A 57342-nucleotide genomic window follows, 5' to 3' on the forward strand; every position below is an offset into this window, starting at 1 on the left:
TGGTGATGCTCTTTGCCGATATCCATTCCGGCCCAGATCTGGGGCACGGCCACCTCCGTCAGCTCGTCGTCAGTCCATCCCGCAGACGACCTCGCTGACGTAGTCCTACGAAGCGATCAAGCCGCAAATCCCAATTGGCGGTCGAGTCGTCGCGGGGCTCCGGGTGGCCATGTTCCTTAAGCCATCCACTCGGCTCAACCATGACAGCCATGCCCAGAGCCCCTGGGCCCCACCGATCTTACGAATGACCAGTTCGAACCCACCAAGAAGGTAGGACAGACCGTGTCCGACACCACGCCCCCGCAGCAAGGCCGGCCGTCCGGCTCCGCGAGCCCCGAGACGCACGTCATCGACTTCCGGGCCGCCGAGCAGCTGCTCGCCGCCCGCGACCCGCGGGGCGCGGTGAAACTGCTCGACTCGGTCATAGCCGCGCACCCCGAGAACACGGCGGCCCGGCTGCTGCGGGCCCGCGCCTTCTTCGCCGCTGCCCAACTCCGGCCGGCGGCGCTGGAGTTCGAGCTCGTACTGGAGCGGGAGCCGGACAACGCGTTCGCCCACTTCGCACTGGCCCGCACCCATGAGCGCTCGGGTCGGCCCGACCAGGCGCGCAGGCACTTCCGGCTGGCGGCCGCCCTGGACCCCCAGCCGGAGTACCTGGCCGCGGCCCGCTTCGAGGACTGACCGCCGGGGATGGCCTAGCCGCGGCGCGGGGGCTCGTACGGGGGGATCTCGCGGCCGGGCTGGTAGTGCGGGCCCTGGTGGATGTGGCGGAGTACGACGGCCAGGTCCGCGGCCGCGAGCAGCGCGAGCGCCCCGCAGGCGGCGGCCCATCCGGGGCGGCCGGCCAGCGAGAACGCGGCCGCCCCGGCGGCGGCCCAGATCAGCCCCCACAGGCTCAGCCAGAACCGCAACCGCAGCGGACTGCGGGCGGTCACCGGCTCGTTTCCCGAACGCATGGACATCGCCTCGGCTCGCCTCATGTCCATGGTCCCACCGCCGTGCGCCTTACGGGTTGAGCTTGTTCACGGCCGTGGTGGTCGTCTTCTTGAACGCGGGGACGGGGGCGTCGGCGAGGTTGCCCATCTGGCCCCACTGGACGACGGTCACGGTGGAGCCGTCGCGTCCGATTCCGTACAGGTGGACACCGGGCTCGGAGTCCGGGATCGAGGTGTGCACCCCGTAGACGTGCGCGCCCTCCTCGACGGGGAGCTTGCCGTAGTCCTGCCAGGAGGCGGTGCCGCCCGGGGTCGTGCGCAGCCAGTCGGCGGCGCAGCCCGCGACCTTGCGCTCCAGCGCGGTGGCCAGCTTGGCGGCGGCCGCGGCGGAGGCGGCGCGCACCGAGATCTGGACGGCGCCGGTGTCGTACTCGGTGCCGAAGTCGCGGTGCCAGCTGCCCTGCACCGGCAGCACGCCGTCCAGGCAGAACGGCGTGAACTCGGGCAGGCCCTGGGCGACCTTGCCCGCGTACCAGGGTGAGGTGGGGTGCGGCGGCAGGTCAGTGCCGTTGATGAACCCGGGGGCGCTCGCGGCGGTGGCGGTCGCCCCGGAGGTGAGCAGGAGGGCGGCGGCCGCCGCGAGGGCGGCGAAGGCCGTGGTGGCGGCGGTGGTGGTGCGTCGGAACATGGTCGGTACTCCCCGTTGGTGTCGGTGCGGTCGGTGCGGTCGCTCCGTGTGAAGAGCCTTTCCCGGGTCCGGGGTGTCGGACCGCGGATTGCGGCGGATTCGGGACACTGGAACGGCCGTACGTGCTGTCACCTGGGGGAACACCCCCTGCATGGAACGGAGTCACGGGACGGGGGAACGCCGTGGGCGAGGCGGAGCGGTCGGCGGAGACGCAGGGGTTCGCGCGGCTGATGCGGGAGCTGAAGGAACGCGCGGGGCTGAGTTACGGGACCCTCGCGCGCCGGCTGCACACGAGTACGTCGACCCTGCACCGCTACTGCAACGGGGAGGCGGTGCCGACGGAGTTCGCGGCCGTGGACCGCTTCGCCCGGGCCTGCGGTGCCGCGCCGGCGGACGCGGTGGAGCTGCACCGGGCCTGGCTGCTCGCGGACGCGCGGCGGCGGGCCCTGGCGCGGGCGCTGCCGCAGGAGGCCGAGCCGGAGGCGGAGGCCGAGCCGGTGGCGGAGGTGCCGGAGCAGGTGGTGGCGGCGGTCGCCGGATCCGCCGCTCCGGGCCGGGAGCCGGCGCCGCGGCGGCCCTGGTACCGGCGGCGCGAGGCCGTGGTCGCCGCGGCGGGGCTGACGGCGGGCGCCGTAGCGGTGGCGGTGCTGGCCGCGGCGGGGCCGGGGCGCCACACCGCGACGGCCGGGCCGGGGCCGATCCCGACGGCGTCCGCGGAGCCCGGGGGGTCGGCGGCGGGTGCGACGGGTGCGACGGGTCCGGGGACCGGGCCGGGCACCGCGCCGGGGACGGCACCGACGGGCGCGACGGCCTCGGCGTCGAACCCGGGGGCGGAACCCGGCGCGGGTCCGGGGCCGGGGGCGGGCGCAGGTCCCGGGTCGGGGGCGTCCGCCGCGGGGACGTCCGCACCAGCGGCGTCCTCGGCGCCCGGAGCGGTACCCCTGCGTGCGGCCGTACGGACGCACGTGTGGACCGCGGGCTGCGACCACGCCTACCTCTCCGCGCAGGATCCCCGGGCCGTCCCCGCACCGCCGGTGGAGGCCGACGCACCTGCCTGGGCGGCAGCGCGCGCGGCCGTGCACGCCGGGACGCAGATCGTGGAGGTGACCCTGCACGGCACGGGCTCCGGCACCGTGGTCCTCCAGGACCTGGAGGTGCGGGTCGCCGCGCGCAGGACCCCGCCGGCCTGGAACGTCTACCAGATGTCGCAGGGCTGCGGCGGGGGCCTCACCCCGGCCGGCTTCGCCGTCAACCTCGACGCGCCGCGCCCGCTGGCCAGGCCCGTCGCCGGGAACGACGCAGGGGACCCGGTCCCGGCCCCGGCCTTCCCGCTGCGGGTCTCGGCGGCGGAGCCGGTGGTGCTGCGGGTGGAGGCCGTCACGACGGGCTGCGACTGCGACTGGTCCCTCGACCTGCGCTGGAGCGGGCCGGCCGGCTCCGGGACCCTGCGCATCGACGACGGGGGCCGCCCGCTGCGCACGAGCGCCGCGGCGAACCGTCCCGTCTACGGCTACGCGACGGAACAGGGCCGCTGGGCCCGCTGACCGGCCGCAGCGCGAAAAGTGCGGTGCTGGCCCCGGTGTTTTCGCAGGTGGGCGGCGTTGTCAGTGGCCGCGCCTAAAATCGGGGCGCAGGGGATCCGTATGAGCCGGGGGAGGGGGACAGACCATGACAGCCGAACCGCGAGCGTCCGCACAGGCGCTCGCGCAGCCGTCCGAGCAGGCGCTGCTGCGGCACGCCGCCGTGTTCCTCCCCGGCGCCGTGCCCCGCGAGGGGCGCGTGGCCTTCTGGGCTCCCGACGGCGATCCGCTGCCCGCCGCGGGGACACCGGCACCGCTGACCGTCGTACGCCCGCACGGCGACAGCGGCGGAGTCCGCAGCCGGACCGTCCCCGCCGTCACCCTGACCGTGACCGCGGCCCTGCCGCTGCTCGTCCGGGCCGCGCGCAGCGCCGCCGCGCACCCCGCCACCCGTGCCTGGGGCACCACCGCCATCCAGGCGCTCTCCCTCGTCGCGCGCGGCCGGCTGCTGCCCGGGCTGACCCCCGACGGCATCGATGCCTGGCGGGCCGGGCCGCTCGACGCCCAGGACGTGGGCCACCTCCGGGCGGTCGCCGCCGCGCTCCCGCACGAGGGGTACGCCACCCCGCTCGCCGGCCGCCGCCCGCTCCAGCTGCCCGAACCGGAGGCGCTGGTCCGGGCGTTCCTCGACGCCGTCGCCGACAGCCTGCCGCGTACCCCGGCCGCGCCCTTCGCGGCCGGGCTGCCGTTCGCCGCGCAGGAGCCGCAGCGCGTCCCCGGGATACAGGACTGGGCCGCGCAGGTGGCCGCCGGAGCCGACACCGGAGTGGGGATCTCGCTGCGGCTCGACCTCTCCGCCTTGCGCCTCTTCGACGAGGCGGAGGACGAGGACACCCACCGGGCCGGCGCGGCCGTCGTCCAGGTGCACAGCCTCGCCGACCCGACGCTGGTCACGGACGCCGGTCTGCTGTGGGCGGGAGCGGCCGCCGCCGGGTTCGGGCCGCGTGCCCGGATCGACGCCGTGCTCGCGCTGCGCCGGGCCGCGCGCGTCTGGCCGCCCCTGCTGCGCCTGCTGGACCAGCCCGTTCCCGATGTCCTGGCGCTGTCGGACCCGGAGCTGGAGGACCTGCTGGGCGCGGCCGTTCCCCGGCTGGCCGCGGCCGGGGTGCTGGTCCACTGGCCGCGCGAGCTGGCCCGTACGCTGTCGGCGACCGCCGTCGTACGGTCCACCGCACCCGGTTCCGCCACCGACGGCACGCCCTTCTTCGACGCCGACCAGCTCTTCGCCTTCTCCTGGGAGCTGGCGCTGGGCGGCGACCGCCTCACGCCGGGGGAGATGGACGCGCTCGCGCAGGCCCACCGCCCCGTGGTGCGGCTGCGTGACCAGTGGGTGCGGGTCGATCCGGAGCTGGTGCGCAAGGCGCGCAAGCGGGAGCTGGGCCTCCTGGACCCGGTGGACGCGCTGGCCGCCGTACTGACCGGGACGGCCGAGGTCGAGGGCGAGCCGGTGGAGGCCGTTCCGGTGGGGGCGCTGGCCGTCCTGCGCGAGCGGCTGACGGGGGAGCTGGCGCCGTTGCCGCAGCCGGCCGGGCTGAAGGCCGCCCTGCGCGACTACCAGGCGCGGGGTCTGGCCTGGCTGGACCTGATGACCTCGCTCGGGCTCGGCGGCTGCCTCGCCGACGACATGGGCCTGGGCAAGACGGTCACGCTGATCGCGCTCCACCTGCACCGCGACCGCCCCGAGCCGACGCTCGTCGTGTGTCCGGCGTCCCTGCTGGGGAATTGGCAGCGGGAGATCGAGCGGTTCGCGCCCGGTACGCCCGTGCGCCGCTTCCACGGCGCGGGCCGCAGCCTGGAGGGCCTGGCGGGGGGCTTCGTCCTCACCACCTACGGGACCATGCGGGCGGCGGCCGCCCGGCTCGCGGAGCAGAGCTGGGGCATGGTCGTCGCGGACGAGGCCCAGCACGTGAAGAACCCGTACTCGGCGACCGCCAAGGCGCTGCGCACCATTCCCGCGCCGGCCCGGGTGGCGCTGACGGGTACCCCGGTGGAGAACAACCTCTCCGAGCTGTGGGCGCTCCTCGACTGGACCACGCCGGGGCTGCTCGGGCCGCTCACCGCGTTCCGGGCCCGCCACGCCCGCCCGGTGGAGCACCAGCAGGAGGAGGACGGGGGCAATGAGGCGGCGGTCGCCCGGCTGGCGGCGCTGGTACGGCCGTTCCTGCTGCGGCGCAAGAAGTCCGACCCGGGGATCGCGCCCGAGCTGCCGCCGAAGACCGAGACCGACCACCCGGTCTCCCTCACCCGGGAGCAGGCCTCGCTCTACCAGGCCGCGGTGGACGAGGCGATGGCCGTGATCGAGGCGAGCGAGGGCATCGAGCGACGCGGCATGATCATGAAGCTGCTGGCATCGCTCAAGCAGATCTGCAACCACCCGGCGCAGTATCTGAAGGAGGACGTGCAGGAGGGGGCCTCCCGGATCGCGCACCGCTCGGGCAAGCTCGCGCTGCTGGACGAGCTGCTCGACACGATCCTGGCCGAGGGCGGTTCGGTGCTGGTCTTCACCCAGTACGTGACGATGGCCCGGATCCTGGAGAGGCACCTCACCGCGCGCGGGATCTCCTCCCAGCTCCTGCACGGCGGTACCCCGGTGGCCCGCCGCGAGGAGCTCGTCGACCGGTTCCAGGCCGGCGAGGTCCCCGTCTTCCTGCTCTCCCTCAAAGCCGCCGGCACCGGCCTCAACCTCACCCGCGCCGGACACGTCATCCACTACGACCGCTGGTGGAACCCCGCCGTCGAGGAACAGGCCACCGACCGCGCCTACCGCATCGGCCAGACCCAGCCCGTCCAGGTCCACCGCATCATCGCCGAAGGCACCGTCGAGGACCGCATCGCCGAGATGCTGGAGGCCAAGCGGGCGCTGGCCGATGCCGTGCTGGGTTCCGGGGAGTCGGCGCTGACCGAGCTGACCGACCGCGAGCTGGCGGACCTCGTGTCGCTGCGGAGGCCCGAATGATCACCGCGCGGGACGACCGCCGTCGCACCTTCGAGACCGTGCCCGCCGGGGTGGAGCCCGTCAGCTGGTGGGGCCGCGCCTGGGTGTCGGCCCTCGAATCGGTGTCCCGGGATCCGGCCCGCCTGACCAGGGGGCGCGTGTATGCCGTCGAGGGGCATGTCGACGCGGTCACGATCACCCCCGGCCGGATCGTGGCGTACGTCCGGGGCAGCCGGCCCCGCCCCTACCGCACCGAACTGTCCTTGCCCGCCTTCGCGGACGCCGAGTGGCGCGAGCTGCTGGAGGAGGTCGCGGCCGACCCGACGGCGCTGGCGGCGCTGCTGGAGCGGGAGGTTCCGGAGTCGCTCGCGGAGACGATCCTGCCCGGCCGGGGCGAGCTCGCCCCGCGCTGCTCCTGCCCGGACGTCGCGCGTCCGCCGTGCAAGCACGCCGCCGCGCTCTGCTACCGGGCCGCCCGTCTGCTCGATGCCGATCCGTTCGTCCTGCTGCTCCTGCGCGGCCGGGGCGAGCGGGAGCTGCTGGACGAGCTGGCCCGGCGCAGCGCGGCGCACGCCGCCCGGGAACAGCCCGACACGGCACCGGACTTCCCCGGGGTGCCCGCTCGCGCGGCCCTGGCCCGTACGAGCCTGCCGCTGCTGCCGGCCCCCCTGGGCGCGCCCGCCTCCGTCGGGCTGCCGCCTGCCTACCCGGCGGACCCCGCGGCTCCGGATCCCCTCGCCCTGGACCAGCTCGCCGCCGATGCGGCCGCCCGTGCCCTGGCGCTGCTCACCACCGCCGAGGACCCGACCGGCGGGCTCACCCTGTGGCAGGACGCCGTCCGGCTGGCCTCCGCGCACCCCACGGCCGGGCTCACCGGCGCCGCCCGCGCCCTCTACCGGGATCTGGCCCGCGCCACCGGGCGCAGCACCACCGACCTCGCGCGGGCAGCGGCGGCCTGGCGCCAGGGCGGCCTCGGCGCGCTCGCCGCCCTGGAGGAGCCCTGGGATCCCCCGGCCGGCCCCTTCGACCGGGCCCGTCCGGCCCTCCTGGCCGCCTCGCAGGGTTCGTTCCGGCCCCACCGCAACCGGCTCACGGACCGCACCCGCCAACTCCGCCTGGGCCGCGACGCCCTCTGGTACGGCTACGAGTCCCGTCCGGACGACGAGGACTGGTGGCCCACCGGTCGCCCGTCCCCGGACCCGGTCACCGCCCTGCTGCGCTGATCTCCGCGGCCCAGCGCGTCAAGGCCGTGAAGTCGCGGTCGCGCAGGCCGTGTCGGGGGTGGATGCGCAGGAGGAGGGCCGGGGCGGGGTGGTGGGCGGCGACCCAGGCGCGGTCGCTCGGTTTGATCATGTCGTCCACCCATGCGAAGGGGCGGCCGGCCGCCCAGTCGAGGAGGGGACGGGTCTTCCAGGAGAGGCCGTCGGGGTCGCGGGCGAAGAGTTCCGGCCATTCGATGACAGGAAGATCAGCGGGAAGTCCGATGTGCGGGGCGATCATCGTGTTGGCCTGGTGCATCCAGGTGGTGGCCCAGGCGAGTTCGAAGGGCAGGGCCAGCAGACGGGGGCCGTGGGAGGGGTGCAGGCGCACCCGCAGGCCGCGGCGGGCGCTGCGGGAATCCGGTGCGCGGCGGGCCATCCAGACGTCCGGGCGCATCCGGTGACCGGTGTATCCGCGCAGGCCCGCGAGGTGCGACCGGAAGGGGTTCAGGGGGCCGTCCACGTCGAGGAGGAGCAGCGGGCGATCAGTCATGAAGTACGGAGTACCCAGTACACGATGGAGTGAAATGCGTACCGGCTCTATAACCCATATGGGTTTACGGCGTTGTTTCCGGTGCGGGTGCAACACCCGCTGACTCCTCCGGAAGGCAGGGAAACTGATGCGTCACAGTCGTCGGAATGGCTTGATCGCGGCGGTGGTTGCGGGAGGCGGACTGGCGGTCGCCGGGGCGGGCGGCTTCGCCTACGCCGACGCGGACGCGGGCGGGCGGGCCGAGCGCTCGCCGGGACTGCTGTCGGGGAACCTGGTGCAACTGCCCGTGCACACCCCGGTGAACGTGTGCGGGAACACGGTGAGCGTGGTCGGCGTGCTGAACTCGGCCGCCGGGAACAGCTGCGTCAACGCGGGCCCGGGCAAGGGCGACGGACATCCCGAGCCCCGGCCCTCGCATCCGTCGTCAGGGTCCGCGCACTCCTCGAAACCGGGCTCCGGCAGGGGTGCCGGGAACGGCGGGGGAGCGGTCGCCGAAGGGCGCGGAAAGGATTCTCCGGGGCTGCTGTCCGGCAACGGGCTCCGGCTCCCCGTCGACGTACCGCTGAACATCAGCGGCAACTCGGTGAGCGTCGTCGGCGTCGGCAACACCTCCTCCGGCAACACCTCCGTCAACGGTGCACCCCCCAGCGGGGGCAAGCCCGCCCAGCCGCCGGCCGTCGTGCGCCCGGTCACCCCGCCGGCCCCGCCGCGGGGCCCGGCGCTCGCCCACACCGGAGCCGACGGCGTCGGCTACCTGCTGCCCGGCGGCGGCGCGCTGCTCCTCGGCGGAGTGCTCCTCTACCGCCGCTTCCGCCTCGCCTAGGGCCGCCTAGGGACGCCGCCACCCGTCCAGGATCGCGTCGATCCGCGCCGCCAGCCGGGCGCGGGCCGCGAACCGCGGGACCCCCGCCATCAGCAGGGCGTCGTACTCGGTGTCGGTGTGCCGCACGGCCGCCCGGACCGCGACCGAGACGGCCGGCTCGTCGAGGGCCCGGCCCGCAGCGCTGCGGCCCACCCGGCCGCTCCCGCGCAGCGAGGCGTGGGCGGCGATCGCGGCCGCCCGGTCGGCCGGGCACCCGGGGAACAGCCGCAGGATCTCCGCGGTGAAGGCCGCCGTGAATCGGGTGTCCTCGGCCGCCCGGCGCAGCCGGTCCCGCTCCCGGCGGCGGGCCCGCGCCTCCGCGTCCGCGAGGCAGGAGCGTTCGGCGCGGGCGAGCGCGGCGTCCTCGACGAGGAGCCCCTGGCGTTCGTAGCGGCGGCGGCGCCTGTGGAAGCGGACGACGACGGCGGAGAGCGAACTGGCCTCACGGGCCCGGCGGGTGAGGGCCGCGTCGCCGCGCGGGAGGTAGACGAGATGCCCGAGGTCGGCGCAGTCCAGGCAACGGGGCACACCGGCCTCGCGGACGAGATGCCGGAGCGGACCCTGCCTGCACTCCGCGCAGTTGATCTGCTTAAGTGACTCGAACACCACCATGCTCATGGCGAAGTGATACCGCCGTTCGGGCCGTATATCACCTTGTAGGGATGGGTAGTTGCACTTTCACAGACTCTTCCCCTACGTCGTGATGTCCTCCTACCTTCGGTCGAGTGGGCCCGGCGGGCCCATGGAGGAGGAACACATGGGTGGACGGCAGTCGACGGCGCGGCGCCCGAAGGAGGCGGCGGCCGTCAAGGCGGCAGCCATCAGGGCGGCGGCCACCGGGGCGGCGGCCACCGGAGACCTCATGGCCCGCGAGGTCGTCATAGAACCCGGGGGCTGCACCGGCTGGCACTACCACCGGGTCCCGCTGATAGCTGTGGTCAAGTCCGGGACGCTGACGAGGATCCTGCACGACAACACGGTCGTGGTGCACCGCGCCGGCGCCAGCTTCGTCGAACCGGCGGGCCGCCGCCACGTCCACCTCGGGCGCAACCTCGGCACCGAACCGGTCGTGCTCTACGTGACCTGCGCGCTGGCCGACGACGCCCCCTTCGCGGTACCCGCCGAGGCCCCGCACGGGGCCGCGCCGTGCGCATGCCCAGGATGTCCCGCGTGATGTCCCGCGTGATGTCCCGCCTGACGTCCTGCCCGATGTCCTGTGGGGTCCGCGATGTCCCGAGGGGAGCCCGCGCCGGGCTCACACGAGGCGGCGTATCTCCCCGCGGACCCGGTAGAAGCCCCCCGAGGCCGCGTGGAGTCCGTCGACCACGTACCGGGCGCCGGCCTCCCGGATCCCGCGGGGGAACTGCACGTTCCAGGACGGCTCATAGCCCCCCGACACCACCTGCACGCGCATCCGGCCGCCCTGCTGCACGCACTCCACCACCACGCCGCCCGCGGGCGCCGCGGCCACCGAGACCGTCGCCACCGCGGCCGCCGAGGCCGCCGGGGTGAACACCGGCAGAGCGGCCGCCGACTTCACATCCACCGCCGTCGGCACCGAACCCTGCTGGGCCGCGGCTATCGCCGCCTCGCTCGCGTCCACGCAGACGAGGGACCCGTCCGTGGTCACCAGATACAGCCGCTCGTCCAGGTACTGCATGGACAGCGCCGACCCGCACCCGGTGCTCAGCTTCCACAGCCGCCGCCCGTCGGCGTCGAAGCAGTACACCGAGGAGGTGTAGTCACCGGCGAACACGTGCCGCCCGTCCGGCGAGGTCGCGCACGCGTACACCGCCGCATCGCACCGGTACGAGGCCTCCACCTCGCCCGTCGCCTTCGACAGCCGCTGCACCTGGTTGCGCCCGGTCCCCGCGTACACAGCGTGGTCCTCCTGCCAGCCGAACAGCACGGACCCGCTGGTCTCGGTGTGCCACAGCTGCGCGCCGCCGTCCGGGGCGTAGGCCGTCACGCCCTTGCTGTGCCCGTGGTAGACGGCGTCCGCGTCCGCACGCACCATCCACGCGTTGGAACCGGCCGACCGCCGCGACCACTGGAACTCGTCCTCGTGGTCGATGACGGTGAGCCCGCCGCTGCGGTCGGACACGTTCAGCACGCCCTCGCGGATGTCGAGCCAGAAGATGTCCACGTCCGCCGCGATGTCGTACGCCCCGAACGGCACCTTCGACGACAGGTCGTACACCGTGCCGTCGTCACAGCCCGCGTATATCCAGAACTCGTCCGCGACCAGGCACTTCACCCCGTCCGGCAGCGAATACCGGGCCAGCACCTCACCGCCGTGGCTCAGCGTGTAGACGTCCCCCGCCTGGTTGCCGACCCAGCAGCGGTCCTCGTCAACATGGATCCCGAAGGCCGAGGAGCCGGTACGGAACCGCCACAGCACCGGGGCCACCGCGCGCGCCGTCGACGGCGCCGACGTCACCTGGCGACGCGTCACCGACCGGGCCGCGCGCACCCCGCGCTCCGCCGGGGCGTAACCCTTGCGCACCTTCTCGCCGATCTTCTTGGCGGCCGCCGCGCGGGCCTTCTCGGCCGTCGGGAAGGAGGAGCTCTGCAACTGGCCGTCGGCGCCGATGCGTCCGTACCGCACCGAGACGGCCGTGCCGTCCACGGTCACCTCGTAGAACTTGTGCGCGCCGCCACCCTCCTGCGACAGCTCCAGATACGTCGTCTCCCGAGCCATGACAGACCCCTCCCCAAGGCCGGGCCGCCGGCCCCTGTGCGCCGGTGATCCCTCGTGAAAAACGCTAAGGGCCACCACTGACAATGGGTTGGTGCAGCTGGAAGCGATCACATGGCAGCGGATGGCCGAGCGGCTCGCCGGTCACCTCGAAGAGCGCGGTGCCACCCCCGCGGAGGCGGCCTGGCAGCGCGTGGGCATCGACGGCGCCCCCGCCGCCGGCACCGGCGTGCTGGCCGGGGAACTCGCCGACGCCCTGCGCCTGCGCGGCCGTTCGGTGCTGGTGGTGCCGGCCGAGGGATTCCTGCGCCCGGCCTCCCTGCGCTTCGAGTTCGGCCGCGAGGACGTGGACTCCTACCTCGGCGGCTGGTACGACACGGCAGCGCTCTGGCGGGAGGTGTTCGGCCCGACCGACCCCGGCGGCACCGGACGCGTACTGCCCGACCTGTGGGACCCGGCGACCGACCGGGCGACCCGCAGTCCCTACACCGAACTCCCGCCGGACGGCGTGGTGATCGTGCACGGCCCCATGCTGCTGGGCCACTGGTTCCCCTTCGACCTCAGCGTGCACGTCCGGCTCTCCCCGGGGGCGCTCGCCCGCCGCACCGAGGAGTCCGCGCGCTGGACCCTGCCCGCCTTCGAGCGGTACGAGGCCGAGACCGACCCGGCGGACCGGGCCGACGTCCTCGTCCGCGCCGACGACCCGCGCCACCCCGCCTGGACGGGGCTGCGCGGACCGCAAAGCGGCTGACTCCGCTACGGTCGCCCGCCCAGCCGGGCGACCGCCAGCGCCGCCGCCCGGCAGCCCTGCGCGGCGGCCCGCGGCGCGTCCGCCCCCGTCAGCAGGGCCGCGAGGAACCCGCCGGTGAACGCGTCCCCGGCGCCCGTGGAGTCCACCGCCAGCGCCGTCTCGGCGGCGACCTCGGCCGTCACCCGGCCACCCTCGGCGACCAGGGCCCCGCCCGCGCCCCGCGTCACCACCACCAGCGGCACCCGCCGGCTCAGCTCCGCCGCGGCCCGGGCCGCCCCGGCCGTCGCCGGCGCCCCCGCGAGCAGCCGGGCCTCGTCCTCGTTCGGCAGCAGTACGGAGACCCCCGCCACGGCGTCCAGGAAGCGCTCCGGGCCCAGCGCGGCCAGGAACCCCGCCGAGGCCGGGTCGACGCTCACCGGGATCCCCCGGGCGCGGGCGGCCCGTAGCGCGACCAGGGCCAGCTCGCGGCTGCTGTCGGCGAAGAACAGGTAGCCGGACAGATGGAGCCGGGCGGCGCCGTCCAGCAGCTCCGGCGCCCAGTCGGCGGGGGAGAGCCTGAGCGAGGCCCCGCTGTCGGTCAGGAAGGTCCGCTCGGCGTCCTTGCCGACCAGCGCGACCACCGTCCCCGTCGGCTCGGCCGGATCGACCACCAGCCGCGGCAGCACGCCCGCGTCGAGCAGCGCCTGCTCGTGCCACCGCGCCGATTCCGTGCCCACCCGCGCGAGGAGGCGCACCTCGGCCGCGCCCGAGCGGGCAGCCCAGCAGGCCGCGTTGGCCCCGGCGCCGCCCGGGAGGGTCCGGATCCGGGCCGGGGTGTCGGTGGCCGGAGCCAGTGGCTCCGGATGCACCGCGACCACGTCCGTCACCACGTCCCCGACGACCACCAGCGCCCCGGGGCGGGCCGCGTGCTCCGCCCCGGCCGCGGCTTCCGCCCGAGCCGGGGCCCGTGCTCCCGCTCCCGCTCCCGCTCCGGAGCCGGAGCCGGAGCCCGGCCCCCCGGCCGCCCCCGTCCCGGTCATGCCCGTTCCGCCCAGGCCCCCGCGATCCGGGCCCCGAGCCGTACGTTCCCCCGTACCGCCGCCAGATTGGCCTCCAGCGAGGCCCCGCCCGTGGCCCGTACCAGGTGGCCCAGCAGGAACGGAGTCACCGCCTGGCCCGTGATCCCGCGCTCCCGGCACTCCCCGAGCGCCTCCGCCAGCACCCGGTCGTGCAGCTCCGGGTCCAACTGCTCGGCCTCCGCGACCGGGTTGGCGACCAGCAGCGCCGACTCCGGGCCGCCCAGCGCGTCCTGGGCCGCCATCACCGCGGCCACTTCCTCGGGCCGGTGCACGGTCCAGTCCACCGGCTCCCCGGAACTGGCCAGGTAGAACCCGGGAAAACGTTCCGTCCCGTATCCGAGCACCCCCACGCCCAGCGTCTCCAGCCGTTGCAGCGTGGCCGGCACGTCCAGGATCGACTTCACCCCCGCGCACACCACCGTGATGCGGGTCCGGGCCAGCAGCGACAGGTCCGCCGACTCGTCCTGCGTCCGGGTCCACTCGCGGTGTACGCCGCCCAGCCCGCCCGTCGCGAAGACCCGTAGCCCCGCCCGGGCGGCCAGGAAGGCCGTCGCGGACACCGTCGTCGCGCCCGTCGCCCCCGTCGCGAGGGCGGGCGCCAGATCGCGGTGGCCGAGCTTGCGCACGCCCTCGCCGCCCGCGATCCGCTCCAGCTGCGCCTTGTCGAGACCGGCGTACGGCACTCCGTCGATGACCGCGACCGTTGCCGGAACCGCCCCCTCCGACCGGACCAGGGCCTCCAGCTCCACGCCGACCGCCAGATTGCGGGGGCGGGGCAGGCCGTGCGCGAGGATCGTCGACTCCAGGGCCACCACGGGCCGGCGCCGGGCGAGTGCCTCGCGTACCTCTTCCGACAGGACCGGGACCTGGGGCGCAGCTGCTGTGTGCTGTGACATGTCCCCATCCATGGCACGGGATCCACCCGCCCAAACGCGCTCGGCGCACACCGGCGGGAAACGTGCACGTGACCCGCGCGCCGCCCGCCCCGGCCGAAACGCCGCGGCTGCGCCGCCTCCGGCCTGGACAGGGTGACTGGCCGACAGGGGCGTTGCTGGACGCTCTGGTCACCCCGGCGCGCGGGGCGGCCGGATTAGGCTGCCCGCCATGAGCACCAGTGACCACAGCGCCGCCCCCGCCTCCTTCGCCGTCTCCGTACCCGGGATCCCGGACTCGGAGCTGGAGACCGAGGCGCTCGACCCCGCCCAGATCCTCTCCGGCGAGCCCGTCGTGACGGGCCGCGTGCTGTGGGAGGCCGAGGACGGTTCACAGGTCCGCGGGATCTGGCAGATCACCCCCGGCGTGGTCACGGACGTGGAGGCCAACGAGCTCTTCGTGGTGGTCAGCGGCCGCGCCACCATCGAGGTCGAGGGCGGCGAGACCCTGGAGGTGGGCCCCGGCTCCGCCTGCGTGCTCCGGGAGGGCGACAGGACCACCTGGACGGTGCACGAGACGCTCCGCAAGGCCTACCACATCAGCTACTGACCGTTACCGACCGTCCTTGGCGACGGGGTGGCGGCGGGCCGTGAACAGGGCGAGCGCCGCCATCGGAAGCAGCAGGGCGGCGCCGATCACGTTCAGCCAGCCGTAGCCGGCCTGGGACATGACCAGGCCGGCGGCCGCGCCGCCCACGCCCGCGGAGGTGTTCATCGTGAGGTCGCTCAGGCCCTGTACGGCGGCCCGCGCGGGCTGCGGCACCGAGTCCGTCAGCAGGGCCGAGCCGGACACCATCCCGGCGGACCAGCCGAGGCCGAGCAGGAAGAGGCCGAGCGCGCTCTGCGCGTGGCTCGGCCCGGCCGTGCCGGCGAGCAGCGCGGCGACCGAGAGCAGTCCCGCGGCCAGTCCGATCACGGACAGCCGGCCGAGGCGGTCCGCGAGCCACCCCATCAGCGGGGAGAAGGCGAACATGCCGGCGATGTGACCGCTGATGACCAGGCCGATGAGCTCCAGCCCGGCGCCGTGGTGGCCCAGGTCCACCGGGGTCATCACCATGATCGAGACCATGGTGGTGTGGGACACCGCGACGGTCACCAGCGCCAGGCGCGCCCGCGGGGAGGCCTTGACGGCGGCGAACCCGGCGCGCAGCGAGCGTCCCGCGGGGGTCTGCTCCTCGGGCCCGGCCAGGGCCCGGGCCGTGAGCAGAGGATCCGGCCGCAGGAGTACGGCGATCAGCGCGCCGGTGAGCAGGAAGACGGCGCCGGCCCACACGAAGGGGCCCGCCGTCTGGGGTATGGAGGTGCCGGCGAAGCTGCGGCTGGCCGGGGCCGAGAGGTTGGGTCCGAGCACCGCGCCGATGGTGGAGGCCCACACGACGACGGAGATGGCCCGGGCGCGGCGGTCGGCGGGCGCGAGGTCGGCGGCGGCGAACCGGGCCTGGAGGTTCGCGGAGGACGCGGCGCCGAAGGCGGCCATGCCGAGCAGCAGCAGCGGCATGCTCTTGACCGTGGCGGCGAGGACGACGAGCGCCGCGCCGGCGGCTCCGATCGCGTACGCCAGCACCAGCCCGGGACGGCGCCCGCGCGCGGTCATCAGGGCGGCGAGCGGCAGCGAGACCACGGCGGTGCCGATGACGGCGGCGGTCGAGGCGAAGCCGGACATGGCCTCGGTCCCGCTGACCTCGGTCGCGAGCACGGGGGCCAGGGCGATGCTGATGGGCACGCCGAGGCCGCCCAGCATCTGGCTGGCGATCAGCACCCCGGAGGTGCGCCGCCGCAGCCGGGGCAGGTCCGCCGGGTCGACCGGGCGAAGCGGGCGCTCGGTGCGGGGCAGGGTGCTCACGCCGTACACCCGCTTCGCGGGTGCGGGCGGCGTACGGGCGCTGCGGGGCCTGCGGCCGGGGGAGTGGTCACGGCGGCAGTTTCGCACCCCTCACGGCGGGAGGGAACCGGGAATGCACCGGTCAGGCGGCCCGGGTTCAGAACAGCGGCTGCGGAAGCACTCCCTCCAGCGCGAGCAGGATGCGCTTGGTCTCCACCCCGCCGCCGAAGCCGCCGATGCCGCCGTCGTTCTCCACGACCCGGTGGCAGGCCACCACGAGGGGCAGGGGGTTGGAGCCCATGGCGTTGCCCACGGCCTGGGCCGCGCCGGGCTGTCCGACCCGGGCGGCCAGTTCTCCGTACCCCACGACGGCGCCGTAGGGGACCGAGCGGTCCAGTTCCAGCAGCACCTGCCGGTTGAAGCCGGAGCTGAGCCGCCAGTCCAGGGGCAGCTCGAAGCGGCGCAGGGTTCCGGCGAAGTACGCGGCCAGCTGGCGCACCGGCTCGGCGAGCAGGACCTCCCCGCCCGGCGGCGGACGCCAGGCGTCGGCGCCGAGCCGGGAGACCAGCGCGCCGATCATCTCCTCGACCCGGTCCGGCCCGGCATGGAACTCGACCCGGACCAGTCCCTCCGGGGTCGCGGCCAGGAGCAGGGGTCCGATGCCGACGGGGTCGCTGTCGACGACGGTCCATTCCAGGTGCGGCCCGCGGGGCCGCTCGGTGCTGTCCACGCGTCCACCGTACGGCCCGCCACCGACAGCCCGGCCCGGCTCCGGACGTCCCGGACCCGCTCCGCCCGGCCCGGACCCGCTCCGCCCGGCCCGGACCCGCTCCGCCCGGCCCGGACCCGCTCCGCCCGGCCCGGGCCCCGATCCGCCCGGCGCCCGGGCCCCGGCGGCGCGCGTCAGTACCCGCCCACCGCGTCGCGCACGACGTCGGGCTTGTTGGTGATGATCCCGTCGACCCCCATCTCCTGGACCTTCCGGGCGGTCGCCGGGTCGTCCACGATCCAGGTGTCCACCTCCATGGCCTTGCCGTGCGCCCCGCGCAGGCCGTGCACCGCCGCCACCCAGTCCGGGGAGATGGTGGTGTGCCAGGGGTTGATCCGGTCGGTGAAGGCGGCGTACCGGGGCAGGTCGGCGACCGAGGGGGTGCCGAGGAAGGCCGTCACGATGTCGGGGCGCAGTCCGTGCACGATGCGGACGCAGTCGGCGCCGAAGCTCTGGACGACGAGGCGGCGGGACACGTGCTGCTCGTCCAGCCAGCCCGCCTGGTCCAGCACCCGCAGGGTCTGCTCCTCGATCCCGGGGTAGAGCTCCGGCTTCTTGATCTCCAGGAGCAGCCGCTGCTGGTTGCGCTGTACCCGGTCGAGGTACTCGCGCAGCGTCGGCACGCGGGCCCCCGTGAACTCCGGGCCGAACCAGCTGCCCGCGTCCAGCCGCGCGATCTCCGCCGCCGTGAAGTCGGCGATCCGCCAGGGCTTGCGGTCCGGGAACACCTGCTCGACGTCGGTCGTGCGGGCCAGGGTGTCGTCGTGCACCACCACGAGCTCGCCGTCCTTGGTGCGCTGGACGTCGTTCTCCACCCAGTCGAAGCCCAGCCGCATGGCGAGGTCGATGGCCTCCAGGGTGTTCTCCGGGGCGTACGCCGAAGCCCCCCGGTGGGCGTACACGATCGGGTTGGTGAATCCGTCCGGCCCGGGGGCGGCCGAGGAGGCCGTCCCGCCCAGCACGGTGAGGGTGAGGCCCAGGAAGGCGGCGGTGGCCGCGGCGGCGGGTCGGACGTACATGCGCGTTCTCCTCGGGTCGTGAGACCTGCTCCCGCCTCAAACGGGCGTGGAGCGACAGACGTTGCGGCGATGCACTTGCGTGATGCGTTTTCAGGGAGAGCTGCTTCATGGCGATCATGGGGTTGAAGATCACCGGGCCGCCACCGAACTACGACAAACGGACCAGAACCGATCGGACCCGAACGGACCCGTCCGGTACCGACCGGAACCGACCGCTCCGCGGCGGACCCGCCGGACATCGGGATCCCGTGGGGAGGCGTGAGTGTCAGTGGGGGGTCGTACGGTTGACCCATGCGGCCCGTATCGAAGATCGAACGCACGGTGGCGCCTTTCGAGGTCGTCAGCCCCTACCAGCCCAGCGGCGACCAGCCGGCGGCCATCGCCGAGCTGGAGAAGCGCATCCGTGCAGGTGAGAAGGATGTCGTGCTGCTCGGCGCGACCGGAACCGGCAAGTCGGCGACCACCGCCTGGATGATCGAGAAGCTCCAGCGCCCCACGCTGGTCATGGCACCCAACAAAACGCTCGCCGCCCAGCTGGCGAACGAGTTCCGCGAGCTCCTGCCGAACAACGCCGTCGAGTACTTCGTCTCGTACTACGACTACTACCAGCCCGAGGCCTACGTACCGCAGTCGGACACGTACATCGAGAAGGACTCCTCGATCAACGAGGAGGTGGAGCGGCTGCGCCACTCCGCGACCAACTCCCTGCTCACCCGGCGCGATGTCATCGTCGTCGCCTCCGTGTCCTGCATCTACGGCCTCGGCACCCCGCAGGAGTACGTCGACCGGATGGTCGCGCTCAAGGTCGGCGAGGAGATCGACCGGGACCAGCTGCTGCGCCGCTTCGTCGACATCCAGTACACGCGCAACGACGTGGCCTTCACCCGCGGCACCTTCCGGGTGCGCGGCGACACCATCGAGATCTTCCCGGTCTACGAGGAACTGGCCGTCCGCATCGAGATGTTCGGCGACGAGATCGAGGCCCTCTCCACCCTCCACCCGCTCACCGGCGAGGTCATCAGCGAGGACCGCGAGCTGTACGTCTTCCCCGCCAGCCACTACGTCGCCGGCCCCGAGCGCATGGAGAAGGCGATCGCCGGCATCGAGGCCGAGCTGGCCGGGCGCCTCGCCGAGCTGGAGAAGCAGGGCAAGATGCTGGAGGCGCAGCGACTGCGCATGCGCACCACCTACGACCTGGAGATGATGCGCCAGATCGGGTCCTGCTCCGGGATCGAGAACTACTCCCTGCACATGGACGACCGCGAGCGAGGGTCCGCCCCCAACACCCTCATCGACTATTTCCCCGAGGACTTCCTCCTCGTCATCGACGAGTCGCACGTCACCGTGCCGCAGATCGGCGCGATGTACGAGGGCGACGCCTCGCGCAAGCGGACCCTGGTCGACCACGGCTTCCGGCTGCCGTCCGCGCTGGACAACCGTCCCCTGAAGTGGGAGGAGTTCCAGGAGCGGATCGGCCAGACGGTCTACCTGTCGGCCACCCCCGGCAAGTACGAGCTCTCCCGCGGCGACGGCTTCGTCGAGCAGATCATCCGCCCCACCGGGCTCATCGACCCCGAGGTCGTGGTCAAGCCGACCGAGGGTCAGATCGACGACCTGGTCCACGAGATCCGCACGCGCGTCGAGAAGGACGAGCGGGTCCTGGTCACCACCCTCACCAAGAAGATGGCCGAGGACCTCACCGACTACTTCCTGGAGCTCGGCATCCAGGTCCGCTATCTGCACAGCGACGTCGACACCCTGCGCCGCATCGAGCTGCTGCGCGAGCTGCGGGCCGGCGAGTACGACGTACTGGTCGGCATCAACCTGCTGCGCGAGGGCCTCGACCTGCCCGAGGTGTCGCTGGTGGCGATCCTCGACGCCGACAAGCAGGGCTTCCTGCGCTCCGGCACCTCCCTGATCCAGACCATCGGCCGCGCGGCGCGCAACGTCTCCGGCCAGGTCCACATGTACGCGGACAGCATCACCCCGGCGATGGCGCAGGCCATCGACGAGACCAACCGCCGCCGCGAGAAGCAGGTCGCGTACAACACGGCCAACGGGATCGACCCGCAGCCGCTGCGCAAGAAGATCAACGACATCGTGGCGACGATCGCCCGCGAGGAACTCGACACGGAGCAGCTCCTGGGCACCGGCTACCGGCAGGGCAAGGAGGGCAAGGGAGCCAAGGCCCCCGTCCCCGCGCTCGGCGGCAAGGCGACGGCCCAGGGCAAGACGGCCGGCAAGGGCGCCAAGGGCGCCAAGGCCGCCGAGGTGCTGACCGACCGTCCGGCCGCGGAGCTGGCCGCACTCATCGAGCAGATGACCGAGCGGATGCGCGGCGCGGCCGCGGAGCTGCAGTTCGAGGTCGCCGCCCGGATCCGGGACGAGGTGAGCGAGCTGAAGAAGGAGCTGCGGCAGATGAAGGAAGCGGGCCTCGCCTGACCCGGGGCCGGTCAGTAGGGTTGGGCCAGGGCGTGTTCTCGACATGCCCTGGAGCTGTAGGTACACGCTGCGCGCCCGCCGATCGGGGTGGGCTATGGAGAGGGGACAGCGCGTGACGGTCAACATGACCAAGGGTCAGGCCATCAGTCTGCAGAAGGCGGACGGGGGCACCCTGACGGCGGTCCGGATGGGCCTCGGCTGGCAGGCGGCCAAGCGCCGCGGGCTGTTCGGCTCGCGGACCCGGGAGATCGACCTGGACGCATCGGCGGTGCTCTTCGCCGACAAGCAGCCCGTGGACGTGGTGTTCTTCCGCCACCTGCAGAGCGACGACGGCTCGGTCCGGCACACCGGCGACAACCTCGTCGGCGGCGTCGGCCAGGGCGGCGACGACGAGTCGATCCTCGTCGACCTGCAGCGCGTGCCGGTCCACATCGACCAGATCGTCTTCACGGTGAACTCGTTCACCGGCCAGACGTTCCAGGAGGTGCAGAACGCGTTCTGCCGCATCGTCGACGAGACCAACGGCCAGGAGCTGGCCCGCTACACCCTCGACGGCGGCGGCCAGTACACCGCGCAGATCATGGCGAAGGTGTCGCGCGTCGGCAGCGGCTGGCAGATGACGGCCCTGGGCAACCCGGCCAACGGCCGTACGTTCCAGGACCTGATGCCGTCGATCCTGCCGCACCTGTAAGCGAAGAGGAACGGGGGGAGACGAGGCGATGGCGGCCGAACTGGTCCGGGGGCAGAACCACGCCCTGTCCGAACATCGGGTGCGGATCACGGTGTCGGCGGGCACCCCGGTGCTCGCCCTGGCCTCGCTCGGGGACGAGCGGGGCACCGTGACCGGCCCGGAGGACGTCGCGCACCCCGGTGCGCGCGGCCTTCCGGGCATCGAGGCACCCGAAGGGGCCGCCGCCCGGCACGGATTCGCCGTCGACCTCGACGCGGTGGCCGCCGGGGTGCACCGGGTCGCCGTCCTGCTCTCGCTGCCCCCGGGCGGCCCGGCCCGGTTCGGGGCCGTCGCCGCCTCGCACGTGGCCGTCGCGGGCCCGGACGGCGCCGAGCTGGCCGAGTACACCCTGACCGGGCTGGAGGCGGAGACCGCCGTGGTGGCCCTGGAGCTCTACCGCCGACAGGGGGCCTGGAAGGTCCGCGCCGTCGGCCAGGGCTACGCAGACGGGCTCCCCGCCCTCTTCACCGACCAGGGGCTCAGCGCCCCCGCCGCCGCCGACCTGGCCGCGCGCGTGCACGCCTGCGTCGCGGCTCCGGCCGCGGCGGACCCCGTCCCCGTGGCGGCCGACTCCGACGCCGTCCCGGTTTCCGGAGTCCCCTACGCGGGCACGCCGGGCCCCGCGCCCGCGCAGCCGCCCGCCACTGCGGCCGCGGCCCAGGCCCAGGGCCCGGGCCCGGGCCCGGCTTCCGCACCGGCCGCGGCACCGGGCCCGGGCGACGCGACCATCAGCTACGCCCACCCGCGCCGCCGCCCCACCAGCACCGAGCCCCCCGAGCCCGCCCCGCAGGCGGCCCCGCCGCAGCAGCCCGGCCGGCCGCCGAGCCCCGTCGCGGGCGACGCCGCCGGCTGGTCCATGGAGGAGCGGCTCTACAACCAGGTCTGGGGCATGTTCGAGGACCTGGCCCGCGCGGTCGCCGCCTACCGCGGCGCCGTCGAGTTCGCCGACAACCGCATGGAGCGCGAGCTCGACGAGGCTCTGTCCGACCCCCGCCACCGCCTCGGCGGCTCGGGCAACGCCGCCCGCGACACCGCCCGGGCGCGCCGCGACGAGCTCGTCGGGCAGGCCCGGGCCGTGCTCGACCGGGACCTCGCGCAGCTCGTCGCCGAGTCCGAGGTGATCGAGCCCGCGCTGCCGGCCTCGTACGCCCGCTGGGACAACCCCGTCTGGCACGACGGCCGGACGGCCGGGCCGCCCGAGGAGGCGCCGCTGGCGCTGCGCCTCGGCGACCTGCACCTCCCCGAGCGGCCCGACCTGCGCATCCCGATGCTGGTCCGGGTCCCGCTGGAGCGCGGCCTGTGGATCGACAACGGCCGCACCGGCTCCGAGGCCGCGATGGCCATGGACACCGACCGGCTGCGCCGGGCCGCCATGGACATGGCCGTCGCGCACGCCGCACGGCTGCTCGCGGTCCACCCCGCCGACCGCATCTCCGTCCACGTCATAGACGCGGCCGGCGCCGGAGCCGCCTCGCTGGCGCCGCTGGTACGGGCCGGGGTGCTGGCCGCGCCGCCCGCCGCGGGCTCCGCCGGGGTCACCCAGACCCTGGCGCGGCTGACCCGGCGCGTGGACCTCGTACAGATGGCGGTGCGGGCCGGGGCCCCGGAGGACCTGCCGGCCGATGTGGACACGGCCGACCAGCTGCTGATCGTGCACGACTTCCCGCACGGTTTCGACGACCGTGCCGTCACCCAGTTGCGCTACCTGGCCGACGAGGGTCCGGCGGTGGGCGTGCACCTGCTGATGGTCGCCGACCGTGACGAGGCCTCGGCGTACGGGCCGCTGCTGGACCCGCTGTGGCGCTCGCTGATGAGGCTTTCCCCGGTCCCGGACGACCACCTCGCCGACCCGTGGGTCCACCACGCCTGGACCTTCGAGCCGGACCTGCCGCCGCAGGGCAGCCGGGTCCTCGACCAGGCACTGGAGAGGGTGAAGACGAACCGGGGATGACCATCCACTGACCGTCCTTTGGGATTCCCTTTACCTTATGGGCCCGTTACGGGTACCCTTTGAGGGCGGAGGGGAGTATTCCTGCTTTCCTGCTACGGCGTGCCCGTCAATACGGACGACTTCGGTTCACAGAACGCAGTCGGTCCCGGGGCGCCGGCCCACGGCCTCCAGGCCGCCCGGGTGGAAGAGACCTCCGGCAGCGATGACGCTGACGAAGTGCTGAGCCATCCGCCGGAGGCGTGTTCACCATGGAAGTTTCCTGGACCCTGTGGGCGCTGACCATTCTCGGTCTGTCCCTGCTCATCGGCGCCGATTTCTTCATCGGCCGCAAACCGCACGACGTATCGATCAAGGAAGCGGGCACCTGGACGGTCGTCTGGATCGCCCTCGCCGGACTCTTCGGGCTCGGCCTGTGGTTCTTCGGCAACGGCCAGGCCTCCCAGGAGTTCTTCGCGGGATTCATCACCGAGAAGTCCCTGAGCGTGGACAACCTGTTCGTCTTCGTCCTGATCATGGCGAAGTTCGCGGTGCCCTCCCACCTCCAGCAGCGCGTGCTGCTCGTGGGCGTCCTGATCGCCCTGGTGCTGCGCGCCATCTTCATCGCGGCCGGCGCCGCGATCATCGCCAGCTTCTCCTGGGTCTTCTACATCTTCGGCGCGTTCCTGATCTACACCGCCTGGAAGCTCATCCAGGAGGCGCGCAAGGACGAGGAGGACGAAGAGTTCGAGGAGAACCGCCTCCTCAAGTCCGTCGAGAAGAAGTTCGGCGTCGCCGACAAGTACCACGGCACCAAGCTGTTCATCGAGAACAACGGCAAGCGCGTCCTGACCCCGCTGATGGTCGTCATGCTCGCCATCGGCACCACCGACGTGCTGTTCGCCCTGGACTCGATCCCCGCGATCTTCGGCCTCACCCAGGACCCGTACATCGTCTTCACGGCCAACGCCTTCGCCCTCATGGGCCTGCGCCAGCTGTACTTCCTCATCGGCGGCCTGCTCAAGAAGCTGGTCCACCTCAGCTACGGCCTGTCGATCATCCTGGGCTTCATCGGTGTCAAGCTGGTGCTGCACGCCCTGCACGAGAGCGGGGTGCACGTCCCCGTCATCTCCATCCCCGTCTCCCTGGGCGTCATCTGCGGCGTCCTGGTGGTCACCACAGTCACCAGCCTGATCGCCTCGAAGAAGCAGGCGGCGGCCGAGGCCGCCGCCCGCACCGAGAGCATCGACGCCTGACCTGCGGCGCGGAGCTACGCGGGGGCGGCCGATTCGGCCGCCCCCGTTTGCGTTCCCGCGCCCGCCCGGGCCCGTACGACCATCGGATTCGTCTCGGGCAGCAGGGCGAAACAGACCAGCGAGACGACGGCGATCCCGGTCAGGTACACGGCCACGCCCCACGGCGGACCGGAACCGTCCGCCAGCGCCGTTGCGACGATCGGGGTCAGCGCCCCGCCCAGCACGCCGCCCAGGTTGTAGCCCACGGCCGCGCCCGTGCAGCGGATGCGCGGTGCGTACAGCTCCGGCAGGTACGCGCCCACCACCGCGAACATCGTCACCATCCCGAACAGGGCGCCGAGGAAGCCCAGCGTCATCAGCAGCGGATCCGCCGTGCGCAGCAGCGCCACGAACGGGAACATCCACAGCGCGCAGGCCGCGCAGCCGATCAGGCACAGGGGTCGGCGGCCGTAGCGGTCGCCGAGCAGCGCCACCAGCGGAGTCACCAGGCCCTTGAGCGCGACCGCAACCATGATGCAGGCGAGCATCACCGTGCGGTGCACCCCGAGGTGCTCGGTGGCGTACGCGAGGGACCAGGTGGTCACGGCGTAGAAGACGGCGTACCCGACCGCGAGCGCGCCGCCGGTGAGCAGGAGCAGCCGCCAGTGTCCCCGTACGACCTCCGCCAGCGGGGCCTCGGCCCGGCGGCCGGTCTCGGCGAGCGCACGGAACTGCGGGGTCTCCTCCACGGTACGGCGCAGCCACAGCCCGGCCAGCGCCAGCAGCCCGGCGGCCCAGAACGGCACCCGCCAGCCCCAGGACCGGAACTGCCCGTCGCTGAGGCCGGCGGACAGCGCCAGCATCAGGCCATTGGCCAGCAGGAACCCCACCGCCGGGCCGATCTGCGGGAAGCTCGACCACAGTCCGCGCCGCCGCTCGGGCGCGTGCTCGGCGGTCAGCAGCACCGCCCCGCCCCATTCGCCGCCGAGCCCGAGTCCCTGCAGGAAGCGCAGCAGGAGCAGCAGGATCGGCGCGGCCACGCCGATGGAGCCGTACGTCGGTACGCAGCCGACCGCGACGGTGGCGACGCCGGTGAGGAGCAGGGAGCCGAGGAGCACGGGGCGGCGGCCGTAGCGGTCGCCGATGTGGCCGAAAACCGCCGAGCCCAGCGGGCGGGCGAGGAAGCCGATCCCGAAGGTGCCGAAGGCGGCGAGGGTCCCGGCGAGCGGGGAGAAGGACGGGAAGAACAGCGGCCCGAGCACCAGGGCCGCGGCCGTGCCGTAGACGAAGAAGTCGTAGAACTCGATCGCGGTGCCCGCGAGGGAGGCCGAGGCGAGCCGCAGCATCGAGGGGGGAGGTGCGGGAGCCGGGGAGGCGGCCGGGGAAGTGGCCTGGGCAGGGATCGGGGCGGGGGAGGGGGAGAGCGGCGGGGAGGGGTCTTGAGCCATGGTGCAGCAATTACCCCGTCCCCGGCCCTCCGGGTGTGCGTTCGGCCATCATCGACCGAAAGGAGTGCACGGGGACGCGGTGTTGACCGCGTCCCCGTGCCCCGCGCCGTCCGCTACCAGCCGCGCTCGCGCCACTCGGCCAGGTGCGGCCGCTCGGCGCCGAGGGTGGTGTCGTTGCCGTGGCCCGGGTAGACCCAGGCCTCGTCGGGCAGCTGCTCGAAGAGCTTGTGCTGGACGTCGTCGATGAGGCTGGCGAAGGCCTTCGGGTCGCCCCAGGTGTTGCCGACGCCGCCCGGGAAGTCCCGGGGTCTCTCCTGCGAACACCGGGACGCTCCCGCGCCGTCCCCTTGTCGGAGCAGTCCAGCAGGTCGGTGTCGAGGTTGTCGGCGAACGGTTGCAGGTCGCCGATGCCCCTCGTGGGACCGGACAGGGCGGCAGCCGCCGCGTCGGCGCCTCGCCAGGACACTTGCCACGTTCGGGTGCTCAGCGGGTGCCATTCCGATCGTGAGCTTGTTGAGTGAAGGGGGAGTCTGCCAAGCCGCCCGTACGGGCGGCGGCCTTTGGCTGCGAGAGGACGGGCCTGTGTCACGTTTCATATCGAGCTGGCGAGTCACAGCGGGGCGGTGCGCCGGGTATCTGTTGCCCTGCGTGCTCTTGACCGTCGGAATGGTCCCGCCACAGGCCGTTCGCGGTGGGGACAGCGGGTACAGGGGAGCAGCGACGCTGGAGTGGCGGCCGTGCCAGGACCCGGCACAGCAGGGATTCGAGTGCGCGACGCTGAACGTGCCGCTCGACTACGACCGTCCGGCGGGCGAAGCCATCGAACTCGCCGTGATCCGGCACAAGGCGACCAGCCCGTCCGAGAGAATCAGCTCGCTGTTCTTCAACCCCGGCGGCCCCGGCGGTCCGGGCACGGACGCGCTGCCGGCCTGGTACGACCGCTACTTCCCGGCCGATCTGCGCAAACGTTTCGACATCGTCAGCTGGGATCCTCGCGGCGTGGGCCGCAGCACCGCGGTGCGCTGTTTCCGTGACGCCGCGGAAGCCACGGCCTTCTGGGCTCGGCGGCCCGCGGGATTCCCGGTGGGCGAGAGGGAACGGCAGTACTGGTTCGCCGGGAGGGCGGAGCTGGCCAAAGGCTGCGAGCAGCACGCCGCGCAGCTGCTGCCGTACGTCTCCACCCCCTACAGCGCCCGCGATCTGGACCGGTTGCGCCAGGCGGTGGGGGACCGGCAACTGCGCTACTGGGGCGTCTCGTACGGCACGTTCCTCGGCGCCGTCTACGCCAACCTCTTCCCCGACAAGGTGGGCGGCCTGATCCTGGACGGAAACGTCGACCCCCGCAACTACGCCGACGGCGCCATGGACAGCGAGCCGCAGCAGACCACCTCGTTGCGGATCGGCTCGGACCTGGGCTCGGCCGACACCCTGCAACAGTTCCTCACGCTGTGCGGTCAGACCTCCACCGCGGGCTGCGCCTTCTCGGCGGGCAGCCCCCAGGCGACCCGCGCCAAGTTCAACGACCTGATGCAACGGCTCCGGCGAAGCCCCGTGGGCGAGTGGACGTACGCCAAGACCGTGTCGGATCTGCGCCAGTCCCTCTACATCATCGATCCGGGCTGGCCCGACGCCGCCGAGATGCTCCAGCGACTGTGGCAGGGTCGCGCTCCTCAGGCGGCCCCGCCCCTTCCGCCCGGGAAGTATCCGGGGACCGAGCAGGAGGCCGCGATCGTCTGCTCCGAGAGCCCCAATCCCCGTGTACTCAGCCGCTACGCCGAACTCGACGCCTTCGCCGCCGCGCGCGCGGGAGACCTCGGCCGTCGCTGGGTGTGGGACTACGAGTGGTGTGCGCAGTGGCCGGCCACGGCCGCCCAGCGCTACACCGGCCCGTGGAACAGGCGGACCGCCCACCCGATTCTGGTCGTCAATCCCCGCTACGACACGGCAACCCCCTACCAGTCGGCCGAGGCCATGACCCGCGAACTGGCCGACGCGCGCCTGCTGACCCTCGAAGGCTACGGGCACACCGCTCTGCTCAACCCGAGCGCCTGCGTGAACCGGTACGCCGTGCGCTACCTCACCACAGGCGCCCTGCCACCCGTCGGCGCCACCTGCCGACAGGACGCCCCGCCCTTCGGCCCCGCCGAGCCGCCCGCTGGCTCCGGCCCGGGCCGCGGAATCGTCGAGGCCTGCGGCGCGCTGATGTTCCACCTCTGCTCGGTTGGCGGAAAGCGGGAGATCCACGCTCCGGAGACGCTGCGCTCGTGGATCCGCCGGGCGCAGGCCGACGCCGGGAAGCGCCCGGGGACCAGCACCGCGGTGTCGGAGAGGTAGGCCGGCTGCGGGCGGAGAACCGTGAGCTGAAGCGGGCGAACGAGATCCTGCGCGCCGCGGTCTTCCTTGCGGCCGAGCTCGACTGGCCCACCTTTCGGGCCGGCCGAGTCCGACCGGCCCGAAAGTCCTCGGGAGGTTCATCGCGGATTACGAGGACCACCGGGGCCGGGTGCGGCCCGGCCGTGCAGGATCCTTCGTCGTCAGATGGTTACCAGCCGCGGGCGCGCCACTCCGCGAGATGGGGGCGCTCGGCGCCGAGGGTGGTGTCGTTGCCGTGGCCCGGGTACACCCAGGTCTCATCCGGCAGCGCCCCGAACAGCTTGGCCTCCACCCCGTCGAGCAGGCTGGTGAACTCCTCGGATTGTGTTGTCCGGCCGACGCCCCCCGGGAAGAGGCAGTCGCCGGTGAACACGTGCGGGTGCCCGTGCGGGTCGTCGTAGATGAGCGCGATCGAACCGGGGGTGTGCCCGACCAGGTGGCGCGCGGTCAGCCCGACCCGCCCGACGCGCACCGTGTCGCCGTCGGCGACGAGCACGTCGGTCGCCACCGGGATGCCCTCGGCGTCGTGGGCGCCCGCGTAGGTCCGCGCGCCGGTCGCCTCGACGACCTCCTGGAGCGCGCCCCAGTGGTCGCCGTGCCGGTGGGTGGTGACGACGGACGCGATGCCGTCGTCACCGATCAGGTTGAGCAGCGTGTCCGCCTCGGCGGCCGCGTCGATCAACAGCTGCTCGCCGGTGGCCCGGCAGCGCAGCAGGTAGGCGTTGTTGTTCATCGCGCCCACCGCGACCTTGGAAATCATCAGGTCCGCGAGTTCGTGCACGTCGGCAGCACCGCCGACCCTGACCGCTCCGCTGTACGTCATGACTCGATCCTAGAGCGCCGGGAGGGCGGGGAGGGGGCCGCCTTCGACGGACAGGCGGGCTCCCTTGGCGCCGCGGCCGGCGAGCCAGCCGAGGAGCTCGTCGGCGGGGCCGGTGACGGCCACGGGGGCGCCCTCGGGGCCGCCGGTGTGCCAGGTGCGCTCGTCGGTGCCGTCGGTGTCGTCGGCGGGCGCGGTCAGCGTGACCGGGGGCACCTCGGGGCGGCCGGACCAGCGGTCGGCGAGGAAGACGATCTCGCGCTCGGTGAACTCGCCGGGGAGGTCGGCGAGCTCGTAGCCGACGTTCAGGTCGACGTGGTGCAGCTCGACCTCGACGAGCCGGCGGAACGGCACGTTGGAGGCGAGGTCGGTGATGCCGTTGCGCAGCTCGACCGTGCGGGACCAGTCCTGGGGAGGCTCGGTGGTGGCCATGAAGCGGGCCGCGGAATCACGGACGTCCGCCAGTTGTTCTTCCAGGGGCCGGCCGGCATCGCGCTCGATGTCGGCGTCACGCGCGGCGGCGCTCTCGTACATCGGGCGCCCCTCGAAGACGTTGACGAGGGCATCGGCGTTGCGGGCGAGGTGCGCCAGCACGTGGCCGCGGGTCCATCCCGGCAGGTGTGACCCACCGGCCAGGGCGGCGTTGTCCAGTTTCGCGGCCGCGGTCAGCAGTCGCTCCGTGGCCTCACGTACAGATCGCAGGTCGTGCACATGATCACTCATGGTCCGAGCCTAGTGGTTCCCGAGTGGGCGGCCACACGATCGGGTGAAGCGGTCTGCGGAGTGCCGTAAATCGAATGTGCGTGCTATACGCTCGGAAGTCCAGACTCCAACTCCATCGCAGAGGCGCCCCCCATACCCTGGGACGGGGGCCCGTGCCCCCGCTCTCTCAAGAAAGGTGCGGACCGGCGTGACCGACCGTCTCATCGTTCGTGGCGCTCGCGAGCACAACCTCAAGAACGTCTCGCTCGACCTGCCCCGCGACTCCCTCATCGTCTTCACCGGACTCTCCGGGTCGGGCAAGTCCTCCCTGGCCTTCGACACGATCTTCGCCGAGGGCCAGCGCCGGTACGTCGAGTCGCTCTCCTCGTACGCCCGCCAGTTCCTCGGGCAGATGGACAAGCCCGACGTGGACTTCATCGAGGGCCTCTCCCCGGCCGTCTCGATCGACCAGAAGTCCACCTCGCGCAACCCGCGCTCCACCGTGGGCACCATCACCGAGGTCTACGACTACCTCCGCCTGCTCTTCGCGCGCATCGGCAAGCCGCACTGCCCCGAGTGCCGCCGCCCGATCTCGCGGCAGTCGCCGCAGGCGATCGTCGACAAGGTGCTCGCACTCCCCGAGGGCAGCCGCTTCCAGGTGCTCTCGCCGCTCGTGCGCGAGCGCAAGGGCGAGTTCGTGGACCTCTTCGCCGACCTGCAGACCAAGGGCTACAGCCGGGCGCGGGTGGACGGGGAGACCATCCAGCTCTCCGAGCCGCCCACCCTGAAGAAGCAGGAGAAGCACACCATCGAGGTGGTCATCGACCGCCTCACCGTCAAGGAAGGCGCCAAGCGCCGGCTCACCGACTCGGTGGAGACCGCCCTCGGGCTGTCGGGCGGCATGGTGATCCTGGACTTCGTCGACCTCGCCGAGGACGACCCCGAGCGTGAGCGGATGTACTCCGAGCACCTCTACTGCCCGTACGACGACCTGTCCTTCGAGGAGCTGGAGCCGCGCTCCTTCTCCTTCAACTCGCCCTTCGGCGCCTGCCCCGAGTGCACCGGCATCGGTACGCGCATGGAGGTGGACCCGGAGCTGATCGTCCCGGACGAGGACAAGTCCCTGGACGAGGGCGCGGTCTCGCCGTGGTCGCTCGGCCACACCAAGGACTACTTCCAGCGGCTGGTCGGCGCCCTCGCGCAGGAGCTCGGCTTCCGGACGGACATCGCGTGGGCCGGTCTGCCGCTCCGGGCGAAGAAGGCCCTGCTCTACGGGCACAAGACGCAGATCGAGGTCCGCTACCGCAACCGGTACGGGCGGGAGCGGGCGTACACGACGGCCTTCGAGGGCGCCGTGCCGTTCGTCAAGCGCCGGCACTCGGAGTCCGAGAGCGACGCCAGCCGCGAGCGCTTCGAGGGCTACATGCGCGAGGTGCCGTGCCCGACCTGTGAGGGCACCAGGCTCAAGCCGATCGTGCTCGCCGTGACCGTGATGGAGAAGTCCATCGCCGAGGTCGCCGCGATGTCGATCAGCGAGTGCGCGGACTTCCTGGGGCAGATGCGCCTCGACGCCCGCGACAAGAAGATCGCCGAGCGGGTCCTGAAGGAGGTCAACGAGCGGCTCCGCTTCCTCGTCGACGTCGGTCTGGACTACCTCTCGCTCAACCGCGCCGCCGGCACCCTCTCGGGCGGCGAGGCGCAGCGCATCCGGCTGGCCACGCAGATCGGCTCCGGCCTCGTGGGCGTGCTGTACGTCCTCGACGAGCCCTCCATCGGCCTGCACCAGCGGGACAACCACCGGCTGATCGAGACGCTGGTGCGGCTGCGGGACATGGGCAACACCCTGATCGTGGTCGAGCACGACGAGGACACCATCAAGGTGGCCGACTGGGTCGTGGACATCGGCCCCGGCGCGGGTGAGCACGGCGGCAAGGTCGTGCACAGCGGTTCGCTGAAGGACCTGCTGAAGAACCCCGAGTCGATGACGGGCCAGTACCTGTCGGGCAAGCGGTCCATCCCGCTGCCGGACGTGCGCCGTCCCGTGAACGGGGACCGCAGGCTCACCGTGCACGGCGCCAAGGAGAACAACCTGCGGGACATCGACGTGTCCTTCCCGCTGGGCGTGCTCACCGCCGTCACGGGCGTGTCGGGGTCGGGCAAGTCCACGCTCGTCAACGACATCCTCTACACGCACCTGGCGCGCGAGCTGAACGGCGCCCGCTCGGTGCCGGGACGGCACACGCGGGTGGACGGGGACGACCTCGTCGACAAGGTCGTGCATGTCGACCAGTCGCCGATCGGCCGGACCCCGCGCTCGAACCCGGCGACGTACACCGGCGTCTTCGACCACGTGCGCAAGCTCTTCGCGGAGACCATGGAGGCGAAGGTGCGCGGCTACCTGCCGGGCCGCTTCTCCTTCAACGTGAAGGGCGGCCGGTGCGAGAACTGCTCCGGTGACGGCACGATCAAGATCGAGATGAACTTCCTGCCGGACGTCTACGTCCCGTGCGAGGTGTGCCACGGCGACCGGTACAACCGGGAGACGCTGGAGGTCCACTACAAGGGCAAGTCCATCGCGGAAGTCCTGAACATGCCGATCGAGGAGGCGCTGGACTTCTTCGAGGCCGTGCCGACGATCGCCCGTCACCTGCGCACCCTCAACGAGGTCGGCCTCGGGTACGTGCGGCTCGGGCAGTCGGCGCCGACCCTGTCGGGCGGTGAGGCACAGCGCGTGAAGCTGGCCTCGGAGCTCCAGAAGCGCTCGACGGGGCGGACGGTCTACGTCCTGGACGAGCCGACGACCGGCCTGCACTTCGAGGACATCTCCAAGCTGATCAAGGTGCTGTCCGGCCTGGTCGACAAGGGGAACACCGTGATCGTCATCGAGCACAACCTCGATGTCATCAAGACGGCGGACTGGGTCGTGGACATGGGCCCCGAAGGCGGTTACGGCGGCGGGCTCGTCGTCGCGGAGGGCACCCCCGAGCAGGTCGCCTCGGTCGGCGCAAGCCACACCGGCAAGTTCCTCCGGGACATCCTCGGGGCCGACCGCATCTCCGACGCGGGGGCGCCCCCGGTGCGGACCGCGGCGAAGAAGGCCCCGGCCAAGAAGGCGGCGGCCGCGAAGAAGGCGGCTCCGGCCAAGAAGACGACGGCGCGGGCCCGCAAGGTCTGAACGCTGCGTTGAGCGGGCGCGGGAGGGGCTCGGCCTGGCGGCCGGGCCCCTCTCCGTTTGCGGCGCCGGCTGCCGCGCCGCCGGGCCGCCGGGCCGGGTTCGGCCGGGCGGGGGCCTCAGGAGGCGATGCCCACTGCCTGGCGGGTCGTGTCCGGGTCCGTCAGCGTGACCAGGAGGGCGTCCGCGACGTCCGCGCGGGAGATGGTGCGGGCGTCCGGCACGTTGGCGCCGATCACCCGGCGGTAGTTGCCGGTGCGCGGCTTGTTCAGCAGGCGCGGCGGGCGGATCACCGTCCAGCGGGCGCGGCTCGCGCCGATCGCCGTCTCCATGACCGCCAGGTCCGCGTACAGGTCGCTCAGGAACCACCGCAGGACGGGCAGGAGCACCTTCCTGGCGATCACGCCGTCGCTGGGGACGTCCGGGCCGACGGGGGCCGCGCTGACCACCGCCAGGCGGCTCACGTCCGCCCGGTCCATGGCCGCCAGGATGGCCCGTACCGCGGGACCGGTGACCGGGCTGCGCTTGGCCTGCTTGTTGGTGCCCGCGCCCAGTGCCGAGATCACGGCCTCGCGGCCCGCCAGGAGCGGGACCAGGGCCTCGGCGTCCGTGAGGTCGGGCACCACGGCCACCTCCAGCCGGTCGTGCGCCGGCACGCCCAGCCGTGCGGGGTCGCGGACCACGGCCGTCACGTCGTGGCCCGCCGTCAGCGCCTGCCGGACGACCTCGCGGCCGACGCCGCCCGTGGCTCCGAACACCGTGATCTTCATCCCTGAGCTCCCGGACCAGAGGGGTGGGTGAGCCGTTGCTCGCCCCGTTTTCCCTCAGGGTGCCACCGCGGGTGCGGGCGGACGCTCGTGGCCCGGTGGAGCACGGGTCGAAGCGTCAGAGCTCCGCCGCGTACGGCGGCTCCGCGCCCGCACGCGTGCACGTCAGCGCGGCCGCGTGGGCGGCGTAGGCCAGTACGTCGGGCCAGTCCGCGGAGTCCGCCGGGGCCGCGGAGCCCGCCCGCCCGGCCGGGGCCGAAAGCCGGTGCAGCAGCGCCGCGTTCACCGTGTCGCCCGCGCCGATCGTGTCGGCCACCGGCACCCGGCGCGCCGCCACGGAGTGCTCCGCGCCGCCGCTCGTCCACACCGTCAGGCCCGCCGCACCCCGGGTGAGCACCACCGCCGAGGGGCCCGCCGCCAGCCAGTCGCCGACCCGGCCGCCCAGCCACGCCGCGTCCTCCTCCGACAGCTTGAGCACCGACACGTACGGCAGCCACTCCAGGAAGCGGGAACGGTACGCCGCGGGGTCCGCGATCAGCGCGGGCCGGATGTTGGGGTCGAGCAGGGTCAGCAGCCCGCGCCCGGACTCCCGGCGCAGCAGGGCCTCGTACGCGCTCGCGCCGGGCTCCAGGACGAGCGAACAGGTGCCGAGCGCGAGGGCGCGTGCACCGGCGGGCAGCGCGGCCGGCAGCTCGAAGAGCCGGTCCGCCGTGCCCTCGACGTAGAAGCCGTAGGCGGCCGAGCCGTCCGGGGCGAGCGAGGGCACGGCGAGGGTGGTGGGTTCCGGGCCGCGCTGCACCAGCGACAGGCCGACCCCGGCCGCGCGCAGCCCGGCCAGCAGGCTCTCGCCGAAGCCGTCCTCCGAGACCCGGGAGCAGAAGGAGACCTCCGCCCCGAGCCTGCCGAGGGCGAGCGCGGTGTTGTACGGTCCGCCGCCCGGCCGTGGCAGCAGCGCGCCCGGCGGCTGCGCCACGGGCACCAGGTCGATCAGGGCTTCTCCGCCGACGACGATCACGCGGGGGAAGGTATCCCATCGGGCGCCGGTATCGTCGGGTGGGCCGAACACCGTGCCGAGAGCCAGGGAGCCCCATGTCCGCGTCGCCGTCTGCCGCCCGCCGTACCGTCCTCAAGGGCGCCGCCGCGCTCGCCGGGGCCGCCGGGGCCGGACTGACCCTCGCGGCCTGCTCCACCGAGACCAACAGCGGCAACGGCTCCCCGGCGGTTCCCGCCGAGCCCGTCGAGCTCGGCGCGGCGACCGGGGTCCCGGTCGGCGGTGCCAAGCTGTTCCGGGAGCGCAAGCTCGTCGTCAGCTGCAAGGAAGCCGGCCAGTACAAGGCCTTCAGCGCCCAGTGCACGCACGCGGGCTGCGTCCTGGACAAGATCGTCGAGGGCGAGGGCAACTGCCCCTGCCACGGCAGCCGCTTCGACGTGACGACGGGCAAGGTCCTGCGCGGCCCGGCCACCGACCCGCTGCCCGAGGTCCCGGTCAAGGTCGAGGGCGGCAAGCTCGTCGCGGGCTAGTACAGCAGCACCGCGGGGGCCCGGGCTCACTCCCAGTCCCAGGCGATCCCGAGGATCCCGCGCCCCACGCACGGCTCGACCAGGTGCACCGTCCGGTGCCGCCCGCTCGGGGTCAGGTCCGCGAGCTGCCCGCGCGGCGCGCCGGGCCCGGTCCGGCTGAAGCGGTGGCACCGCACCGGCAGCGCCGCCTCGTCGAAGCGGACCTGGAGCACGTACTGCCCGCCGGTGTAGCTGAAGCCGCGCACGTACTCGGTGCTGCGGCCGCCGGTGCCGTCCTCGAAGCCGTAGCCGAAGACGTACGTGTCGCCCGCGCGCAGCCTGGCGTCGAAGAGGAGCTCGGCGACGAGCACCTCGGCCTCGCGGTGCCAGCGCACGCGTCCGGTCCGGCAGTTCTCGTCGGCCCGCACCCGTACCCGCGCCGGGTCGCAGCCGGGGTCGCCGTGGTGGACGGCAAGGTACCGGTCGACCCCGTCGCGGTGGGCCCGTACGACGTGCTGCGACTCGTGGCCCAGGAGTTCCCCGGCGGGCCCGACCCGTACCCGCTCGTGGTGGCCGACGGTGTGCAGGCCGCCGTCGGCGGGCAGTTCCATGCCGGCCAGCAGCTCCTCCACGGCCGCGCCCACGCTGATCAGCGCCCGGTACGAGCGGGCCGGCGGCCGGACCGCCTGGGGCCCGGCGGCGGCGTCCTGCGGCTCGGCGAGCAGCCGTCGCAGGGTGCCGTCGGGCAGTTCCAGGATCTGCTCCAGTGCCTGTACGGCCTTCAGGGACTCGGCGCGGCGGGGTCTTCGGGCGCCCTGCTGCCAGTAGCTGAGGCTCGTCACGCCGACCTTGATGCCGCGGGCCGCGAGCCGGTGCTGCACCCGGTGCAGGGGCAGTCCGCGCGCGGTGAGCGCGGCGCGGAGCGCGAGGTGGAAGGGCCCGGCGCGCAGGAGGTGGGCCAGCTCGGGCGTGGGGTTCCCGGTCGGGCGCATGACGGCTCCTCTTGTGAACGTTCACGCACGAGGGTGCGGGAGGGTGCGGCGGTGACGCCCGTGGCCGGGTGGATCCAGGTGAATGGACGGCAGACGTTCACATCGCAGTCCCACCGTTCACACCGCAATGTCACGGCGTATTGAAGCCTGTTGACCTGCTCGCGACAACACCACGATGCTCCTCCACAGCGTCCGGACGCGGTCCTCCACCCCCCACTCCCCACCTCGGGAGGAACGCGATGCGCAACCGAAACGGGCGGCTCACCCTGGCCGCCTTCCTCACCACCCTGCTCCTCGCCCTGTCCGCCGGCACCGCCACCGCCGCCGATGCCGGATCGGACACGGCCCTCGCGACCAAGCGCCTGAACATCACCATGCAGGCGCAGCAGAAGACCAACTGGTGCTGGGCCGCGGGCGGCAACACCATCGCCACCTGGTTCGGCCGCAACTACACCCAGAACCAGTTCTGCAACGCCGCCTTCAACCGTCAGCAGGGGTACGACTGCCCCAACAACCAGGCCACCCTCGGCAACGTCCAGAACGCCCTGGACTGGGCCGGCATCAACTCCGGTTCGTACGTGACCGGCTGGCTGCGCTACTCCACGGTGCAGACCGAGATCAACGCCAACCGCCCGATCGAGACCCGCATCCAGTGGTCCAACGGCGGCGGCCACATGCACGTCGTCTACGGCTACGACACCGCCAACAGCTGGGTCTACTGGGGCGACCCGTGGCCCTCCAGCGACCGCTACAACTGGGCCTCGCACGCCTGGTACGTGGACAACAGCACCTTCTCCTGGACCCACTCGCTCTACCGGATCGGGGCGTGACCGCCATGGCCCACGCACCTCGCACGCCGCGCGCCGCAGCCGTGCTCCTCGCCACCACCGCGGTCCTGGCGCTCGCCCCGCAGGCCTTCGCCGCCCCCGTGCCGCAGCCGCAGTCCGCCACCGCCGAGACCCGGGCGGCGGCCGCACAGGCGGCCACCGCCCCCGGCACCCTGGCCACGCTGTCCCGCTTCTTCGCCCGTGAGGGCAAGGTCGGCCTGGCCGCCGCGCAGCCCCGTATCGAGGGCGAGGCGATCCCGGTCAGCCACCTCTCCCCGGACTTCGTCGCGGGCAAGCCCGGCGCGAGTGTCGCCCGCCTGGAGTTCCTCGCCAGCAGGGCGGTCTCCTCCGACGGCCAGCAGGCCGCCCTGTGGACCGCCAGGACCGAAGCGGGCTGGCAGGTCGTGAACATAGCCACCGGCGACGACGAGTTCCGCTACGCACAGCTCGGCGCCGCCAAACTCCCGGGCGGCACCGTGTTCCGGGAGCCGCAGATCGACGCCTGGTACGTCGCCGAGGGCAGCCGCGTGCTGCCGCTGGACGAGGACGCCGTACGGGCCGTGGGCGAGCGGGGCACGACCCTGACCGCCTACCAGGCCCGGGTCGCCAAGGCCTACGGGGACAAGCTGCCCGGCTCCGCCTACGCCAAGGGCGGCAAGGCCGGCGGCTACGCCGATCCGCAGACCGGTGCGGAGGGCGCGGCCCTGGCGGTCGGGGCCGGGGCCGGGAGCGGAGCCGGTGACGACGGGACCGTGCCCGTGCCGGCCGCAGCCGCGGCCGGCGCGCTCGCCCTCGGGGCGCTGGGCACCCTCGCGGTGCGCAGGTCGCGCCGGGCCCGGGCGGGGGGCTGAGCACCGGGCCCCACCCCACGGGCGGGCGCCGCTGACCCCGGCGCCCGCCCACGGGCCGTCAGGCCGCGCGGCGCCGGTCCGCACCGGCGCCGCGCGGGGGGTACGACGGCCCGCCGGCAGCGCGCGGCCCCCACCGCACGGGCCGGCCCGCGCCACGGGGCCGGGCCCGCGCCGCGCGACCCCACGGGGAGTGCGTCCCGCCCCGGACGCACTCCCGCCGCCGCGGGGCGGGGAACGGTCCGGTTGTCGCACCCCGCCAGTAGGGTGGTTGGCATGGCCGACCCTTCCAGCTACCGCCCGAAGCCTGGACAGATCCCCGACTCTCCGGGGGTCTACAAATTCCGCGACGAGCACCGACGGGTGATCTACGTCGGGAAGGCCAAGAGCCTGCGCCAACGCCTGGCCAGCTACTTCCAGGACGTCGCCGGGCTGCACCCGCGTACCGCCACGATGGTGACCACGGCCGCGTCCGTCGAGTGGACGGTCGTCTCCACCGAGGTCGAGGCGCTCCAGCTGGAGTACTCCTGGATCAAGGAGTTCGACCCCCGGTTCAACGTCAAGTACCGCGACGACAAGAGCTACCCCTCCCTCGCCGTGACCATGAACGAGCAGTACCCCCGAGTCCAGGTCATGCGCGGCCCCAAGAAGAAGGGCGTGCGCTACTTCGGCCCCTACGGACACGCCTGGGCCATCCGCGAGACCGTCGACCTGATGCTGCGCGTCTTCCCCGTACGCACCTGCTCCGCCGGGGTGTTCAAGCGCTCCGCCCAGATCGGCCGCCCCTGCCTGCTCGGCTACATCGGCAAGTGCTCCGCGCCCTGCGTCGGCCGGGTCACCCCCGAGGAGCACCGCGAACTGGCCGAGGACTTCTGCGACTTCATGGCCGGGCGCACCGGCACCTACCTCTCCCGCCTCGAAGCGCAGATGCGCGAGGCCGCCGAGGACATGGAGTACGAGAAGGCCGCACGGCTGCGCGACGACATAGGGGCCCTGCGCCGGGCCATGGAGAAGAACGCCGTCGTCCTCGCCGACGCCACCGACGCCGACCTGATCGCGGTCGCCGAGGACGAGCTCGAAGCCGCCGTGCAGATCTTCCACGTACGCGGCGGCCGGGTCCGCGGCCAGCGCGGCTGGGTCACCGACAAGGTCGAGGCCGTCGACACCGCCGGGCTCGTCGAGCACGCCCTCCAGCAGCTGTACGGCGAGGAGAAGGGCGAGGCCGTCCCCAAGGAGGTGCTGGTCCCGGCGCTCCCGGAGGACACCCCGGCCCTCACCGAGTGGCTGGCCGAGCGCCGCGGCTCCCAGGTCAGCCTGCGCGTGCCGCAGCGCGGGGACAAGAAGGCCCTGATGGAGACCGTCCACCGCAACGCCCAGCAGTCCCTCGTCCTGCACAAGACCAAGCGGGCCAGCGACCTCACCACCCGCTCCCGGGCGCTGGAGGAGATCGCCGAGGCCCTGGAGCTGGACAGCGCCCCGCTGCGCATCGAGTGCTTCGACATCTCCCACCTCCAGGGCGACGACGTGGTGGCCTCCATGGTCGTCTTCGAGGACGGCCTCGCCCGCAAGGGCGAGTACCGGCGCTTCCAGATCAAGTCGTTCGAGGGACAGGACGACGTCCGCTCCATGCACGAGGTGATCTCCCGGCGCTTCCGCCGCTACCTCCAGGAGAAGCTGAAGACGGGGGAGTGGTCACCCGAAGACGGCGCTGACGGTGCGGAGGCCCCGGAGGAGGACGACGGCCGCCCCAGGCGCTTCGCGTACCCGCCCCAGCTCGTCGTGGTCGACGGCGGACAGCCGCAGGTCGCCGCCGCCAAGCGGGCCCTGGAGGAGCTCGGCGTGGACGACGTGGCCGTGTGCGGCCTGGCCAAGCGGCTGGAGGAGGTCTGGCTGCCCGGCGAGGACGACCCCGTGGTGCTGCCCCGCACCAGCGAGGGCCTCTACCTGCTCCAGCGGGTGCGTGACGAAGCCCACCGGTTCGCGATCCAGTACCAGCGCAACAAGCGCGGCAAGCGCTTGAAATCGGGCCCGCTGGACGATGTGCCCGGCCTCGGCGAGAGCCGCAAGCTGGCCCTGGTCAAGCACTTCGGTTCGGTGAAAAAGCTGAGACAGGCGACAATCGACCAGATCTGCGAGGTCCCGGGCATAGGCCGCAAGACGGCCGAGACCGTGGCCGCGGCCCTCGCCCAGGCGGTTCCCGCTGGTCCTGCCGTCAACACGGCGACAGGGGAGATCATTGAGGATGAGATCCCCGCGTCGGCGGGGGCATCGTCCGAACGGGGGACCGAGCAATGACCCAGCACGAGTCCGAGCACGTGACCGAGCACGAGACCGAGCACGACCGAGACGGAGCACAGGTGAGTACGGGCCTGACAGTGGAGCCCGGAGATACCGCCGAGGCGGCCATCCCCGAGCTGGTGATCATCTCCGGAATGTCCGGGGCCGGCCGCAGCACCGCGGCCAAGTGCCTGGAGGACCTCGGCTGGTTCGTCGTCGACAACCTCCCGCCGGCGCTGATCCCCACCATGGTGGAGCTCGGGGCCCGCTCGCAGGGCAACGTGGCGCGCATCGCCGTCGTCGTCGACGTCCGGGGCCGCCAGTTCTTCGACGCCCTGCGCGAGTCCCTCTCCGACCTGGAGGCCCGCGGCGTCACCCGGCGCATCGTCTTCCTGGAGTCCTCCGACGACGCGCTCGTACGCCGCTTCGAGTCGGTCCGCCGCCCGCACCCCCTCCAGGGCGACGGCCGCATCGTCGACGGCATCGCCGCCGAGCGCGACCTGCTGCGCGAGCTGCGCGGAGACGCCGACCTGGTCATCGACACCTCCAGCCTCAACGTGCACGAGCTGCGCGCCAAGATGGACGCCCAGTTCGCGGGCGACGAGGAGCCCGAGCTGCGGGCCACCGTCATGTCCTTCGGCTACAAGTACGGCCTCCCCGTCGACGCCGACCTCGTCGTCGACTGCCGCTTCATCCCCAACCCGCACTGGGTCCCGGAGCTGCGCCCCTTCACCGGGCTCAACGAGGAGGTGTCGGGGTACGTCTTCAGCCAGCCCGGCGCCAAGGAGTTCCTCGACCGCTACACCGAGCTGCTCCAGCTCATCGCCACCGGCTACCGCCGCGAGGGCAAGCGGTACGTGACCATCGCCGTCGGCTGTACGGGCGGCAAGCACCGCAGCGTGGCCATGTCCGAGAAGCTCGCCGCCCGCCTCGCCTCCGAAGGGGTCGAGACCGTCGTCGTCCACAGGGACATGGGGCGCGAGTGACCGGACGCACCCTGAGGCTGCGCCGCCTGCGCCGGCTCACCTCCGGCCGGGCCGAGGACGGCGTGGGCCGCACCGGCCTGCGCCGCGGCGCGGCCCCCAAGGTGGTCGCACCCAAGGTCGTGGCGCTGGGCGGCGGCATGGGGCTCTCGGCCTCCCTCGCCGCCCTGCGCCGGATCACCGGTGACCTCACCGCGGTGGTCACCGTCGCCGACGACGGCGGCTCCAGCGGACGCCTGCGCGAGGAGCTCGGCGTACTGCCGCCCGGCGACCTGCGCAAGGCGCTGGCCGCGCTGTGCGGGGACGACGACTGGGGCCAGACCTGGGCCCGGGTCATCCAGCACCGTTTCCAGTCCGAGGGCGACCTGCACGGGCACGCGGTCGGAAACCTGCTGATCGTCGCCCTGTGGGAACAGCTCGGCGACCCCGTCCAGGCCCTCGACCTGGTCGGGAAGCTGCTCGGCGCCCAGGGACGCGTGCTGCCGATGTCGGCGGTGCCGCTGGAGCTCCAGGCCCTGGTCAGGGGCCACGACCCGGCCCGCCCCGGGGACGTGGACACCGTACGGGGGCAGGCCACCGTGGCCACCACCCCCGGCGAGGTGCTCTCCGTACAGGTCGTGCCCGGCGACCCGCCGGCCGTGCCGCAGGCCGTCGCGGCGGTGCTGGACGCCGACTGGGTGGTGCTCGGCCCGGGGTCCTGGTTCTCCTCGGTGATCCCCCACCTGCTGGTGCCGCAACTGCTCGACGCGCTGGTCGAGACCAAGGCCCGGCGGGTCCTCTCGCTGAACCTCGCTCCGCAACCCGGCGAAACAGAGGGCTTCTCTCCGCAGCGTCATTTGGAGGTTTTGGCCCGACACGCCCCTAAACTCGCCCTGGACGTGGTGCTGGCCGACGAGGCCGCCGTGCCCGACCGCGAGTCCCTCGCCGATGCCGCAAAACGGTTCGGTGCCGCGGTCGAGCTGGCGCCCGTGGCCAGGGAAGACGGCTCTCCGAAGCATGATCCGGAGCTGCTCGCCGCCGCGTACGACCGTATTTTTCGGATGCATGGAAGGATCGGCCCATGGCGATGACGCCCGCGGTGAAGGATGAGATCGCCCGCCTGCCCGTCACCCGCACCTGCTGCAGGAAGGCGGAGGTCTCGGCGATCCTTCGGTTCGCGGGCGGGTTGCACCTGGTGAGCGGACGGATCGTCATCGAGGCGGAGCTGGACGCGGGCATCGCGGCCCGCCGGCTGCGCAAGGACATCCTGGAGATCTTCGGGCACTCCTCGGACCTGGTGATCATGGCTCCCGGCGGACTGCGCCGCGGCAACCGCTACGTCGTCCGGGTCGTCGCCGGCGGCGACCAGCTGGCGCGCCAGACGGGCCTGGTGGACGGCCGCGGCCGCCCCATCCGAGGACTTCCCCCGCAGGTGGTCTCCGGGGCCACCTGTGACGCCGAGGCGGCCTGGCGCGGGGCCTTCCTGGCCCACGGCTCGCTCACCGAGCCCGGCCGCTCCTCCTCCCTGGAGGTCACCTGCCCCGGCCCGGAGGCCGCCCTGGCGCTGGTCGGCGCCGCCCGCCGCCTCTCCATCGCCGCCAAGGCCCGCGAGGTCCGCGGCGTGGACCGGGTCGTCGTACGGGACGGCGACGCGATCGGCGCCCTGCTGACCCGGCTCGGCGCCCACGACTCGGTGCTGGCCTGGGAGGAGCGGCGGATGCGGCGCGAGGTCCGCGCCACCGCCAACCGCCTCGCCAACTTCGACGACGCCAACCTGCGCCGCTCGGCGCGCGCCGCGGTGGCCGCCGGAGCCCGGGTCCAGCGCGCGCTGGAGATCCTCGGCGAAGAGGTCCCCGAGCACCTCGCCGCGGCCGGCCGGCTGCGCATGGAGCACAAGCAGGCCTCCCTGGAGGAGCTGGGCGCGCTCGCCGACCCGCCGCTGACCAAGGACGCGGTCGCGGGCCGGATCCGCCGCCTGCTGGCGATGGCCGACAAGCGGGCCCAGGACCTCGGTATCCCGGGCACCGAGTCGAACCTCGACCTCAGCGAGGAGATGGCCGACAACATGGCCGGATAGGCCGTCCGGCGAGCCGTACACCGGAAGGGGTCCGCGCGATCACTCGTGCGGGCCCCTTCTCGGTACGCCCCATTGACATGAGCATGGGCTGATCGTGAGCCTGTCGTCCGAAGCTTTCGTGGCAGACGACGCCCAGGGGGGCACATGAGGCACCGCGCGAGATCGATCCTCGCCGCAAGCGCACTCGTCTTCGGAACCACACTCGCCGCACTGCCCGCGGCGGCCCAGGACCGGTCCACGGCGCCCGACAGGGCCGCCGCCGACGAGGTGCGGGTCTACGACGCCGACATCACCAAGGAACAGGTACCGCTCGTCCTCGCGGCCGGGCAGGACGCCCACGAGCTCTCCGAACGCGCCCCCGACACCGGGACCGCCAAGGTCGAGCTCTTCCTCACCGGCGACCAGGCCGCAGAGCTCGCGGCCCAGGGCATCAAGCTCGCCGAGCGCAAGGTTCCGGCCGAAGCCGAGGCCCGCTCCCAGGCCGCGGGCGACGGGGTCTTCCGCCCGTACAGCGGCAAGGGCGGCCTCCAGGAGGAGATCCTCCGGACCGCCCAGGAGAACCCCGGCCTCACCAAAGTCGTCTCCATCGGCAAGACCGTCCAGGGCAAGGACATCCTCGCCCTCAAGGTCAGCAAGAACGCCAAGAAGGGCAAGGACGGCGACAAGCCGTCCGTCCTCTACATGTCCAACCAGCACGCCCGGGAGTGGATCACCCCCGAGATGACCCGGCGGCTGATGCACCACACCCTGGACAACTACGGCAAGGACCAGCGGATCACCAAGCTGGTGGACTCCACCGAGCTGTGGTTCCTGCTCTCCGCCAACCCCGACGGCTACGACTACACGCACGCCCCCGACGGCCAGCGGCTGTGGCGCAAGAACCTGCGCGACAACAACGGCGACGGCACGATCACCGCCGGCGACGGGGTCGACCTCAACCGCAACTTCGCCTACAAGTGGGGCTACGACAACGAGGGTTCCTCCCCGAACCAGTCGAGCGAGACCTACCGCGGCACCAAGGCCTCCTCCGAGCCCGAGACCGAGGCCCTCGACCGGTTCCAGAAGCGCATCGGCTTCGACTACGCCATCAACTACCACTCCGCCGCCGAACTGATCCTCTACGGCGTGGGCTGGCAGGTGGCCACCCCCACCCCGGACGACGTGGCCTACAAGACGCTGGCGGGCACCCCGGAGAACCCGGGCGTCCCGGGCTACTACCCGCAGGTCTCCTCCGAGCTGTACACGACCAACGGCGAGGCCGACGGCCACGCGTCCAACGCCAACGGCATCATGATGTTCACGCCGGAGATGACCACCTGCCAGACGGCCTCCGAGATCGACCCGAACGACCGGTGGAAGCCCGAGGACTGCGCCTCCGGCTTCAACTTCCCGGACGACGAGAAGCTCATCCAGGCGGAGTTCGCCAAGAACGTCCCCTTCGCCCTCGCGGTCGGCGAGAGCGCCGCGCACCCGGACCGGCCCTCGTCCCCCGTGGGCCTGAGCGCCGCGGACTTCACCCTGGACCCCTTCACCACCTCCTACGCGGCCCGCGGCGAGGACCAGACGGTCTCCGTCACGGCCCGCAAGGCGCTCCGGGACAAGGAGCTCAACTTCCGGATCAACGGCGGCCGGACGCACGACGAGGACCTTGAGGCCTGGAAGGGCGGCGAGGTCTACGGCGGCGAGGACAACAACTGGTTCGACGAGTACCGGGCCGAGGTGGACGGCGCCAGGCCCGGCGACAAGGTCGAGGTCTGGTTCACCGGCCGCGACCGCGGCAAGCAGGTCTCCAGCGAGCACTTCACGTACACGGTGGCCGAACGGCCGCGCGCGGACGTACTGGTGATCGCCGAGGAGGGCGCCACGGCCCAGCACGCCCAGACCTACGTCGACGCACTGCGTGCCAACGGCAGGTCCGCGGCCGTCTGGGACGTCGCCGCCCAGGGAGCGCCGCACCACCTGGGCGTGCTCTCCCACTTCGGTACGGCCGTCCACTACACCGGCGCCAAGACCCCCGGCGGCGCCACCCAGCTCGCCGTACGCGACTTCCTGAACGAGGGCGGCAAGCTGATCGAGGCCGGTGAACTGGCGGGCGGCAACGCCCAGGTCGGCCGCGCCGTCACCAACGACTTCAGCCAGTACTGGCTCGGCGCCTTCGGCCGGGCGAGCGTCAGCGGTCCCACCGGGTTCACCGGAGCAGGCTCCCTCGCCGGGGCCAAGGGCGGCCTCGGGGACGCGGCGGGCAACCCGCTCAACGCCCCCGGGTCCTACACGGTGACCTCCGAGACCCTGGCGCCCGCGCAGTTCCCGCAGTTCAAGAGCGCGCAGGCAGGCCAGTACGCCGGGGTCGTGAACCCGTACGCGCCCTTCGCCGGCACCGGGATGGCCGCGGCCACCCACGTCGACGACGACTGGAAGCGCCTGACCCGCACCATCGACCTGACCGGGGTCACCGCGGCCGACAGGCCGCAGCTCAGGACGGCCCTGAACTGGAACACCGAGGAGGGCTACGACCACGCGGTGCTGGAGGCCCGCACGGCCGGCGGGGACGACTGGACCACGCTGCCCGAGGCGAGCGGTCTGAGCACCACCACCGTCCCCGAGGAGTGCGGGGCCGGGTTCTTCGTCAACGGCCACCCGTTCCTGCGGCGCTACCTCACCCTCGACTCCGGCGGCTGCACCGCGCAGGGCACGAGCGGAGCCTGGAACAGCTTCACCGGGTCCTCCGGGGGGTGGAAGCAGGTCTCCTTCGACCTGAGCGCGTACGCGGGCAAGAGCGTCGAGGTCTCCCTCTCCTACATCACCGACCCCGGTTCGGGGGGCCGCGGTGTCTTCGCGGACGAGGCACGCCTGAGCGTGGGCGGAGCCGACCGGGCCGTCGAGGGCTTCGAGACGTCCCTCGGGGTCTGGACCGCCCAGGGCGCACCTGCCGGAAGTCCCGATGTTCCGGGCGATTGGTCCCGGTCCGGGGAGCTGTTCAAGTCCTACGCGTCGGTCACTACGGGTGACACCGTGCTCCTCGGTTTCGGCCTGGAACACCTGCCGGCGGCGGCCGACCGCACGCTACTCGTCGGTAAGGCGCTTCGATCGCTGAACCGCTGACCAGCAGCCCCACCCGCCGCTCACCCTGAGTGACGGGGACGAAGGTCCCCGGGGTCCCGTGCCGGACGTTCCGGCCCAGGGCCCCGGGGCGTGTCAGCCCCCGGTCGATGTCACCCAGAAGCTCACAGAGAGGTAGGGTCGTAAGCGGTCGGGGACATCCCATACAGCTCGCCGGCGGACTTACCGGCGCACCAACGAGGAGATCGGTTCGTGACGATCCGCGTAGGCATCAACGGTTTTGGTCGAATTGGCCGCAACTACTTCCGGGCGCTCCTTGAGCAGGGAGCGGACATCGAGATCGTCGGTGTCAATGACCTGACTGACAACGCGACCCTTGTTCACCTGCTCAAGTACGACACCATCCTGGGCCGCCTCAAGCACGAGGTCTCCCACACGGCCGACACCATCACGGTCGGCGGCAACACCTTCAAGACCTTCGCCGAGCGCGACCCCGCGAACCTCCCCTGGGGCGAGCTGGGTGCCGACATCGTCATCGAGTCGACCGGCATCTTCACGAAGAAGGCCGACGCCGCCAAGCACATCGCGGCCGGCGCGAAGAAGGTCCTCATCTCGGCCCCGGCCAAGGACGAGGACATCACGATCGTGATGGGCGTCAACCACGACAAGTACGACGCGGACAACCACCACGTCATCTCCAACGCCTCCTGCACCACCAACTGCGTGGCGCCGATGGCCAAGGTCCTCCTCGAGAACTTCGGCATCGTCAAGGGCATGATGACGACGGTCCACGCGTACACGAACGACCAGCGCATCCTGGACTTCCCGCACTCGGACCTGCGCCGCGCCCGCGCCGCCGCCGAGAACATCATCCCGACCACCACCGGTGCCGCCAAGGCCACCGCGCTGGTGATCCCGGAGCTGGCGGGCAAGCTCGACGGCATCGCGATGCGCGTCCCGGTCCCGACCGGCTCCGTGACCGACCTGGTCATCGAGCTCGAGCGCGAGGTCACCAAGGACGAGGTCAACACCGCCTTCCAGAAGGCAGCCGAAGGCCAGCTCAAGGGCATCCTCGACTACACCGAGGACGCGATCGTCTCCTCCGACATCGTGAACTGGCCGTACTCGTGCACCTTCGACTCCTCCCTGACCATGGTCCAGGGCAAGAACGTCAAGGTCATCGGCTGGTACGACAACGAGTGGGGCTACTCCAACCGTCTCGTCGACCTGACGGTCTTCGTTGGCGGTCAGCTCTAACCACCAGGGCAGGAACCAGGATGTAGGTACAGGGTCCGAGCGGCGCGACGAAGCGCCGTTCGGGCCCTGTTGCTTGCCTTGTCCCTCTCGTACAAGGAGTAGAAACACATGAAGACGATCGACGAACTTCTCGCCGAAGGCGTCTCCGGCAAGCGGGTCTTCGTCCGCGCCGACCTCAACGTGCCGCTCGCCAACGGCGCCATCACCGACGACGGCCGCATCCGCGCCGTCCAGCCGACCATCGCGAAGCTCGCCGAGGCCGGCGCCCGCGTGGTCGTGGCCTCGCACCTGGGCCGCCCCAAGGGCGCCCCGGACCCGGCCTTCTCGCTCGCCCCGGCCGCGGCCCGCCTCGGCGAACTGCTCGGCGCGCAGGTCGCGTTCGCCACCGACACCGTCGGAGCCTCCGCCAAGGAGACCGTCGCCGCGCTCGCCGACGGCCAGGTCGCCGTCATCGAGAACCTCCGCTTCAACGCCGGTGAGACCTCGAAGGACGACGCCGAGCGCGGCGCCTTCGCGGACCAGCTCGCCGAGCTCGCCGACGTCTACGTCGGCGACGGCTTCGGCGCTGTCCACCGCAAGCACGCCTCGGTCTTCGACCTGCCCGCGCGCCTCCCGCACGCGGCCGGCTACCTCATCGCCACCGAGGTCGGCGTCCTGAAGAAGCTGACCGCGGACGTCAAGCGTCCCTACGTCGTGATCCTCGGCGGCGCCAAGGTCTCCGACAAGCTCGCCGTCATCGACGAGCTGCTCGGCAAGGCCGACCGCATCCTGATCGGCGGCGGCATGGCGTACACGTTCCTCTACGCCAAGGGCTACGAGGTCGGCATCTCCCTGCTCCAGAAGGACCAGGTGGAGGTCGTCAACGAGTACATGAAGCGTGCCGAGGAGACCGGCGTCGAGCTGGTCCTGCCGGTCGACATCCTCGCGTCCCAGGACTTCCCCGACCTCAAGGGCAAGACCCCGGCCGAGTTCGTCACCGTCGACGCGGACAAGATCCCCGCCGACAAGGAGGGTCTGGACATCGGTCCCAAGACCCGTGAGCTGTACGCATCGAAGATCGCCGACGCGGAGACCGTCTTCTGGAACGGTCCCGTGGGAGTCTTCGAGCACCCCGACTACGCCGGAGGCACCCGCGCCATCGCGCAGGCCCTCGTCGACAGCAGCGCCTTCACCGTCGTCGGCGGTGGCGACTCGGCCGCGGCCGTGCGCACGCTCGGCTTCGACGAGAACGCTTTCGGCCACATCTCTACCGGTGGTGGCGCCTCCCTCGAATACCTCGAGGGCAAGACGCTCCCCGGCCTCGCCGCACTGGAGGTCTGAACCCGTATGACCACGCGTACCCCGCTGATGGCGGGCAACTGGAAGATGAACCTCAACCACCTTGAGGCCATCGCCCACACCCAGAAGCTCGCCTTCGCCCTGGCCGACAAGGACTACGACGCCGTCGAGGTCGCGGTCCTGCCGCCCTTCGTCGACCTCCGCTCGGTCCAGACCCTGGTCGACGGCGACAAGCTGAAGATCAAGTACGGCGCCCAGGACATCTCGGCGCACGACTCCGGTGCCTACACCGGCGAGATCTCCGGCCCGATGCTCGCGAAGCTGCAGTGCTCCTACGTGGCCGTCGGCCACAGCGAGCGCCGCCAGTACCACGCCGAGAGCGACGAGATCTGCAACGCCAAGGTCAAGGCCGCCTACAAGCACGGGATCACCCCGATCCTGTGCGTCGGCGAGGGCCTGGACGTCCGCAAGGCCGGCCAGCAGGTCCCGTACACGCTGAGCCAGGTCGACGGCGGCCTCAAGGACGTCCCGGCCGAGCAGGTCGAGTCCATCGTGATCGCGTACGAGCCCGTATGGGCCATCGGGACCGGCGAGGTCGCCACCCCCGAGGACGCGCAGGAGGTCTGCGGTGCCATCCGCGGCCGCCTCGCGGAGCTGTACTCGCAGGAGCTGGCCGACAAGGTCCGCATCCAGTACGGCGGCTCGGTGAAGTCCGGGAACATCGCGGCGATCATGGCGCAGCCCGATGTCGACGGCGCCCTGATCGGCGGCGCGGCGCTGGACGCGGACGAGTTCGTCAAGATCGTCCGCTTCCGCGACCAGTGACGATCTCCGTGAGTATGCGGTAGGACGGATCCGTCGTACCCTTGCGGGGGCCAGGAGGCTGAACCACCAGCCACTGGCCCCCGCTGCACATTTCAGCGAAGCCGGAAAGCCAGAAAAGCCAGAAAGTAGGAATCAGCCGTGATTATGGGGTTCTCGATCGCCCTGATCGTCTTCAGCGCCCTGCTGATGCTGCTCGTGCTGATGCACAAGGGCAAGGGCGGCGGCCTTTCCGACATGTTCGGCGGCGGCATGCAGTCGTCGGTCGGCGGCTCCTCGGTCGCGGAGCGCAACCTCGACCGCATCACCGTCGTCATCGGTCTGCTGTGGTTCGCGTGCATCGTCGCGCTCGGCCTGCTCATGAAGTCCAACGGCAGCTGAAGCGTTCTGGCCATTCCGGCACTCCGGTCGGCTCCCTCCGGCCTATCATGAGGTCCGGCGTCCTGGTCACGGAAAAAGTAACTCTGCTCCCCACGGCTGTGGGGATGGTCCCTCCGGTCACTGCACGCGAGTTGGGCTATACGTAGACTTGGGCGCCCGCAGCGGAATTCCACTCACGCTTGGCGGCACCATCACGCAGGGAGTTACGACCGTGGCAAGTGGCAACGCGATCCGTGGTAGTCGGGTCGGAGCGGGGCCGATGGGTGAGGCCGAGCGCGGCGAATCCGCGCCCCGCCTGCGCATCTCCTTCTGGTGCTCGAACGGGCACGAGACGCAGCCGAGCTTCGCCAGCGACGCACAGGTGCCGGACACCTGGGACTGCCCGCGTTGCGGGTTCCCGGCCGGTCAGGACCGGGACAGCCCGCCCGCGCCGCCGCGTACCGAGCCGTACAAGACGCACCTGGCGTACGTACGGGAACGGCGCACCGACGCCGACGGCGAGGCGATCCTCGCCGAAGCACTCGCCAAACTGCGCGGCGAGATCTGAGTTCGTGACGTCCGGCCCGGCCCGCGGAGGCATCTCTCCGTGGGCCGGGCTTCTTTGTGGCGGTTGTGCCCCTTCCGATCCCTTAGGTTGGTGCGTGGCGGGGCACGACAGGACGGAAGAAGTGGGTTGATGTCCGAGATGAACGCAAACCAGGCCGCCGCGCGAAGCGCGTCAATCGAGGGTGGTGGCGGGCGACGGGAGGGCCGAACGAAGCTCAATCGGATGCCGGAGTGGCTCGCACTCGGCAAGCACCGGGAAGAGCTGGGGCAGACGCATCTGCGGGAACTGTTCGAGACGAATCCCGGCCGCGGGGTCGGCTACACGCTGCGGGTCGGCGACCTGCACATCGACTACTCGAAGCACATCGTCACCGACGAGACGCTGACGCTGCTGCGCGAGCTGGCCGCGGCGACGGACGTGGCCGGGCTGCGCGACGCGATGTTCCGCGGCGAGAAGATCAACACGACCGAGGACCGGGCGGTCCTGCACACCGCGCTGCGCGCGCCCGCGGACGCGGTCGTCGAGGTGGACGGCGAGAACGTCGTCCCCGGCGTTCACGCCGTCCTCGACAAGATGGCGGCCTTCAGCGACCAGGTCCGGTCGGGGGAGTGGACCGGCTTCACCGGCAAGCGCATCAAGAACGTCGTCAACATCGGCATCGGCGGCTCCGACCTGGGCCCGGCGATGGCGTACGAGGCGCTGCGCGCCTTCACCGACCGGGGCCTGACGCTCCGTTTCGTGTCGAACGTGGACGGCGCCGACCTGCACGAGGCCGTGCGGGACCTGGACCCGGCCGAGACGCTCTTCATCATCGCCTCGAAGACCTTCACGACCATCGAGACCATCACCAACGCCACCTCGGCGCGGGAGTGGCTGCTGGCGGGCCTGGGCGGCGACGAGTCGGCCGTGGCACGGCACTTCGTGGCCCTGTCGACCAACGCCGGCAAGGTCACCGAGTTCGGCATCGACCCGGCCAACATGTTCGAGTTCTGGGACTGGGTCGGCGGGCGCTACTCCTTCGACTCGGCCATCGGCCTCTCCCTGATGGTCGCCATCGGCCCCGACGCCTTCCGCGAGCTGCTCGCCGGCTTCGCCGACATGGACCGGCACTTCCGGACGGCTCCGGCGGAGGAGAACGCACCGCTGCTGCTCGGCCTGTTGGGGGTCTGGTACGGGGCGTTCTTCGACGCCCAGTCGCACGCGGTCCTCCCGTACAGCCACTACCTGTCGCGCTTCACGGCGTACTTGCAGCAGCTGGACATGGAGTCCAACGGCAAGTCCGTGGACCGGGACGGCAACCCGGTGGAGTGGCAGACGGGTCCCGTGGTGTGGGGCACGCCCGGCACGAACGGGCAGCACGCCTACTACCAGTTGATCCACCAGGGCACCCGGATGATCCCGGCGGACTTCATCGGTTTCGCGCGGCCCGTCGGGGAGCTGTCCGCCGCGCTGGAGGCCCAGCACGACCTGCTGATGGCCAACTTCTTCGCGCAGACGCAGGCGCTGGCCTTCGGCAAGACGGCGGCCGAGGTCCGGGCGGAGGGCGTCGCCGAGGCGCTCGTCGCGCACAAGACCTTCCGGGGCAACCACCCGACGACCACGATTCTGGCCACGGAGCTCACGCCGCGGTCGCTGGGCCAGCTCATCGGGCTGTACGAGCACAAGGTGTTCGTCCAGGGCGCGGTGTGGAACATCGACTCCTTCGACCAGTGGGGCGTGGAGCTCGGCAAGGTCCTGGCCAAGCAGGTCGAGCCGGCGCTGATCGACGGCAGCCACGTGGAGTCCCTGGACCCCTCGACGCGGGCGCTGGTGTCCACGTACCGCGAGCTGCGCGGCCGCGGCTGACACCGCTGACGCCGCGGGACATGTGAAAGGGCCCGCCCTCCGGACTACCGGAGGGCGGGCCCTTTCACGTACGCGTCAGGAGGACGCCGGGGGGTACATCCCGCTCGGCAGCTTCGCCGCGGCCGCCCGGTCCAGGAGCCACAGGGTGCGGGAGCGGCCGTACGCGGCCGCCGCCGGGGCCTGGACCTCGCCGGCGCCGCCGAGGGCGATGGCCACCGCGCCGGCCTTGTCCTCGCCCGCCGCCAGCAGCCAGACCTCGCGGGCCGCCCGGATCGCCGGGAGGGTGAGCGAGATCCGGGTCGGCGGGGGCTTCGGGGCGCCGTGGACCCCGACCACCGTGCGCTCGGTCTCCCGGGACGCGGGGTGCTCCGGGAACAGCGAGGCCACGTGCGTGTCCGGGCCGACGCCCAGCATCAGCACGTCGAAGCGGGGGACCGGGCCGTGGTCCTCCGGGCCGGAGGCCTTGCGCAGCTCCTCGGCGTACGCGGCTGCGGCCGCGTCCACGTCGGTGCCGTACGGGCCGTCCGAGGCGGGCATGGAGTGCACGCGCGCGGGGTCGACCGGGACGGCGTCCAGGAGGGCCTCACGGGCCTGCGTGTGGTTGCGCTCGGGGTCGTCGGCGGGGACGTACCGCTCGTCGCCCCACCACAGGTCCAGCCGGGCCCAGTCGACGGCGTCCCGGGCCGGGGCCGCGGCGAGCGCGGCGAGGAGCCCGTTGCCGTTGCGGCCGCCGGTCAGCACCACGGACGCGGTGCCGCGGGCCGCCTGGGCGTCCACGACCTTAGTGATGAGCCGGGCCGCCGCGGCCTGGGCCATCAGCTCCTTGTCCCGGTGGACGACGACCTGAGGAGTCGTCATGCCCATGTGCTGCCGCCTTGTCGCTAGGTCTTGGTACGGGCCTTGCCGCGCGGGGCGGAGTGCGCCCCCGCCCCGCGCGGCGGCCCGTGCGTACTACTTGGCCGCGGCCTTCTTGGCCGGCTTGGGCGCCGGCTTCGAGGCCTCGGCCCGGGCTTCGGCAGGAGCCGGTGCCCCGGCCGGTGCCGGTGCGGGCTTGGACGCCGCCGCCGGGACGGCCGACGCCTCCAGCCGCGCCACGCCGAACTTCAGCGCGGACTCGTACGTGTTGTCCGGGTCCAGCCGGCGCAGCTCCTCCGCCAGGAGCTCGGCCGTGTCGCGGCGCTTGAGCGCCACCGCACGGTCGGGCTGCCCCGGCATGCACAGCGTGGCCAGCGCCCCGTCCGCGCGGTCCAGGACGATCTCGCCGTCCTTGGTCTCCATGCGGACCGAGGTGAGGCCCGGGCCCGCGGACAGGGTCCGCTTGACCGGGACGCCGAGGCGGTCCGCCAGCCACATGGCCAGCAGCTCGCAGCTCGGGTTGTCGTCCTCGCCCTCGACGGTCGCCGAGGAGACCGACAGGACCTGCTGGTCAAGTGCGGCGGCCAGCATCGAGCGCCAGGGCGTGATCCGGGTCCAGGACAGGTCCGTGTCCCCGGGGGCGTAGGCCGCCGCCCGCGTGGCGAGTGCCCCGATGGGGTTCTCGCAGGAGTACGTGTCCGTGATCCGGCGCTGCCCGAGCGCCCCCAGCGGGTCGCCCGCCAGGTCCGACGGAGCTCCCTCCGGCCACCAGACGACCACGGGGGCGTCAGGCAGGAGAAGCGGGAGGACCACCGACTGGGCGTGGTCGACCAGTTCGCCGTGAAGGCGGAGCACAACCGTTTCGCCAGTGCCGGAGTCCGCCCCGACGCGGACTTCCGCGTCGAGACGGGCGTCGCGGCGGCTGCGCGGCGAGCGGGCCGCCCGCTTGACCACGACGATGATCCGCGAAGGGTGTTCGTGGGAAGCGTCGTTCGCCGACTTGAGCGCGTCGTACGCGTTCTCCTCGTCGGTCACGATCACCAGCGTGAGGACCATGCCGATGGCCGGCGTGCCGATGTCCCGGCGCGCCTGCACCAACGCGGCATTGATCTTGCTGGAGTTGGTCTCCGTGAGGTCGATCTTCATGGCCGGCGCCAGCTCCGTCCGTCTCGTGCGAGCATCTCGTCCGCCTCGACCGGTCCCCAGGTGCCCGCCGCGTACTGCGCGGGCTTGCCGTGCTTGTCCCAGTACTGCTCGATCGGGTCGAGGATGTTCCAGGACAGCTCGACCTCCTGGTGGCGCGGGAAGAGGTTCGCGTCACCCAGGAGGACATCGAGGATCAGCCGCTCGTACGCCTCGGGGCTCGACTCCGTGAAGGACTCGCCGTAGGCGAAGTCCATCGTCACGTCCCGCACCTCCATGGAGGTGCCCGGAACCTTGGAGCCGAAGCGCACCGTCACGCCCTCGTCCGGCTGGACCCGGATGACCAGGGCGTTCTGCCCCAGCTCCTCGGTCGCCCCGGACTCGAACGGCAGGTACGGGGCCCGCTTGAAGACCACGGCGATCTCGGTCACCCTGCGGCCCAGGCGCTTGCCGGTCCGCAGGTAGAACGGGACGCCCGCCCAGCGGCGGTTGTTGATCTCCAGGCGGATGGCGGCGTAGGTGTCGGTCTTCGACTTGGGGTCGATGCCGTCCTCTTCGAGGTACCCGACGACCTTCTCGCCGCCCTGCCAGGCCGCCGAGTACTGGCCGCGCACGGTGTGCTTGCCCAGGTCCTCGGGCAGCTCCACCGCGGTCAGCACCTTGAGCTTCTCGGCCACCAGGGCCTTGGGGTGGAAGGAGCCGGGCTCCTCCATCGCCGTCAGCGCGAGCAACTGGAGCAGGTGGTTCTGGATGACGTCGCGGGCCGCGCCGATGCCGTCGTAGTAGCCGGCCCGGCCGCCGATGCCGATGTCCTCCGCCATGGTGATCTGCACGTGGTCGACGTACGACCGGTTCCAGATCGGCTCGAACATGGTGTTGGCGAAGCGGAGCGCCAGGATGTTCTGGACGGTCTCCTTGCCGAGGTAGTGGTCGATCCGGAAGACCTCGTCACGGGGGAAGACCTCGTGGACGATCTTGTTGAGCTCTTCCGCGCTCTTCAGGTCGTGCCCGAAGGGCTTCTCGATCACCGCGCGCCGCCAGGAGCCCGCCTTCTCCGCCAGGCCGTGGTCCTTGAGCTGCTGGACCACCTTGGGGAAGAACTTCGGGGGGACGGACAGGTAGAAGGCGAAGTTGCCGCCCGTGCCCTGCGCCTTGTCCAGCTCCTCGATCGTCGCCTTCAGCGTCTCGAACGCCTGGTCGTCGTCGAAGTCGCCCTGGACGAACCGGCAGCCCTGCACCAGCTGCTGCCAGACCTCTTCGCGGAACGGCGTACGGGAGTGTTCCTTGACGGCGTCGTGGACCTCCTTCGCGAAGTCCTCGTCCTGCCACTCGCGTCTGGCGAAGCCGATCAGCGAGAAGCCCGGCGGGAGCAGCCCGCGGTTGGCCAGGTCGTAGACGGCAGGCATCAGCTTCTTGCGCGACAGGTCACCCGTAACGCCGAAAATGACCAGGCCGGACGGCCCCGCGATGCGCGGGAGCCGCCGGTCCTGTGCGTCACGAAGCGGGTTCGCTCCGTTTACAGACAAGGTGTTCAGGCCTCCGTGGGGGCAAGGCGGGAAAGCTCCGCCTCGGTCGACTTCAGCAGGTCGTTCCAGGACGCCTCGAACTTCTCGACGCCCTCGTCCTCGAGCAGCTGCACCACATCGTCGTACGAAATGCCCAGCTTCGCGACCGCTTCGAGCTCATTGCGCGACTGCTCGTAGGTGCCGCGGATGGTGTCGCCGGAGACCTCGCCGTGGTCGGCGGTGGCCTCCAGGGTGCCCTCGGGCATGGTGTTCACCGTGCCGGGGGCGACCAGGTCCACCACGTACAGGGTGTCCTTGTACGCCGGGTCCTTGACGCCGGTCGAGGCCCACAGCGGGCGCTGCTTGTTGGCGTGCGCCTTGTCCAGGGCCGCCCAGCGCTCGCTGCCGAACACCTCTTCGTACGCCTCGTAGGCCAGACGGGCGTTGGCGAGCGCCGCCTTGCCCTTGAGGGCCTTGGCCTCGTCGGTGCCGACGGCGTCCAGGCGCTTGTCGATCTCGCTGTCCACGCGGGACACGAAGAAGGAGGCCACCGAGTGGATCTTGGAGAGGTCCAGGCCCGCGGCCTTCGCCTTCTCCAGGCCCGCCAGGTAGGCGTCCATGACCGCGCGGTAGCGCTCCAGCGAGAAGATCAGCGTGACGTTGACGCTGATGCCCTTGCCGATGACCTCGGTGATCGCCGGCAGGCCGGCCTCGGTCGCCGGGATCTTGATGAGCGTGTTCGGGCGGTCCACCAGCCAGGCGAGCTGCTTGGCCTCGGCGATGGTCGCCGCGGTGTTGTGCGCCAGGCGCGGGTCGACCTCGATCGAGACCCGGCCGTCCTGGCCCTCGGTCGCGTCGTAGACCGGGCGCAGGATGTCGGCGGCGTCGCGGACGTCCGCCGTGGTGATCATGCGGATCGCCTCGTCGACGGTGACCTTGCGGGCGGCGAGGTCCGCGAGCTGCTGCCCGTAGCCGTCACCGCTGCTGATCGCCTTCTGGAAGATCGACGGGTTGGTGGTGACACCGACGACGTGCTGCTGGTCGATGAGCTCGGCCAGGTTGCCCGACGTGATGCGCTTGCGGGACAGGTCGTCCAGCCAGATCGCCACGCCCTCGTCGGAGAGGCGCTTGAGTGCGTCTGTCATGGGAATTGCATCTCCTACTGGTCTTGGTACGGACGTCAGCGCGCGGCGGCCGCGAGCGACTCGCGGGCGGCTGCGGTCACGGCCTCGGCGGTCAGGCCGAACTCGCGGTACAGGACGGCGCCGTCGGCCGAGGCACCGAAGTGCTCCAGCGAGACGATCCGGCCGGCGTCGCCGACGTAGCGGTGCCAGGTCAGGCCGATGCCGGCCTCGACCGCGACGCGCGCCTTGACGGCGGGCGGCAGGACGCTGTCCTTGTACTCCTGGTCCTGCTCCTCGAACCACTCGACGGACGGCATCGAGACCACGCGGGCCGGGACGCCCTCGGCCTGGAGCGCCTCGCGCGCGGCGACGGCGAGCTGGACCTCGGAGCCGGTGCCGATGAGGACGACCTGAGCCGGGCCGCCCTCCGCCTCGAAGAGCACGTAACCGCCCTTGGCGGCGTTCTCGTTGCGCTCGTACGTCGGCACGCCCTGGCGGGTCAGCGCCAGGCCGTGGGGGGCGCCCTTGCCGAACACCTTGGTGTGGCGCTTGAGGATCTCGCGCCACGCGACGGCGGTCTCGTTCGCGTCGGCCGGGCGGACCACGTTCAGGCCCGGGATGGCGC

49 protein-coding genes and 1 pseudogene (1 of these 50 only partly in view) are annotated in these 57342 nt (G+C 72.4%); 28 read left to right on the forward strand and 22 right to left on the reverse strand.

Translation table 11 applies throughout. From position 1 onward, the window contains the following. Nucleotides 1-282 precede the first annotated feature (282 nt). Nucleotides 283-681 carry a tetratricopeptide repeat protein gene (locus AB0M99_RS16100; RefSeq protein WP_365920706.1) on the forward strand — a complete coding sequence of 133 codons (399 nt, stop codon included), beginning with the start codon at nt 283-285 and terminating at the stop codon, nt 679-681. Nucleotides 682-695: 14 nt separating this feature from the next. Here AB0M99_RS16100 and AB0M99_RS16105 read toward each other — a convergent pair whose 3' ends face one another. Both AB0M99_RS16105 and AB0M99_RS16110 read right to left on the reverse strand, forming a co-directional pair. After that, on the reverse strand, nt 696-956 hold the full coding sequence (locus AB0M99_RS16105; RefSeq protein WP_365920997.1) for a DUF6343 family protein: 261 nt from the start codon (nt 954-956) through the stop codon (nt 696-698). A gap of 49 nt (nt 957-1005) precedes the next feature. Further along, nucleotides 1006-1623 (reverse strand): hypothetical protein, encoded by a 618-nt coding sequence (locus AB0M99_RS16110; RefSeq protein ID WP_365920708.1) that lies wholly within the window; start codon nt 1621-1623, stop codon nt 1006-1008. A gap of 182 nt (nt 1624-1805) precedes the next feature. Between AB0M99_RS16110 and AB0M99_RS16115 the strand changes: the two genes are divergently transcribed. From AB0M99_RS16115 to AB0M99_RS16125, 3 genes are all read left to right on the forward strand, one after another. Beyond that, nucleotides 1806-3167, forward strand: coding sequence for a helix-turn-helix transcriptional regulator (locus AB0M99_RS16115; protein ID WP_365920710.1), 1362 nt, complete (start codon nt 1806-1808; stop codon nt 3165-3167). Nucleotides 3168-3291: 124 nt separating this feature from the next. Next, nucleotides 3292-6159 carry a DEAD/DEAH box helicase gene (locus AB0M99_RS16120; protein WP_365920712.1) on the forward strand — a complete coding sequence of 956 codons (2868 nt, stop codon included), beginning with the start codon at nt 3292-3294 and terminating at the stop codon, nt 6157-6159. Continuing rightward, nucleotides 6156-7361: an SWIM zinc finger family protein gene (locus AB0M99_RS16125; RefSeq protein ID WP_365920714.1), complete on the forward strand. Its 1206-nt coding sequence runs from the start codon at nt 6156-6158 to the stop codon at nt 7359-7361. Before AB0M99_RS16120 ends, AB0M99_RS16125 begins: the two co-directional genes overlap by 4 nt. Here AB0M99_RS16125 and AB0M99_RS16130 read toward each other — a convergent pair. Next, the gene (locus tag AB0M99_RS16130; RefSeq protein ID WP_365920715.1) at nt 7342-7890 is read right to left on the reverse strand and encodes a hypothetical protein; all 549 of its coding nucleotides are present in this window, start codon (nt 7888-7890) and stop codon (nt 7342-7344) included. The genes AB0M99_RS16125 and AB0M99_RS16130 overlap by 20 nt on opposite strands. Before the next feature lie 163 nt (nt 7891-8053). On the opposite strand from AB0M99_RS16130, the gene AB0M99_RS16135 reads away from it, so the two are divergent. Beyond that, nucleotides 8054-8713, forward strand: coding sequence for a chaplin (locus AB0M99_RS16135; protein ID WP_365920717.1), 660 nt, complete (start codon nt 8054-8056; stop codon nt 8711-8713). 6 nt (nt 8714-8719) lie between these two features. Here AB0M99_RS16135 and AB0M99_RS16140 read toward each other — a convergent pair whose 3' ends face one another. Continuing rightward, nucleotides 8720-9370 (reverse strand): DUF2293 domain-containing protein, encoded by a 651-nt coding sequence (locus AB0M99_RS16140; protein WP_365920719.1) that lies wholly within the window; start codon nt 9368-9370, stop codon nt 8720-8722. A gap of 139 nt (nt 9371-9509) precedes the next feature. Between AB0M99_RS16140 and AB0M99_RS16145 the strand changes: the two genes are divergently transcribed. Next, the gene (locus AB0M99_RS16145) at nt 9510-9926 is read left to right on the forward strand and encodes a cupin domain-containing protein (RefSeq protein ID WP_365920721.1); all 417 of its coding nucleotides are present in this window, start codon (nt 9510-9512) and stop codon (nt 9924-9926) included. Between the two features lie 81 nt (nt 9927-10007). Here the strand turns inward: AB0M99_RS16145 and AB0M99_RS16150 are convergent, their stop codons facing one another. Next, a complete protein-coding gene (locus tag AB0M99_RS16150) occupies nt 10008-11453 on the reverse strand; it encodes a WGR domain-containing protein (protein WP_365920723.1) in 1446 nt (481 codons plus the stop codon). A 91-nt stretch (nt 11454-11544) separates the two neighbouring features. On the opposite strand from AB0M99_RS16150, the gene AB0M99_RS16155 reads away from it, so the two are divergent. Beyond that, entirely contained in the window at nt 11545-12201 is a 657-nt protein-coding gene (locus AB0M99_RS16155) for a uridine kinase (protein ID WP_365920725.1), read from the forward strand. Nucleotides 12202-12206: 5 nt separating this feature from the next. Here the strand turns inward: AB0M99_RS16155 and AB0M99_RS16160 are convergent, their stop codons facing one another. Beyond that, nucleotides 12207-13220: a PfkB family carbohydrate kinase gene (locus AB0M99_RS16160; RefSeq protein WP_365920727.1), complete on the reverse strand. Its 1014-nt coding sequence runs from the start codon at nt 13218-13220 to the stop codon at nt 12207-12209. Continuing rightward, nucleotides 13217-14155, reverse strand: coding sequence for a pseudouridine-5'-phosphate glycosidase (locus AB0M99_RS16165; RefSeq protein WP_365920729.1), 939 nt, complete (start codon nt 14153-14155; stop codon nt 13217-13219). Before AB0M99_RS16165 ends, AB0M99_RS16160 begins: the two co-directional genes overlap by 4 nt. Nucleotides 14156-14363: 208 nt before the next feature. Between AB0M99_RS16165 and AB0M99_RS16170 the strand changes: the two genes are divergently transcribed. Further along, entirely contained in the window at nt 14364-14741 is a 378-nt protein-coding gene (locus tag AB0M99_RS16170; protein WP_365920731.1) for a cupin domain-containing protein, read from the forward strand. Between the two features lie 3 nt (nt 14742-14744). Here AB0M99_RS16170 and AB0M99_RS16175 read toward each other — a convergent pair whose 3' ends face one another. The 3 genes from AB0M99_RS16175 to AB0M99_RS16185 form a co-directional block, all read right to left on the reverse strand. Beyond that, the gene (locus AB0M99_RS16175; protein ID WP_365920733.1) at nt 14745-16034 is read right to left on the reverse strand and encodes an MFS transporter; all 1290 of its coding nucleotides are present in this window, start codon (nt 16032-16034) and stop codon (nt 14745-14747) included. 136 nt (nt 16035-16170) lie between these two features. Continuing rightward, nucleotides 16171-16743 carry a methylated-DNA--[protein]-cysteine S-methyltransferase gene (locus AB0M99_RS16180; RefSeq protein WP_365920735.1) on the reverse strand — a complete coding sequence of 191 codons (573 nt, stop codon included), beginning with the start codon at nt 16741-16743 and terminating at the stop codon, nt 16171-16173. A gap of 173 nt (nt 16744-16916) precedes the next feature. After that, nucleotides 16917-17801 (reverse strand): glycerophosphodiester phosphodiesterase family protein, encoded by an 885-nt coding sequence (locus AB0M99_RS16185; RefSeq protein WP_365920737.1) that lies wholly within the window; start codon nt 17799-17801, stop codon nt 16917-16919. 291 nt (nt 17802-18092) lie between these two features. On the opposite strand from AB0M99_RS16185, the gene uvrB reads away from it, so the two are divergent. The 4 genes from uvrB (at nt 18093) to AB0M99_RS16205 (ending at nt 24156) form a co-directional block, all read left to right on the forward strand. After that, nucleotides 18093-20243: an excinuclease ABC subunit UvrB gene (uvrB, locus tag AB0M99_RS16190; protein WP_365920739.1), complete on the forward strand. Its 2151-nt coding sequence runs from the start codon at nt 18093-18095 to the stop codon at nt 20241-20243. A 112-nt stretch (nt 20244-20355) separates the two neighbouring features. Next, nucleotides 20356-20934: a TerD family protein gene (locus AB0M99_RS16195; RefSeq protein ID WP_365920741.1), complete on the forward strand. Its 579-nt coding sequence runs from the start codon at nt 20356-20358 to the stop codon at nt 20932-20934. Nucleotides 20935-20962: 28 nt separating this feature from the next. After that, nucleotides 20963-22924 carry a TerD family protein gene (locus tag AB0M99_RS16200; protein ID WP_365920743.1) on the forward strand — a complete coding sequence of 654 codons (1962 nt, stop codon included), beginning with the start codon at nt 20963-20965 and terminating at the stop codon, nt 22922-22924. 248 nt (nt 22925-23172) lie between these two features. Next, nucleotides 23173-24156, forward strand: a complete 984-nt coding sequence (locus AB0M99_RS16205; RefSeq protein WP_365920745.1) for a TerC family protein — start codon at nt 23173-23175, stop codon at nt 24154-24156. Between the two features lie 14 nt (nt 24157-24170). On the opposite strand, the gene AB0M99_RS16210 is transcribed toward AB0M99_RS16205, so the two are convergent. Further along, on the reverse strand, nt 24171-25481 hold the full coding sequence (locus tag AB0M99_RS16210; RefSeq protein WP_365920999.1) for an MFS transporter: 1311 nt from the start codon (nt 25479-25481) through the stop codon (nt 24171-24173). 215 nt (nt 25482-25696) lie between these two features. Further along, nucleotides 25697-25882 (reverse strand): annotated as a pseudogene (locus AB0M99_RS16215) (MBL fold metallo-hydrolase); the annotation flags it as partial. A gap of 349 nt (nt 25883-26231) precedes the next feature. Between AB0M99_RS16215 and AB0M99_RS16220 the strand changes: the two are divergent. Continuing rightward, entirely contained in the window at nt 26232-27917 is a 1686-nt protein-coding gene (locus AB0M99_RS16220; RefSeq protein WP_365920747.1) for an alpha/beta hydrolase, read from the forward strand. 208 nt (nt 27918-28125) lie between these two features. On the opposite strand, the gene AB0M99_RS16225 is transcribed toward AB0M99_RS16220, so the two are convergent. Continuing rightward, nucleotides 28126-28779 carry an MBL fold metallo-hydrolase gene (locus AB0M99_RS16225; protein ID WP_365920749.1) on the reverse strand — a complete coding sequence of 218 codons (654 nt, stop codon included), beginning with the start codon at nt 28777-28779 and terminating at the stop codon, nt 28126-28128. A 9-nt stretch (nt 28780-28788) separates the two neighbouring features. Continuing rightward, on the reverse strand, nt 28789-29499 hold the full coding sequence (locus AB0M99_RS16230) for a maleylpyruvate isomerase family mycothiol-dependent enzyme (protein WP_365920750.1): 711 nt from the start codon (nt 29497-29499) through the stop codon (nt 28789-28791). A gap of 187 nt (nt 29500-29686) precedes the next feature. On the opposite strand from AB0M99_RS16230, the gene uvrA reads away from it, so the two are divergent. After that, nucleotides 29687-32653, forward strand: a complete 2967-nt coding sequence (gene uvrA, locus AB0M99_RS16235) for an excinuclease ABC subunit UvrA (RefSeq protein WP_365920752.1) — start codon at nt 29687-29689, stop codon at nt 32651-32653. A 116-nt stretch (nt 32654-32769) separates the two neighbouring features. Here uvrA and AB0M99_RS16240 read toward each other — a convergent pair whose 3' ends face one another. Together AB0M99_RS16240 and AB0M99_RS16245 are read right to left on the reverse strand one after the other, a co-directional pair. Then, nucleotides 32770-33420 (reverse strand): NAD(P)H-binding protein, encoded by a 651-nt coding sequence (locus AB0M99_RS16240; protein ID WP_365920754.1) that lies wholly within the window; start codon nt 33418-33420, stop codon nt 32770-32772. 115 nt (nt 33421-33535) lie between these two features. After that, on the reverse strand, nt 33536-34432 hold the full coding sequence (locus AB0M99_RS16245) for a carbohydrate kinase (protein WP_365920756.1): 897 nt from the start codon (nt 34430-34432) through the stop codon (nt 33536-33538). 74 nt (nt 34433-34506) lie between these two features. Between AB0M99_RS16245 and AB0M99_RS16250 the strand changes: the two genes are divergently transcribed. Next, nucleotides 34507-34938, forward strand: a complete 432-nt coding sequence (locus tag AB0M99_RS16250) for a Rieske (2Fe-2S) protein (RefSeq protein ID WP_365920758.1) — start codon at nt 34507-34509, stop codon at nt 34936-34938. Between the two features lie 26 nt (nt 34939-34964). On the opposite strand, the gene AB0M99_RS16255 is transcribed toward AB0M99_RS16250, so the two are convergent. After that, nucleotides 34965-35909: a hypothetical protein gene (locus AB0M99_RS16255; protein WP_365920759.1), complete on the reverse strand. Its 945-nt coding sequence runs from the start codon at nt 35907-35909 to the stop codon at nt 34965-34967. A gap of 239 nt (nt 35910-36148) precedes the next feature. Here AB0M99_RS16255 and AB0M99_RS16260 point away from each other — a divergent pair, with 239 nt between their 5' ends. The 13 genes from AB0M99_RS16260 (at nt 36149) to pgi (ending at nt 52090) form a co-directional block, all read left to right on the forward strand. Continuing rightward, on the forward strand, nt 36149-36739 hold the full coding sequence (locus AB0M99_RS16260; RefSeq protein WP_365920760.1) for a papain-like cysteine protease family protein: 591 nt from the start codon (nt 36149-36151) through the stop codon (nt 36737-36739). Between the two features lie 5 nt (nt 36740-36744). Beyond that, a complete protein-coding gene (locus AB0M99_RS16265) occupies nt 36745-37587 on the forward strand; it encodes a hypothetical protein (RefSeq protein WP_365920762.1) in 843 nt (280 codons plus the stop codon). Between the two features lie 273 nt (nt 37588-37860). Next, a complete protein-coding gene (gene uvrC, locus AB0M99_RS16270; protein WP_365920764.1) occupies nt 37861-39879 on the forward strand; it encodes an excinuclease ABC subunit UvrC in 2019 nt (672 codons plus the stop codon). Next, nucleotides 39876-40847 carry an RNase adapter RapZ gene (gene rapZ, locus AB0M99_RS16275; protein WP_365920765.1) on the forward strand — a complete coding sequence of 324 codons (972 nt, stop codon included), beginning with the start codon at nt 39876-39878 and terminating at the stop codon, nt 40845-40847. Before uvrC ends, rapZ begins: the two co-directional genes overlap by 4 nt. After that, nucleotides 40844-41914 carry a uridine diphosphate-N-acetylglucosamine-binding protein YvcK gene (gene yvcK / locus AB0M99_RS16280; RefSeq protein ID WP_365920768.1) on the forward strand — a complete coding sequence of 357 codons (1071 nt, stop codon included), beginning with the start codon at nt 40844-40846 and terminating at the stop codon, nt 41912-41914. Before rapZ ends, yvcK begins: the two co-directional genes overlap by 4 nt. Next, complete coding sequence (whiA, locus tag AB0M99_RS16285) at nt 41905-42900, forward strand: DNA-binding protein WhiA (RefSeq protein ID WP_365920770.1); 996 nt, start codon at nt 41905-41907, stop codon at nt 42898-42900. Before yvcK ends, whiA begins: the two co-directional genes overlap by 10 nt. A 144-nt stretch (nt 42901-43044) precedes the next feature. Beyond that, complete coding sequence (locus tag AB0M99_RS16290; protein ID WP_365920772.1) at nt 43045-46002, forward strand: M14 family zinc carboxypeptidase; 2958 nt, start codon at nt 43045-43047, stop codon at nt 46000-46002. Between the two features lie 210 nt (nt 46003-46212). Beyond that, nucleotides 46213-47217, forward strand: coding sequence for a type I glyceraldehyde-3-phosphate dehydrogenase (gene gap / locus AB0M99_RS16295; protein ID WP_365920774.1), 1005 nt, complete (start codon nt 46213-46215; stop codon nt 47215-47217). 108 nt (nt 47218-47325) lie between these two features. Next, entirely contained in the window at nt 47326-48537 is a 1212-nt protein-coding gene (locus tag AB0M99_RS16300) for a phosphoglycerate kinase (RefSeq protein WP_365920775.1), read from the forward strand. A gap of 6 nt (nt 48538-48543) precedes the next feature. Continuing rightward, on the forward strand, nt 48544-49320 hold the full coding sequence (gene tpiA, locus AB0M99_RS16305; RefSeq protein WP_365920777.1) for a triose-phosphate isomerase: 777 nt from the start codon (nt 48544-48546) through the stop codon (nt 49318-49320). A gap of 144 nt (nt 49321-49464) precedes the next feature. Beyond that, a complete protein-coding gene (gene secG / locus AB0M99_RS16310; RefSeq protein ID WP_358893201.1) occupies nt 49465-49698 on the forward strand; it encodes a preprotein translocase subunit SecG in 234 nt (77 codons plus the stop codon). Nucleotides 49699-49909: 211 nt separating this feature from the next. Further along, nucleotides 49910-50245, forward strand: coding sequence for an RNA polymerase-binding protein RbpA (locus tag AB0M99_RS16315; protein ID WP_008741068.1), 336 nt, complete (start codon nt 49910-49912; stop codon nt 50243-50245). 138 nt (nt 50246-50383) lie between these two features. Further along, nucleotides 50384-52090 (forward strand): glucose-6-phosphate isomerase, encoded by a 1707-nt coding sequence (gene pgi / locus AB0M99_RS16320; RefSeq protein ID WP_365921001.1) that lies wholly within the window; start codon nt 50384-50386, stop codon nt 52088-52090. 75 nt (nt 52091-52165) lie between these two features. Here pgi and pgl read toward each other — a convergent pair whose 3' ends face one another. The 5 genes from pgl to tkt form a co-directional block, all read right to left on the reverse strand. Further along, a complete protein-coding gene (gene pgl, locus AB0M99_RS16325) occupies nt 52166-52948 on the reverse strand; it encodes a 6-phosphogluconolactonase (RefSeq protein ID WP_365920780.1) in 783 nt (260 codons plus the stop codon). A 93-nt stretch (nt 52949-53041) separates the two neighbouring features. Further along, entirely contained in the window at nt 53042-54091 is a 1050-nt protein-coding gene (gene opcA / locus AB0M99_RS16330) for a glucose-6-phosphate dehydrogenase assembly protein OpcA (protein WP_365920782.1), read from the reverse strand. Continuing rightward, entirely contained in the window at nt 54088-55614 is a 1527-nt protein-coding gene (zwf, locus tag AB0M99_RS16335; protein WP_365920784.1) for a glucose-6-phosphate dehydrogenase, read from the reverse strand. Before zwf ends, opcA begins: the two co-directional genes overlap by 4 nt. 5 nt (nt 55615-55619) lie before the next feature. Continuing rightward, nucleotides 55620-56738, reverse strand: coding sequence for a transaldolase (gene tal, locus AB0M99_RS16340; RefSeq protein WP_365920786.1), 1119 nt, complete (start codon nt 56736-56738; stop codon nt 55620-55622). Between the two features lie 35 nt (nt 56739-56773). Then, a protein-coding gene (gene tkt, locus AB0M99_RS16345) for a transketolase (RefSeq protein ID WP_365920788.1) crosses the window boundary here: on the reverse strand, nt 56774-57342 show its final stretch. 1519 nt of this gene lie beyond the right edge of the window; 569 of the gene's 2088 nt are visible here — the last part of the coding sequence; its start codon lies beyond the right edge, outside the window — the gene reads right to left on this strand; its stop codon occupies nt 56774-56776.

It is taken from the genome of Streptomyces sp. NPDC051183, assembly GCF_040682455.1.
GTDB lineage: Bacteria > Actinomycetota > Actinomycetes > Streptomycetales > Streptomycetaceae > Streptomyces.

Coding starts and splice junctions, on each gene's coding strand:
- AB0M99_RS16265 (WP_365920762.1), top strand. CDS start 36,745: ATGGCCCACGCACCTCGCACGCCGCGCGCCGCAGCCGTGCTCCTCGCC.
- AB0M99_RS16290 (WP_365920772.1), top strand. CDS start 43,045: ATGAGGCACCGCGCGAGATCGATCCTCGCCGCAAGCGCACTCGTCTTC.
- AB0M99_RS16120 (WP_365920712.1), top strand. CDS start 3,292: ATGACAGCCGAACCGCGAGCGTCCGCACAGGCGCTCGCGCAGCCGTCC.
- AB0M99_RS16225 (WP_365920749.1), bottom strand. CDS start 28,779: ATGACGTACAGCGGAGCGGTCAGGGTCGGCGGTGCTGCCGACGTGCAC.
- pgl (WP_365920780.1), bottom strand. CDS start 52,948: ATGACGACTCCTCAGGTCGTCGTCCACCGGGACAAGGAGCTGATGGCC.
- whiA (WP_365920770.1), top strand. CDS start 41,905: ATGGCGATGACGCCCGCGGTGAAGGATGAGATCGCCCGCCTGCCCGTC.
- pgi (WP_365921001.1), top strand. CDS start 50,384: ATGAACGCAAACCAGGCCGCCGCGCGAAGCGCGTCAATCGAGGGTGGT.
- secG (WP_358893201.1), top strand. CDS start 49,465: ATGGGGTTCTCGATCGCCCTGATCGTCTTCAGCGCCCTGCTGATGCTG.
- AB0M99_RS16130 (WP_365920715.1), bottom strand. CDS start 7,890: ATGACTGATCGCCCGCTGCTCCTCCTCGACGTGGACGGCCCCCTGAAC.
- AB0M99_RS16160 (WP_365920727.1), bottom strand. CDS start 13,220: ATGACCGGGACGGGGGCGGCCGGGGGGCCGGGCTCCGGCTCCGGCTCC.
- AB0M99_RS16150 (WP_365920723.1), bottom strand. CDS start 11,453: ATGGCTCGGGAGACGACGTATCTGGAGCTGTCGCAGGAGGGTGGCGGC.
- AB0M99_RS16230 (WP_365920750.1), bottom strand. CDS start 29,499: ATGAGTGATCATGTGCACGACCTGCGATCTGTACGTGAGGCCACGGAG.
- AB0M99_RS16165 (WP_365920729.1), bottom strand. CDS start 14,155: ATGTCACAGCACACAGCAGCTGCGCCCCAGGTCCCGGTCCTGTCGGAA.
- AB0M99_RS16200 (WP_365920743.1), top strand. CDS start 20,963: ATGGCGGCCGAACTGGTCCGGGGGCAGAACCACGCCCTGTCCGAACAT.
- AB0M99_RS16185 (WP_365920737.1), bottom strand. CDS start 17,801: ATGTACGTCCGACCCGCCGCCGCGGCCACCGCCGCCTTCCTGGGCCTC.
- AB0M99_RS16300 (WP_365920775.1), top strand. CDS start 47,326: ATGAAGACGATCGACGAACTTCTCGCCGAAGGCGTCTCCGGCAAGCGG.
- AB0M99_RS16105 (WP_365920997.1), bottom strand. CDS start 956: ATGCGTTCGGGAAACGAGCCGGTGACCGCCCGCAGTCCGCTGCGGTTG.
- AB0M99_RS16240 (WP_365920754.1), bottom strand. CDS start 33,420: ATGAAGATCACGGTGTTCGGAGCCACGGGCGGCGTCGGCCGCGAGGTC.
- tpiA (WP_365920777.1), top strand. CDS start 48,544: ATGACCACGCGTACCCCGCTGATGGCGGGCAACTGGAAGATGAACCTC.
- rapZ (WP_365920765.1), top strand. CDS start 39,876: ATGACCCAGCACGAGTCCGAGCACGTGACCGAGCACGAGACCGAGCAC.
- AB0M99_RS16210 (WP_365920999.1), bottom strand. CDS start 25,481: ATGCTGCGGCTCGCCTCGGCCTCCCTCGCGGGCACCGCGATCGAGTTC.
- opcA (WP_365920782.1), bottom strand. CDS start 54,091: ATGAAGATCGACCTCACGGAGACCAACTCCAGCAAGATCAATGCCGCG.
- AB0M99_RS16255 (WP_365920759.1), bottom strand. CDS start 35,909: ATGCGCCCGACCGGGAACCCCACGCCCGAGCTGGCCCACCTCCTGCGC.
- uvrB (WP_365920739.1), top strand. CDS start 18,093: ATGCGGCCCGTATCGAAGATCGAACGCACGGTGGCGCCTTTCGAGGTC.
- AB0M99_RS16250 (WP_365920758.1), top strand. CDS start 34,507: ATGTCCGCGTCGCCGTCTGCCGCCCGCCGTACCGTCCTCAAGGGCGCC.
- uvrC (WP_365920764.1), top strand. CDS start 37,861: ATGGCCGACCCTTCCAGCTACCGCCCGAAGCCTGGACAGATCCCCGAC.
- AB0M99_RS16205 (WP_365920745.1), top strand. CDS start 23,173: ATGGAAGTTTCCTGGACCCTGTGGGCGCTGACCATTCTCGGTCTGTCC.
- AB0M99_RS16140 (WP_365920719.1), bottom strand. CDS start 9,370: ATGAGCATGGTGGTGTTCGAGTCACTTAAGCAGATCAACTGCGCGGAG.
- AB0M99_RS16170 (WP_365920731.1), top strand. CDS start 14,364: ATGAGCACCAGTGACCACAGCGCCGCCCCCGCCTCCTTCGCCGTCTCC.
- tal (WP_365920786.1), bottom strand. CDS start 56,738: ATGACAGACGCACTCAAGCGCCTCTCCGACGAGGGCGTGGCGATCTGG.
- AB0M99_RS16125 (WP_365920714.1), top strand. CDS start 6,156: ATGATCACCGCGCGGGACGACCGCCGTCGCACCTTCGAGACCGTGCCC.
- AB0M99_RS16260 (WP_365920760.1), top strand. CDS start 36,149: ATGCGCAACCGAAACGGGCGGCTCACCCTGGCCGCCTTCCTCACCACC.
- AB0M99_RS16145 (WP_365920721.1), top strand. CDS start 9,510: ATGGGTGGACGGCAGTCGACGGCGCGGCGCCCGAAGGAGGCGGCGGCC.
- AB0M99_RS16110 (WP_365920708.1), bottom strand. CDS start 1,623: ATGTTCCGACGCACCACCACCGCCGCCACCACGGCCTTCGCCGCCCTC.